Annotated in this window: 47 protein-coding genes, 2 tRNA genes, 3 rRNA genes and 1 other RNA gene (2 of these 53 only partly in view); 39 read left to right on the top strand and 14 right to left on the bottom strand. The window is 67.1% G+C overall.

The window, feature by feature from the left end; genetic code table 11:
• The 4 genes from EGT29_RS23565 to EGT29_RS23550 all read right to left on the bottom strand — a co-directional run.
• Nucleotides 1-646 carry the 5' portion of a M20 family metallopeptidase gene (locus EGT29_RS23565; protein ID WP_161567932.1) on the bottom strand. It extends 524 nt beyond the left edge of the window, so the window shows 646 of its 1170 coding nt (coding positions 1-646); its start codon is at nucleotides 644-646; its stop codon lies beyond the left edge, outside the window.
• Complete coding sequence (locus EGT29_RS23560; protein ID WP_124691260.1) at nucleotides 643-1332, bottom strand: RraA family protein; 690 nt, start codon at nucleotides 1330-1332, stop codon at nucleotides 643-645. The genes EGT29_RS23565 and EGT29_RS23560 overlap by 4 nt, the downstream gene beginning before the upstream one ends.
• On the bottom strand, nucleotides 1325-2203 hold the full coding sequence (locus tag EGT29_RS23555) for a TauD/TfdA family dioxygenase (RefSeq protein ID WP_124691259.1): 879 nt from the start codon (nucleotides 2201-2203) through the stop codon (nucleotides 1325-1327). The genes EGT29_RS23560 and EGT29_RS23555 overlap by 8 nt, the downstream gene beginning before the upstream one ends.
• A 134-nt stretch (nucleotides 2204-2337) precedes the next feature.
• Complete coding sequence (locus EGT29_RS23550; RefSeq protein WP_124691258.1) at nucleotides 2338-3246, bottom strand: LysR family transcriptional regulator; 909 nt, start codon at nucleotides 3244-3246, stop codon at nucleotides 2338-2340.
• 181 nt (nucleotides 3247-3427) lie between these two features.
• On the opposite strand from EGT29_RS23550, the gene EGT29_RS23545 reads away from it, so the two are divergent.
• The 6 genes from EGT29_RS23545 to EGT29_RS23520 all read left to right on the top strand — a co-directional run bounded on the left by EGT29_RS23545 (nucleotide 3428) and on the right by EGT29_RS23520 (nucleotide 9242).
• Nucleotides 3428-4663 (top strand): hypothetical protein, encoded by a 1236-nt coding sequence (locus EGT29_RS23545; RefSeq protein ID WP_124691257.1) that lies wholly within the window; start codon nucleotides 3428-3430, stop codon nucleotides 4661-4663.
• A 23-nt stretch (nucleotides 4664-4686) separates the two neighbouring features.
• A complete protein-coding gene (locus EGT29_RS23540) occupies nucleotides 4687-5523 on the top strand; it encodes a pirin family protein (RefSeq protein WP_124691256.1) in 837 nt (278 codons plus the stop codon).
• A 444-nt stretch (nucleotides 5524-5967) separates the two neighbouring features.
• A complete protein-coding gene (locus EGT29_RS23535; RefSeq protein WP_124691255.1) occupies nucleotides 5968-6537 on the top strand; it encodes an aminodeoxychorismate/anthranilate synthase component II in 570 nt (189 codons plus the stop codon).
• 32 nt (nucleotides 6538-6569) lie between these two features.
• Nucleotides 6570-7601: an anthranilate phosphoribosyltransferase gene (trpD, locus tag EGT29_RS23530; protein WP_124692493.1), complete on the top strand. Its 1032-nt coding sequence runs from the start codon at nucleotides 6570-6572 to the stop codon at nucleotides 7599-7601.
• 34 nt (nucleotides 7602-7635) lie between these two features.
• A complete protein-coding gene (trpC, locus tag EGT29_RS23525) occupies nucleotides 7636-8424 on the top strand; it encodes an indole-3-glycerol phosphate synthase TrpC (protein WP_124691254.1) in 789 nt (262 codons plus the stop codon).
• A 77-nt stretch (nucleotides 8425-8501) separates the two neighbouring features.
• On the top strand, nucleotides 8502-9242 hold the full coding sequence (locus EGT29_RS23520) for a uracil-DNA glycosylase (protein WP_238160183.1): 741 nt from the start codon (nucleotides 8502-8504) through the stop codon (nucleotides 9240-9242).
• Nucleotides 9243-9257: 15 nt separating this feature from the next.
• Here the strand turns inward: EGT29_RS23520 and EGT29_RS23515 are convergent, their stop codons facing one another.
• Together EGT29_RS23515 and EGT29_RS23510 are read right to left on the bottom strand one after the other, a co-directional pair.
• A complete protein-coding gene (locus tag EGT29_RS23515) occupies nucleotides 9258-11015 on the bottom strand; it encodes a M61 family metallopeptidase (RefSeq protein ID WP_124692492.1) in 1758 nt (585 codons plus the stop codon).
• A gap of 120 nt (nucleotides 11016-11135) precedes the next feature.
• Complete coding sequence (locus EGT29_RS23510) at nucleotides 11136-11786, bottom strand: NTP transferase domain-containing protein (RefSeq protein ID WP_124691252.1); 651 nt, start codon at nucleotides 11784-11786, stop codon at nucleotides 11136-11138.
• Between the two features lie 131 nt (nucleotides 11787-11917).
• Between EGT29_RS23510 and EGT29_RS23505 the strand changes: the two genes are divergently transcribed.
• The 7 genes from EGT29_RS23505 (at nucleotide 11918) to EGT29_RS23475 (ending at nucleotide 19991) form a co-directional block, all read left to right on the top strand.
• Nucleotides 11918-12694, top strand: coding sequence for an enoyl-CoA hydratase (locus EGT29_RS23505; RefSeq protein WP_124691251.1), 777 nt, complete (start codon nucleotides 11918-11920; stop codon nucleotides 12692-12694).
• Nucleotides 12695-13374: 680 nt separating this feature from the next.
• Nucleotides 13375-14905: ribosomal RNA gene (locus EGT29_RS23500) — 16S ribosomal RNA — on the top strand.
• Between the two features lie 128 nt (nucleotides 14906-15033).
• Nucleotides 15034-15110: transfer RNA gene (locus EGT29_RS23495), tRNA-Ile, on the top strand.
• A 24-nt stretch (nucleotides 15111-15134) separates the two neighbouring features.
• Nucleotides 15135-15210, top strand: a tRNA-Ala gene (locus EGT29_RS23490).
• Between the two features lie 274 nt (nucleotides 15211-15484).
• Nucleotides 15485-18363, top strand: a 23S ribosomal RNA gene (locus EGT29_RS23485).
• Between the two features lie 148 nt (nucleotides 18364-18511).
• Nucleotides 18512-18624, top strand: a 5S ribosomal RNA gene (gene rrf / locus EGT29_RS23480).
• Together the 16S, 23S and 5S rRNA genes with 2 tRNA genes alongside form the textbook arrangement of a ribosomal RNA operon.
• Nucleotides 18625-18803: 179 nt before the next feature.
• A complete protein-coding gene (locus EGT29_RS23475; protein ID WP_238160182.1) occupies nucleotides 18804-19991 on the top strand; it encodes a PQQ-dependent sugar dehydrogenase in 1188 nt (395 codons plus the stop codon).
• A gap of 82 nt (nucleotides 19992-20073) precedes the next feature.
• Here the strand turns inward: EGT29_RS23475 and EGT29_RS23470 are convergent, their stop codons facing one another.
• A complete protein-coding gene (locus tag EGT29_RS23470; protein WP_087841749.1) occupies nucleotides 20074-20445 on the bottom strand; it encodes an SWIB/MDM2 domain-containing protein in 372 nt (123 codons plus the stop codon).
• 255 nt (nucleotides 20446-20700) lie between these two features.
• Between EGT29_RS23470 and EGT29_RS23465 the strand changes: the two genes are divergently transcribed.
• From EGT29_RS23465 to EGT29_RS23435, 7 genes are all read left to right on the top strand, one after another.
• Nucleotides 20701-21540 carry a DUF3047 domain-containing protein gene (locus EGT29_RS23465; RefSeq protein ID WP_124691250.1) on the top strand — a complete coding sequence of 280 codons (840 nt, stop codon included), beginning with the start codon at nucleotides 20701-20703 and terminating at the stop codon, nucleotides 21538-21540.
• A gap of 52 nt (nucleotides 21541-21592) precedes the next feature.
• Nucleotides 21593-22786, top strand: a complete 1194-nt coding sequence (locus EGT29_RS23460) for a M20 aminoacylase family protein (RefSeq protein ID WP_124692490.1) — start codon at nucleotides 21593-21595, stop codon at nucleotides 22784-22786.
• Nucleotides 22787-22876: 90 nt separating this feature from the next.
• The gene (locus tag EGT29_RS23455; RefSeq protein WP_238160181.1) at nucleotides 22877-24379 is read left to right on the top strand and encodes an amidohydrolase family protein; all 1503 of its coding nucleotides are present in this window, start codon (nucleotides 22877-22879) and stop codon (nucleotides 24377-24379) included.
• A 132-nt stretch (nucleotides 24380-24511) separates the two neighbouring features.
• Entirely contained in the window at nucleotides 24512-25567 is a 1056-nt protein-coding gene (gene pyrC, locus EGT29_RS23450) for a dihydroorotase (RefSeq protein WP_192901773.1), read from the top strand.
• On the top strand, nucleotides 25549-26379 hold the full coding sequence (locus EGT29_RS23445; protein ID WP_124691248.1) for a DUF3025 domain-containing protein: 831 nt from the start codon (nucleotides 25549-25551) through the stop codon (nucleotides 26377-26379). Before pyrC ends, EGT29_RS23445 begins: the two co-directional genes overlap by 19 nt.
• Nucleotides 26380-26390: 11 nt before the next feature.
• An RNA gene (rnpB, locus tag EGT29_RS23440) (RNase P RNA component class A) lies at nucleotides 26391-26802 on the top strand.
• A 53-nt stretch (nucleotides 26803-26855) separates the two neighbouring features.
• Nucleotides 26856-27413, top strand: coding sequence for a LuxR C-terminal-related transcriptional regulator (locus tag EGT29_RS23435; RefSeq protein WP_124691247.1), 558 nt, complete (start codon nucleotides 26856-26858; stop codon nucleotides 27411-27413).
• 10 nt (nucleotides 27414-27423) lie between these two features.
• Here the strand turns inward: EGT29_RS23435 and EGT29_RS23430 are convergent, their stop codons facing one another.
• From EGT29_RS23430 to EGT29_RS23410, 5 genes are read right to left on the bottom strand one after another with little or no spacing between them, the layout of a single operon-like run.
• Nucleotides 27424-28401: a fumarylacetoacetate hydrolase family protein gene (locus EGT29_RS23430; protein WP_124691246.1), complete on the bottom strand. Its 978-nt coding sequence runs from the start codon at nucleotides 28399-28401 to the stop codon at nucleotides 27424-27426.
• Nucleotides 28401-29411 carry an MBL fold metallo-hydrolase gene (locus EGT29_RS23425; RefSeq protein WP_124691245.1) on the bottom strand — a complete coding sequence of 337 codons (1011 nt, stop codon included), beginning with the start codon at nucleotides 29409-29411 and terminating at the stop codon, nucleotides 28401-28403. The genes EGT29_RS23430 and EGT29_RS23425 overlap by 1 nt, the downstream gene beginning before the upstream one ends.
• A gap of 51 nt (nucleotides 29412-29462) precedes the next feature.
• Nucleotides 29463-30440, bottom strand: coding sequence for a tripartite tricarboxylate transporter substrate binding protein (locus EGT29_RS23420; RefSeq protein WP_124691244.1), 978 nt, complete (start codon nucleotides 30438-30440; stop codon nucleotides 29463-29465).
• Complete coding sequence (locus tag EGT29_RS23415; protein ID WP_124691243.1) at nucleotides 30437-31996, bottom strand: class I adenylate-forming enzyme family protein; 1560 nt, start codon at nucleotides 31994-31996, stop codon at nucleotides 30437-30439. The genes EGT29_RS23420 and EGT29_RS23415 overlap by 4 nt, the downstream gene beginning before the upstream one ends.
• 11 nt (nucleotides 31997-32007) lie before the next feature.
• Nucleotides 32008-33177, bottom strand: coding sequence for an acetyl-CoA acetyltransferase (locus tag EGT29_RS23410; protein ID WP_124691242.1), 1170 nt, complete (start codon nucleotides 33175-33177; stop codon nucleotides 32008-32010).
• Nucleotides 33178-33584: 407 nt separating this feature from the next.
• Here EGT29_RS23410 and mraZ point away from each other — a divergent pair, with 407 nt between their 5' ends.
• The 16 genes from mraZ (at nucleotide 33585) to lpxC (ending at nucleotide 52781) form a co-directional block, all read left to right on the top strand.
• A complete protein-coding gene (gene mraZ / locus EGT29_RS23405; RefSeq protein WP_124691241.1) occupies nucleotides 33585-34013 on the top strand; it encodes a division/cell wall cluster transcriptional repressor MraZ in 429 nt (142 codons plus the stop codon).
• Between the two features lie 4 nt (nucleotides 34014-34017).
• Nucleotides 34018-35079 carry a 16S rRNA (cytosine(1402)-N(4))-methyltransferase RsmH gene (rsmH, locus tag EGT29_RS23400; protein WP_124691240.1) on the top strand — a complete coding sequence of 354 codons (1062 nt, stop codon included), beginning with the start codon at nucleotides 34018-34020 and terminating at the stop codon, nucleotides 35077-35079.
• Nucleotides 35080-35088: 9 nt separating this feature from the next.
• Complete coding sequence (ftsL, locus tag EGT29_RS23395) at nucleotides 35089-35439, top strand: cell division protein FtsL (protein WP_124691239.1); 351 nt, start codon at nucleotides 35089-35091, stop codon at nucleotides 35437-35439.
• A complete protein-coding gene (locus tag EGT29_RS23390) occupies nucleotides 35436-37172 on the top strand; it encodes a penicillin-binding protein 2 (protein WP_124691238.1) in 1737 nt (578 codons plus the stop codon). The genes ftsL and EGT29_RS23390 overlap by 4 nt, the downstream gene beginning before the upstream one ends.
• Nucleotides 37173-37174: 2 nt before the next feature.
• Nucleotides 37175-40138: a bifunctional UDP-N-acetylmuramoyl-L-alanyl-D-glutamate--2,6-diaminopimelate ligase MurE/UDP-N-acetylmuramoyl-tripeptide--D-alanyl-D-alanine ligase MurF gene (gene murF / locus EGT29_RS23385; RefSeq protein WP_124691237.1), complete on the top strand. Its 2964-nt coding sequence runs from the start codon at nucleotides 37175-37177 to the stop codon at nucleotides 40136-40138.
• Entirely contained in the window at nucleotides 40128-41297 is a 1170-nt protein-coding gene (gene mraY, locus EGT29_RS23380; RefSeq protein WP_087841735.1) for a phospho-N-acetylmuramoyl-pentapeptide-transferase, read from the top strand. The genes murF and mraY overlap by 11 nt, the downstream gene beginning before the upstream one ends.
• 24 nt (nucleotides 41298-41321) lie before the next feature.
• Nucleotides 41322-42860, top strand: coding sequence for a UDP-N-acetylmuramoyl-L-alanine--D-glutamate ligase (gene murD, locus EGT29_RS23375; RefSeq protein WP_124691236.1), 1539 nt, complete (start codon nucleotides 41322-41324; stop codon nucleotides 42858-42860).
• Nucleotides 42861-42864: 4 nt separating this feature from the next.
• Complete coding sequence (ftsW, locus tag EGT29_RS23370) at nucleotides 42865-44058, top strand: putative lipid II flippase FtsW (RefSeq protein WP_124691235.1); 1194 nt, start codon at nucleotides 42865-42867, stop codon at nucleotides 44056-44058.
• A complete protein-coding gene (gene murG / locus EGT29_RS23365; protein WP_124691234.1) occupies nucleotides 44055-45122 on the top strand; it encodes an undecaprenyldiphospho-muramoylpentapeptide beta-N-acetylglucosaminyltransferase in 1068 nt (355 codons plus the stop codon). The genes ftsW and murG overlap by 4 nt, the downstream gene beginning before the upstream one ends.
• A 6-nt stretch (nucleotides 45123-45128) precedes the next feature.
• Nucleotides 45129-46568: a UDP-N-acetylmuramate--L-alanine ligase gene (gene murC / locus EGT29_RS23360; protein WP_124691233.1), complete on the top strand. Its 1440-nt coding sequence runs from the start codon at nucleotides 45129-45131 to the stop codon at nucleotides 46566-46568.
• Entirely contained in the window at nucleotides 46565-47509 is a 945-nt protein-coding gene (locus EGT29_RS23355; protein ID WP_124691232.1) for a D-alanine--D-alanine ligase, read from the top strand. Before murC ends, EGT29_RS23355 begins: the two co-directional genes overlap by 4 nt.
• A gap of 20 nt (nucleotides 47510-47529) precedes the next feature.
• On the top strand, nucleotides 47530-48345 hold the full coding sequence (locus EGT29_RS23350; RefSeq protein WP_124691231.1) for a cell division protein FtsQ/DivIB: 816 nt from the start codon (nucleotides 47530-47532) through the stop codon (nucleotides 48343-48345).
• Nucleotides 48342-49574 carry a cell division protein FtsA gene (ftsA, locus tag EGT29_RS23345; RefSeq protein ID WP_087841729.1) on the top strand — a complete coding sequence of 411 codons (1233 nt, stop codon included), beginning with the start codon at nucleotides 48342-48344 and terminating at the stop codon, nucleotides 49572-49574. The genes EGT29_RS23350 and ftsA overlap by 4 nt, the downstream gene beginning before the upstream one ends.
• Before the next feature lie 279 nt (nucleotides 49575-49853).
• Entirely contained in the window at nucleotides 49854-51032 is a 1179-nt protein-coding gene (ftsZ, locus tag EGT29_RS23340) for a cell division protein FtsZ (protein ID WP_124692488.1), read from the top strand.
• Between the two features lie 204 nt (nucleotides 51033-51236).
• Nucleotides 51237-51740, top strand: a complete 504-nt coding sequence (locus tag EGT29_RS23335; protein ID WP_124691230.1) for a peroxiredoxin — start codon at nucleotides 51237-51239, stop codon at nucleotides 51738-51740.
• Between the two features lie 117 nt (nucleotides 51741-51857).
• Nucleotides 51858-52781, top strand: a complete 924-nt coding sequence (gene lpxC, locus EGT29_RS23330) for a UDP-3-O-acyl-N-acetylglucosamine deacetylase (protein ID WP_124691229.1) — start codon at nucleotides 51858-51860, stop codon at nucleotides 52779-52781.
• A 230-nt stretch (nucleotides 52782-53011) separates the two neighbouring features.
• Here the strand turns inward: lpxC and EGT29_RS23325 are convergent, their stop codons facing one another.
• Nucleotides 53012-53500: a DciA family protein gene (locus EGT29_RS23325; protein WP_161567931.1), complete on the bottom strand. Its 489-nt coding sequence runs from the start codon at nucleotides 53498-53500 to the stop codon at nucleotides 53012-53014.
• 82 nt (nucleotides 53501-53582) lie between these two features.
• Between EGT29_RS23325 and EGT29_RS23320 the strand changes: the two genes are divergently transcribed.
• Nucleotides 53583-54539 (top strand): M23 family metallopeptidase, encoded by a 957-nt coding sequence (locus EGT29_RS23320; protein WP_124691227.1) that lies wholly within the window; start codon nucleotides 53583-53585, stop codon nucleotides 54537-54539.
• A gap of 193 nt (nucleotides 54540-54732) precedes the next feature.
• Here EGT29_RS23320 and EGT29_RS23315 read toward each other — a convergent pair whose 3' ends face one another.
• Complete coding sequence (locus EGT29_RS23315; RefSeq protein WP_124691226.1) at nucleotides 54733-55860, bottom strand: LysR substrate-binding domain-containing protein; 1128 nt, start codon at nucleotides 55858-55860, stop codon at nucleotides 54733-54735.
• A 111-nt stretch (nucleotides 55861-55971) separates the two neighbouring features.
• On the opposite strand from EGT29_RS23315, the gene EGT29_RS23310 reads away from it, so the two are divergent.
• The gene (locus EGT29_RS23310; protein WP_124691225.1) at nucleotides 55972-56856 is read left to right on the top strand and encodes an amidohydrolase; all 885 of its coding nucleotides are present in this window, start codon (nucleotides 55972-55974) and stop codon (nucleotides 56854-56856) included.
• Nucleotides 56856-57671 carry the 5' portion of a hypothetical protein gene (locus tag EGT29_RS23305; protein ID WP_124691224.1) on the top strand. It continues 66 nt past the right edge of the window, so 816 of the gene's 882 nt are visible here — the first part of the coding sequence; it begins with the start codon at nucleotides 56856-56858; its stop codon lies off the right edge, out of view. The genes EGT29_RS23310 and EGT29_RS23305 overlap by 1 nt, the downstream gene beginning before the upstream one ends.

The raw sequence follows: 57671 nt of genomic DNA, 5'->3' as shown, positions 1-57671 counted from the left end.
TCAGCAGCATGGGCAAGGCCTGCAAGGCATCCACGCCGGAGCGGGGATGGGCGGCATGGCCGGCCGCGCCGCGAACGTCGATGACGAAGGCGCTGGACGAGGCCATGGACGCCCCGTGCCGGTAGCCGATCCGGCCCGTGTCCAGCTGCGGTGAATTGTGGCAGCCCAGCAGCACGTCCACCGCCGGCGCCTCGAGCACGCCCGCCTCGATCATCGCCCGCGCGCCCTCCAGCGTTTCCTCGGCAGGCTGGAAAAGGAACTTGAAGCGGCCGCGCAAGGTGTGCCGCCGCTCGCACAGCAGCGAGGCCGCGCCCAGTCCGATGGCGCAATGCACGTCGTGGCCGCAGGTGTGGGCCGCGCCCGGCACCTCGGACTTGAACGGCACGTCGGCGGTTTCCGTCATGGGCAGGGCGTCCATGTCGACGCGCAGCCCGACCGTGCGCCCGGGGCGACCGGTGTCCAGCACCGCCACGACGCCGGTGCCGGCCACGCCGGAAACGGCGTCAAGCCCCAACTCGGCCAGGTCGTGCCGGACGATGGCCGCGGTGCGCCGCTCCGCGAACGCGAGTTCGGGATGGCGGTGGATGTCGCGCCGGATCCGGACCAGTTCGTCGTATCGCTTGGGCTCCAGGGAGAACGGGGTCATCGCGCCGTCTCCGCCAGGATCCGCGCGAACGCCTCGTCCGTGCCGTTGAGCGCGGCCAGGCGCCCGCCCGCGCGGACCCGGGCATAGCGTTCCGCCTGCGCGGACTGCCGCGCCTTCGCCTCCGGCGCGCATGCCAGCAGGCGGGGGCCGTCCACGAAAAGCACGCCGTTCTCGTCGCCCAGCGCCAGCATCCCGGGGGCGATGTCCATGCCATCGATGGAGACGGGCTCGCAGAATGTGCCGCCTTCATAGTGGCGCTTGCAGGTCAGCGCGGTCAGGCCGACCGCCCAGACGGGCAAGGCCAGTTGCCGGAGTTCCTGCACGTCCGTGACCGGGCCGTCCACCAGGATGCCGGCGCAGCCCGCTCGTTCGGCGGCCAGTGCCAGACCGCCTCCCAGGCAGGCCTCGGGGCGGTCCGGGCCGCGTGCGATGACCAGGAAATCGCCGGGCCGCAGGCGGGAAACCGCGTGATGCACGATGGCGTTGTCAGCGCCGGGGCTGAGGCAGGTCACGACCATGCCCACCGACGGCTCGCGGCGGCCCGCCAGATGGCGGTGGCGCGGTCCGGTGAAGCCTTGGTCCAGCAGGTGGCCCAGCGCGGCGGGTTCCAGGCCGTCGGCCAGCGCGCGCAGCTCGGGCGGCAGGGGCGCCGGCAAGTCGCCGAAGCGGAAGGCTGCCTCAGGCATGGGCCAGCTCCGCCGCGATCGGCCGCTCGCCCTCGACGGTGGTCCGATGCAGGCGCCGCACGGATCGCGGGTCGAAGGCATCGCGCTTGTGCAGCAGGCAGCGGTTGTCCCACATCATCATGTCGCCGGGCCGCCATTGCTGCGCCCAGACGTGGCGGGCATCGGTGGCCGCCGCCCACAGGGCCGCCAGCAACGGCGCCGCTTCGTCCTGGGGCATGCCGGGGATGGACTGGTGCGGACGATCGCCGCCCAGGTACAGGCATGGACGGCCGGATCCGGGATGCCGCCGGACCAGCGGGTGATCGACGCCGGCCCAGGCGGCGTAGTCGTCGGATGCCGGCGGCGTCTTGCCCAGCCTGACCTCCCCGCGTCCGTCGACGACCGACTGGTGATGGATGGCGAGGCCGTCCAGGCGTGCCTTCATTGCCGTGTCCAGGCTCTGGTAGGCGGCATACATGTTGGCGAAATACGTGTTGCCGCCCTGGTCGGGCAGTTCGACCGCCCGCAGAATGGCGGCCGACGGCGGCTGTTCGACGAACCAGGTGTCCGTGTGCCAGCGCACTTCGCCGTCGCCCAGGTCGCCCGCCGGCGAACCGTCGGCCTTCTTCTTGTTGCTGATGACCAGGATTTCGGGGAACTCGGCATTCCTGCCTTCCTGGAGCTGCCGAGGATGGAACACCGCCGGGCCGAGCGCACGGCTGAAGGCCACCTGCTCCCGATCGCCGATCCGGACGCCGCGAAAGCGCAGGACCGGGTAGCGGAACCACGCCGCTTTCAACTGGGCAACGGCATCCTGGTCGATGGCATCGAAGGGGAAGTCCTCGATTTCGCCCACGAAGTCCTCGACTATCTCTGTTACCGCGAATCGCATCGACACGTCTCCGATTGGCCCCGGATGCGTCCGGCCGCGCCGGGGCATCGAGGTGGGATGATTATGCGAACGCGAGCGGCATCGGCGCCAATCGAATCGAGGCGGTGGGCGATAAAGGGATTTGATAGGGCCGGTCAGGCGTGGGCGGTATCGACCAGGAAATCCACGAAGCTGCGCACCGTGGCGGGCACATGGCGATTGCCGGGCCAGACGACGGAAACCGGCTGGGCTGGCGGACGCCACGCGGCCAGGACCTCCACCAGGCGGCCGCTGCGCAGGTCGTCCTCGACGGTGAAGTCCAGCAACTGCGCGAGGCCGGCGTCGCTTAACGCGGCCGCCAGCGTGCCCAGCGGATGGTCGAAGTTCATCGCGGGCTGGAGCCGGACCTGCGTGGCCATGCCATCGGCCGACGGCGCGAAGGTCCAGGGCATGGCGCGGCCGCTGTCGGGCATGATCAATCCCAGGCAGGCGTGGTTGGCCATGTCCTCTGGCGTGGCGGGCGTGCCGTGCCGGCGCAGATAGGCCGGCGAGGCGACGATGCGCGGGCTGGCCGGGTGCAGCGGCCGCGCGACCAGCCGCGAGTCCGCGACCTCGCCGATGCGTATCGCCATGTCGACGTCGTCCATCACGAAATCCGCCACGGCGTTGCTGACCGAGACGGTCACCTTCACCTGCCCGTGATGGCGCGCCACGTAGCGCGGCACGAGCGGGATCAGCCGCTTGATGCCGTAGCTGGCGGGAGCGCTGATGCGCAGCTCGCCGCGTGGCAGCCGGTGCCCCGTCAGCGAACGCTCGATGTCGTGGATGTTTTCCAGGGCCTGGCTGCACGTGCGGTAATAGGCCTGCCCGTCGTCCGTCAGCCGGATTGCGCGGGTGGTTCGCGCGAACAGCTTGACGCCCAGCCTGTCCTCCAGGCGCCGCACGGCCTTGCTGATCGCCGAAGGCGTCGTGCCCAGCACGGTCGCGGCCGCGGTGAAGCTCCCGGCCCGGGCCGCCGCGCAGAACATCTCCACCGTGTCCAGTTTGCCTGACGCTTCGTTCATGCCGTTCGCCCCACATCGTCCGACGAGCATTGTGCGCGCAATCGTCCGCGCGATCCATGGATTGATGCCGGCTGGGCACAAATGAAGTGCCCGCCGTCCCCTTCATCGGCATCGCCCCCAAGCCTAGAGTAGGGCTTCTCGGGCCGGCTACCGCGGCCTTCCATCATCCAGGAGCGCCATCATGGCATCGCAAGCACTCGTCACCACTTCCGAAGCACTTCAAGCTGCCGTGCAGGACGCCGGCAGGCAGGTCATCGCCGTAGGCGGGCTGCTGTCCGGCCTGCCTTCGATCCGGCTGCTGCCGGGCCAGTCCCTGGTCGGCGGGGAAGCCGGCGCGGTCCTGGCCTTCGCCGCGGGCAGCGATGGCGTGCAGCTGAGCGAGGACAACGAGATCCGTGACCTGCGCATCGAAGCCTCGCCCGACCGGCGAGCCATCTTCAACGATCCCGGGGTGGACGGGCTGGGCCGCATCCGCCTCGCGGCGGTGACCACCGTCGGACAGGTCCAGATCCTGGCCCGCGACAAGGTCCGCGCGGGCCATGTCGAGGTCGACGGACTGGACATCGTCGCGGCCGATGCGCGGGCCCGGGCCGACCGGCCGCAAGGCTATGGCGTCTACGTGACCCAGGGCGCCTTCACGTTGTGGAACATGCAGGACGATGCCGCCGTGACCATCAGCGCACGCCTGACCGGCCTGTCGGCCGGCCGGCCCACCGCACCCGTGCTGGGCAGCGGGATCTTCGTCAGCGGCATGTCCGGGGGAGGGCGCCTGGCTGTGTCCCTGCTGGAAACCGGCGCGGTCCATAGCGACGGCCGGATTCCCGCCGGCACGCCCGACCAGATCACCGGCGGCGTGTTCACCGTCAGCAACGCCTTCGTCGACGTGGTGCGCAACCTCGGGCCGGTCGTGACCTACGGCGTCAACGACATGGTGCTCGACAACTGGGGCACGGTGGATCGCTGGGACGCGCGGGAAAAGCTGACCTCGTATGGCCCCAGCGGTATCGGCTTCGTCAACTTCGGCGTGGTCAACGAACTGCGCGTGCACGCGCCCATCGAAACCTTCGGGCAGGGCGCGCGCGCCTTCAACGTCTACGACGGTACCGTCAACGTGGCGGAGTTCGACCGGCTCGTCACGCATGCGGACGGCGCGGTCGGGATCCAGATCAGCCAGCCCATCGGCCGCCTGTCGGTGCGCCGCGGCATCGAGACCTTTGGCGGCACCGGCGATTCGCTGGTCAAGGGCGTGGTCGTGAAGCTGTCGGCCATCGCGCTCAGCGTCAAGTCCGGCGGTTCGGCGCGCGAGATCGAGATCGCGGGCGGCGTGGTGGTCCACGGCAAGGACATCGCGCCGATCGAGATGCACGGCGCCATCGGGACGCTGCGGATCGACGGCCTGGCCGTGGCCGGCGCCTGAACGATGACAGGAGAATCTTCATCATGACCGAACGCCTTGTATCCGCCGTGCTGCCCGCGCAGCGCGTCATCGATGACGGCGACATGCTGCTGTGGCGCGCGTTGCCGCAGCGGGACCGGATTTCGCTGGGGCCTTTCGTTTTCATCGACCACTATCGCCATCGGTCCCGGCGCGGCATCGGCGATTCGCCGCATCCGCACGCGGGCATAGAGGTGATCAGCTACCTGCTGGAGGGCGAGGTCGAGCACCGCGACAGCGAAGGTTTCCGCGACCGCCTGGGCGCGGGCGACGCCCAATGGATACGGGCCGGCCGGGGCATGCTCCACGCCGAGCAGCCGGCCGGCGGCCGCCATGGCCTGCAGCTCTGGACCAGTCTGCCACCCGGACAGAAGCTGATCGAGCCCGCCTATGCGTCCTTCCGGCGCGGCAGCATTCCCGAATTCGAACAGGGCGGCGCGCGCGTGCGCGTGATCGCGGGAAACATCGGTGGGCATGCCGGCCCCATGGCCACGACCATGCCCACGCTGCTGGCACATGTCCGGCTGGCTTCGGGAGGGCGTACCGTGCTGCCGGTGCCGGAAGAGGAGCTGGGCCTGGTCGTGCTGGACGGCCAGTTGGATCTCGGCGATGGCAGGACGCTCGGCGCCGGCGCGCTGGCGGTCCTGGCGCCCGGCGACTCGGTCGAGCTGCGGGCCACGGCGCAGGGCCCCGCAGACGTCGCCCTGCTGGGTGGGCCGCCGGCGCAGGGGCAGATTTTCTTCGGTGGGCCGTTCGTGATGGACACGCCCGAGCGCCTGCTGCAGGCCAAGCGCGACTTCGCCAGCGGCAAGATGGGGCGGTTGGACGGGGTGCCGTTTTAGGGAAGAAGGCGGTGGGGACGTTCTTGTTCCGTCCCCATTTCTTCCGTTCGACAAGCGAAACGCGGACGCGCTAGAATTCCCGCCGGAGCTGAAACGCGCACATGGCCGCGGCTCCCGACTCACTTCAAGACATGAACCGCATCGTTTCGAACCAAGCAGCTCAGTGGTGGCGCTTCCGCTAGGAAGCGGCACGTTGTTGCGGTTCGAGAACTGCACCCTGCCGCCGTAACCGGTGGCAGGTCGCGAATTCACACAGCTCCCCCGGCACGGCGGCTCCCGATCCAGGAGATTGTCCGTGTATCCAGCAGTATCCCCCCTTGCCAGCCGAACCCCCGCACACGTGCATCGTGGCTCGTCGCTCGCGTGGTGGCGCCAGCTCCCGGACGGCGCGATCGCCGACGTGTTCCCGGCCACCGGCCTGTTCGATTCCACGGGGAGAGCGGCATGCTGCTGATGCTCGACAATTACGATTCCTTTACCTACAACCTGGTCCAGTACTTCGGCGAACTCGGCGCGGACGTGCGGGTGTATCGCAACGACCAGATCACGCTGGACGAGATCGCGGCCCTGGCGCCCGAGCGCATCTGCGTCTCGCCCGGGCCGTGCTCGCCCGCCGAGGCCGGCATCTCGGTGCCGCTCATCCAGGCCTATGCCGGCAAGGTGCCCATCCTGGGCGTGTGCCTGGGCCACCAGTCCATCGGTGCCGCGTTTGGTGGCAAAATCGTCCGCGCGCGGCAGATCATGCACGGCAAGACGTCGGCCCTGACCCATACGGGCAGCGACGTGTTCCAAGGCTTGCCGTCTCCCTACACGGTCACCCGGTACCACTCGCTCGCGGTCGAACGCGACAGCCTGCCCGACTGCCTGGAGGTGACGGCGCAGACCGACGATGGGGAGATCATGGGCCTGCGCCACCGCAGCCTTCCCGTCTACGGGGTGCAGTTCCACCCCGAATCCGTCTTGAGCGAGCATGGCCATGCCTTGCTGCGCAATTTCCTGCAGTTGAACGCATGAACCAGCGGCAACGATTTCCCAAGGAGTCCATGGTGTCCATTACCCCGACCGAAGCGCTGGTGCGTTGCATCGAACACCGCGAGATATTCCACGACGAGATGCTGTCGCTGATGCGCATGCTGATGCGCGGCGAGATGTCGCCGGCGACCGCGGCCGCGCTCATCATGGGCCTGCGCGTCAAGAAAGAGACCATAGGCGAGATCACCGCGGCCGCGCAGGTCATGCGCGAGTTCGCCGACGGCGTGCAGGTTCCCGATACCGACCGCCTGGTCGACCTGGCCGGCACCGGCGGCGACGGCGCGCATACCTTCAACATCTCGACCGCGGCCATGTTCGTGGCGGCGGCCGGCGGCGCCAAGATCGCCAAGCACGGCAATCGCGGGGTCTCGTCGTCCTCGGGCAGCGCCGACGTGCTGGAGGCGCTGGGCGCCAACGTCATGCTGCCGTCCGCGGCCGTGGCCGAATGCATCGAAGCCACCGGCATCGGCTTCATGTTCGCGCCCGTTCACCACTCGGCCATGAAGAACATCGCGCCCATCCGCAAGGAACTGGCGGTGCGCACCATCTTCAACCTGCTGGGGCCGCTGACCAATCCGGCCGGCGCCGCCAACCAGCTCATGGGCGTGTTCCATCCCGACCTGGTCGGCATCCAGGTGCGGGTGCTGCAGCGCCTGGGGTCCAAGCATGTGCTGGTGGTCTACGGCAAGGACGGCATGGACGAGGCCTCGCTGGGCGCGGCCACCATGGTGGGCGAGCTGCGCGACGGCGAAGTGCACGAATACGAGATCCATCCCGAGGACTTCGGTCTCCAGATGGTGTCCAACCGCAGCCTGAAAGTCGCCAATCGCGACGAATCCCGTGAACTCGTGCTGGAAGCCTTGTCCAACGTACCAGGCCCCGCGCGCGACATCGTCGCGCTGAACGGCGGCCTGGCCATGTATGCCGGCAATACCGTGTCATCGGTGGCCGAGGGCATACGCAAGGCCTTCGAGCTGATCGCCAGCGGCGCCGCGCGCGCGCGGCTGGACGAGTTCGTATCGTTCACCAGGAAGGCGGCGCAATAAGCCGCCTTCGCACAGGAATCTTGATGGGTGGGTCATGAGTGACATTCTCCAACGCATACTGGAAGTAAAGGCCGAAGAGGTCGCCACCGCGCGCCTGCTTCGCAGCGAGTCCGACCTGCGGCGCGAAGCCGAGGCCCGGCAGGACGTGCGGGGCTTCGCGCAGGCGATCGAGGCCAAGGTGGCGGCGGGCCAGTCCGGCGTCATCGCCGAGATCAAGAGGGCCTCGCCTTCGAAGGGTCTGCTGCGCGAGAACTTCCAGCCCGACGAGATCGCGGCCTCGTATGCCACGCATGGCGCGGCCTGCCTGTCCGTGCTGACCGACGTGCAGTTCTTCCAGGGATCGCAGGACTACCTGCGCCGCGCCCGCGCCGCGTGCGCGCTGCCCGTGCTGCGCAAGGATTTCATCGTCGATGCCTACCAGGTGGTCGAGGCGCGTGCGATGGGCGCCGATTGCATCCTGCTGATCGTGGCCGCGCTGGCGCCCTCGCAGTTGCGGGACCTGGAAGCGCTGGCCCTGGAACTCGGCATGGACGTGCTGGTGGAGGTCCACGGCGCGGCCGAGCTGGATACGGCGCTGGAATTGCGTACCAGCCTGCTCGGCATCAACAACCGCAACCTGCGGACTTTCGAGGTCTCCTTGCAGAACACGATCGACCTGCTGCCACGTATTCCGGCCGGCAAGCGCGTGGTCACGGAAAGCGGCATCCTGGGCCAGTCCGAGGTCCGCCAGATGCGCGAGTACGGCGTCAACGCCTTCCTGGTGGGCGAGGCCTTCATGCGGGCGCCCGATCCCGGCGCCGAACTGTCGCGGCTGTTCGCATGAGCGCGCCCGCCCGGCCGCCCGAAGGGCGCGCGACCTCCCTCGGGGAGGATGTCGCGCAGCGACAGGAGGGTAGTCCAGTGAGCGCGCCCGCCGATCTGTTCGCGGCGGAGCCGGACAACCGCCTGGCCGAACCGCTGCAAGGCCACGTGGATCGCCTGCCTGCCGGCTGGCGCGATTTGCTGGCCGAGGCGTTGGCCAGCCCGTCGTTCGACGCGCTGCGGCGCTTCGTCGACCTGCGCCGGGAAGCGGGCGCGGTGATCTATCCGGCCTTGCCGTTCCGCGCGCTGGATCTGGCCACGCCCGAGTCCACCCGGGTCGTGATCCTGGGGCAGGATCCCTATCACGGCCCCGGCCAGGCCCAGGGCCTGGCGTTCTCGGTGCCGGACGGCTTCAAGCGGCCGCCCAGCCTGCGCAACATCTTCAACGAGATCGCGGCCAGCTTCGGCGGCAATCCCGCCGCTTTCGGCAACGATCTGCAACGGTGGGCCCGGCAGGGCGTGCTGCTGCTCAATACGTCGCTGACCGTGGAAGACGGCGCGCCCGCCTCGCACGCGAAGCAGGGCTGGGAGGCGTTCACCGACGCGGTCATCGCCGCGATCGCGCGCGAACCTTCGCCCAAGGTCTTCATGCTGTGGGGCGCGCACGCGCAGGCCAAGCAGGCATTGCTGCCGCCCGGCGGCAGACACCTGGTGCTGATGGCCAATCATCCTTCGCCCCTGTCGGCCCGGCGTCCGCCGGTGCCGTTCCTGGGGTGCGGGCATTTCGAAACCGCCAACCGCTGGCTGGCGGAGCAGGGGCGGGAACCCGTCGCCTGGTGAGGGCCGGCGGCCGGGTCAGGCCGCCGCGATCACGCACTCCGTTTCCGGCGCCGGCTCGAGCTTCACCGTGAACCGGCGCAGTTCATCGCGCCGGAACGCATGGATCTCGACCAGGTCGCCGGGCCGGTAGCGCGCCAGGAGCTTGTCCAGGTTGCCGTTCTGCACGCGCAGGCCGTCGATGGCCACCAGCACGTCTTGTGCCGACAGCCCCGCCCGGTGGGCCGGGCCGAGCGTGTACACGGTGGCCAGGCGCAGGTCCTCCCCCTGGCGCGCGGTCTTCACGCCCAGGGAAGGAAGCGGCGACGAGGCCTTCCAGGTCAGGGCATGGCCCTGCTGCGCGAGCAGTTCCGCCAAGGGTACGTCCTCGCGGCCGTAGGCGTGGCGGCGCAGGAAATCGCGCGCGTCCACGCCGGTGGCTTCCCGGATCAGGTCCGGCATGGCGTCTTCCTCGACGCCGCGCGCGCCGCCCCGGTAGAAATCGCGGCCATAACGCGCCCACAGCTGCCGCATCACGTCGTCCAGGCTGTGGCGCCCGCCGGTTTCATGCCGCAGCAGCAGGTCCAGCCCCAGCGCGACCAGCGAGCCCTTGGTGTAGTAGCTGACGATGGCGTTGGGCGAGTTCTCGTCCTGGCGGTAGTAGCGCGTCCAGGCGTCGAACGAACTTTCCGCCACCGATTGCTTGAAGCGGCCGGGTGCCGCGTGCACCAGGGATACCGTCCTGGCCAGCGTGCGCAGGTAGTCCGGTTCGGTGATCACGCCGGCCCGCAGCACGAACAGGTCGTCGTAATAGGACGTGAAGCCCTCGAACAGCCACAGCAGCCGCGTATGGTTCTCACGGTCCAGGTCGTAGGGCGCGAAGGCCGCGGGCTTGATGCGCTTGACGTTCCAGGTGTGGAAATACTCGTGGCTGACCAGGCCCAGGAAGTTGCGGTAGCCGTCGGTCTGCTCGGGCCGTCCCTGCACGGGCAGGTCCGAGCGCGAGGTCATCAGCGCGGTGGACGAACGGTGTTCCAGGCCCCCGTAGCCGTCGCCGGTGACCATGGTCATGAAGACATAGCGGTCCGAACTGTCCAGGAACGGCGCCCGCCGCGTCCGCGGTTCGAAGAAGGCGATCTGCTTCTCGCAGATCTTGCGGATGTCCGTCACCAGCCGTTCGAGATCCAGGTTGGGAATGTCGCCGGTGAAGACCAGCTCGTGCCGCGCGCCGTAGGCCTCGAAACTGGCGACCTGGGGCGTGCCCATCTCGATGGGGTGATCGGCCAGCGCGTCGTAGTCCGGCGCGCGGTACATGCCGAAACCGTGGCGCGGCGCACGCTGGGGATGCCCCTCGGCCTCGGGCAGGCTGGTGTAGACCTTCCAGTCCAGGCCGCGCGGTGCCACCAGTTCCAGCAGGCAGGGCACGCCGTCGTGGCCGGCCGCGCGCAGGAAGACGCTGGTGCCGTTGAAGAACCCGTGGCTTTCGTCCAGGTGCGCGGCGCGCACCGACAGGTCCCAGGCGTAGATCTCGCAGACGATCTGCAGCGGCCCGCGGCAGGGCGCGGCCTGCCAGGTCTGCTTGTCCAGCTTGCTCAGTTCGATCTTGCGGCCCCACGCCCGCGCCTCGATGCTTTCTATCTGCCGCGCGAAGTCGCGGATCATGTAGCTGCCGGGTATCCAGGCGGGCAGGCTGACGCACTGCCCGGTCGGGTCGGGGTCGGGAATGGACATCGTGACCCGGCAGCGGTGCCCGGCCGGATCGATGAGTTCCAGGCGATAAGAGATGGCTTCGGCCATGGGCGTGCCCGGCTGGGACGCGCGCCGGCGAGGCGCGGGGCGATTGGAAACGGCGGTCCGTTGCATAGGTTCCTTCATGTTGGTCATCCATGGCGCTGCGCGTCAGCGCCTAGGGGCTCCTCATCCCAGGAGCGTCGGGCCCGGCGCCAGGTCGTCCGGCGTGTCGACGTCGCGAACGCAGCCCGGATCTTCCACGGCCAGGGGGGTGACCTGGCCGGAGATCAGGGCGCGGGCGCCTTCGTCGCCTTGCAATTGCGCCAGCGCCGCGGCCCAGTCCGCTCCAAGCAGGACCGGGTGGCCGCGCATCTGGCGATAGGTGGGCGCGAGCACCGCGCGTTCGCGCCGGGACGGAGGCAGCGCCAGCCAGGCGTCGCGCAGCGCCGCCACGGTATCGGCACGCACCCAGGGCATGTCGGCGGGCATGATGCACCAGGCGGGCGCTTCGTTGCCGGCCGCTTGTTCCCGGGACGACAGCCACGAGACGGCCTGCGCCAGCGTGCCGCCCATGCCTTCGGCGGCGCGGTCGCACACGATGACCTCGCATCCGGCCTGCCGCAGCGCCTCGCCCACCCCGGGAGCCGTGGGCGAGACCGCCGCCGCCACCCGGGGCAGCGCCCCGCGCAGGGCCTGGGCCGCCCCGGCGCAGACCGGCCGGCCGTCGACGCGGGCCAGCAGCTTGTTCGCGCTGCCGTCCGCCGAAAAGCGCGATCCCCGGCCCGCGGCCAGCAGCAGTCCGATGATGCTGCGGCCGCTGCTTGCTCCTCCAGCCATGTCCTTTCCTCGAGATACGGAACCGAAGATGGTGCGCCATGGCGGGGGGAAACTCAAGCCGCGGGGGCCGCGGGTGCGGGTATGCTTGAGGCGCCCCCGGGGTACATCTATATATAGGAAGGAGTGTGGACGTGAGCGAAGCTCTGGTTTTGGTCGAAAATCGTGGCCGGGTCGGCCTGCTGACCCTGAATCGTCCCAAGGCGCTCAATGCGCTGAACGACGCGCTGATGGACGAGCTGGGAGCGGCGCTGCTGGCGTTCGACGCCGATCCCGATATCGGCGCCATGGTCATCACCGGCAGCGAAAAGGCCTTTGCCGCGGGCGCCGACATTGGCGCGATGAAAGACCTCTCCTATATAGAGGCCTACGCCTCGGACTTCATCACCCGCAATTGGGAGACCCTGCGCCGCATCCGTAAGCCGGTGATCGCGGCCGTGGCCGGCTATGCGCTGGGCGGCGGCTGCGAGTTGGCCATGATGTGCGACATCCTGGTGGCGGCCGAGACGGCGCGCTTCGGGCAGCCCGAGATCAAGCTGGGCATCATTCCCGGCGCCGGCGGCACGCAGCGCCTGCCGCGCGCGGTGGGCAAGGCCAAGGCCATGGACCTGGTGCTGACCGGCCGGCTGATGGACGCGGCCGAGGCCGAACGCGCGGGCCTGGTCTCGCGCGTGGTGGCCGCGGACAAGCTGCTGGACGAGGCGATCGAAATGGCCACCGTCATTGCCTCGATGTCGCTGCCCTCGGTCATGATGGCCAAGGAAGCGGTGAACCGCGCCTTCGAGACGCCGCTGGCCGAAGGCATGCAGTTCGAGCGACGCCTGTTCCATTCGCTGTTCGGCACGCACGACCAGAAGGAAGGCATGGATGCCTTCATCGCCAAGCGCCCTCCGTCGTTCCAGCATAAGTAGTAGTGGGGCAGGAGCCCCTGCCAGCGAGTCGTAAAAATTTTTTTGCCCATGCCAAACGGCGATACAGCGCGCTTTGCGCGCTGTATCGGGGCCTGAAAAGGCCCGATTCCAGTCACGAAACTGACAAGAAAGCCTGGATCGATTTGCGTGCCGATTTCAATGCGTGCTATAGTCTCTTTCTCGACGCAAACAACGCAACGCGAACAGCGCAGCGAAGCAAGCGAAGGGTGAGGAAGGCAGTTTCAGCAGCGGTTACGCATAAGCGGGCGCAGCGAAGCAGCCGACCAAAAGAAGGGGCCTTGCGGCAGGGTGGTAGCGCAGCAAGGGTCTGACGAATCGAAATTAGCAGCGCTAACGACGATTTGACAGACGTAAAAAACTTCTTCATAATCTCGTTTCTCTGCTGATGACGCAGCGCTAGCAAAACAGCGCAGCGAACGGCAAGGAAGCGAAGCAGTAAAGGCAGTACCGCTCTTTAACAAATAAACAGCCGATAAGTGTGGGCACTTGGTTGGGTGCGAGACGGTTGGGTCGGGTAACCGGTTCAGTCGATCGACGCAAAAGAAATCAAGTGCTCATATAAAGAAGTTTGTAGGTAAATCATTTATCTGCAATTTCTTTGAGTACGCAAGCGATCGTGCCATGGGTTTCGACCCATAGTACGAACAAATCTAGAGATTAAACTGAAGAGTTTGATCCTGGCTCAGATTGAACGCTAGCGGCATGCCTTACACATGCAAGTCGAACGGCAGCGCGGACTTCGGTCTGGCGGCGAGTGGCGAACGGGTGAGTAATGCATCGGAACGTGCCCAGTAGCGGGGGATAACTACGCGAAAGCGTAGCTAATACCGCATACGCCCTACGGGGGAAAGGGGGGGATCGCAAGACCTCTCACTATTGGAGCGGCCGATGTCGGATTAGCTAGTTGGTGGGGTAAAGGCCTACCAAGGCAACGATCCGTAGCTGGTTTGAGAGGACGACCAGCCACACTGGGACTGAGACACGGCCCAGACTCCTACGGGAGGCAGCAGTGGGGAATTTTGGACAATGGGGGCAACCCTGATCCAGCCATGCCGCGTGTGCGAAGAAGGCCTTCGGGTTGTAAAGCACTTTTGGCAGGAAAGAAACGGCGCCGGATAATACCTGGCGTAACTGACGGTACCTGCAGAATAAGCACCGGCTAACTACGTGCCAGCAGCCGCGGTAATACGTAGGGTGCAAGCGTTAATCGGAATTACTGGGCGTAAAGCGTGCGCAGGCGGTTCGGAAAGAAAGATGTGAAATCCCAGGGCTCAACCTTGGAACTGCATTTTTAACTCCCGAACTAGAGTGTGTCAGAGGGGGGTGGAATTCCACGTGTAGCAGTGAAATGCGTAGATATGTGGAGGAACACCGATGGCGAAGGCAGCCCCCTGGGATAACACTGACGCTCATGCACGAAAGCGTGGGGAGCAAACAGGATTAGATACCCTGGTAGTCCACGCCCTAAACGATGTCAACTAGCTGTTGGGTTCTTCGGAGCTTGGTAGCGCAGCTAACGCGTGAAGTTGACCGCCTGGGGAGTACGGTCGCAAGATTAAAACTCAAAGGAATTGACGGGGACCCGCACAAGCGGTGGATGATGTGGATTAATTCGATGCAACGCGAAAAACCTTACCTACCCTTGACATGTCTGGAATCCTGAAGAGATTTAGGAGTGCTCGAAAGAGAACCGGAACACAGGTGCTGCATGGCCGTCGTCAGCTCGTGTCGTGAGATGTTGGGTTAAGTCCCGCAACGAGCGCAACCCTTGTCATTAGTTGCTACGAAAGGGCACTCTAATGAGACTGCCGGTGACAAACCGGAGGAAGGTGGGGATGACGTCAGGTCCTCATGGCCCTTATGGGTAGGGCTTCACACGTCATACAATGGTCGGGACAGAGGGCAGCCAACCCGCGAGGGGGAGCCAATCCCAGAAACCCGATCGTAGTCCGGATTGCAGTCTGCAACTCGACTGCATGAAGTCGGAATCGCTAGTAATCGCGGATCAGCATGTCGCGGTGAATACGTTCCCGGGTCTTGTACACACCGCCCGTCACACCATGGGAGTGGGTTCTACCAGAAGTAGGTAGCCTAACCGTAAGGAGGGCGCTTACCACGGTAGGGTTCATGACTGGGGTGAAGTCGTAACAAGGTAGCCGTATCGGAAGGTGCGGCTGGATCACCTCCTTTCAGCGCGTAAAGTGCTTGATCAAGTGTCCACTCTTATCGGTTGTTCATTAAGCTGGATCGGTGAGGAAAAGGGGCAAGCGTGTTGATGCTTGACGTTCCTTGGCCTGGGATGCAGATCCGAAGAATATGGGTCTGTAGCTCAGTCGGTTAGAGCACCGTCTTGATAAGGCGGGGGTCGTTGGTTCGAATCCAACCAGACCCACCAGTTAGCAGAAGCGGAAGTTTCTGTGGGGGTTTAGCTCAGCTGGGAGAGCACCTGCTTTGCAAGCAGGGGGTCGTCGGTTCGATCCCGTCAACCTCCACCATTTTCGGTGGGAATTCCTCGGATCACCAGAACTTAGGTTTAAGCGCAGCGTGCTGCGCTTAAAGCTGGGCTTTGGCTCGGTGTAGTACGATTTGGCTGTTCTTTAACAATTTGGAAGAAGCAACAACAGTAATGTTGTTCGACACGCTGGTTAAGAGCCAGTGGAGTTATTGTCGGACAACGGGTTGTGATTGCATATATCAGTTCCAGAATGCTCATGTTCTGGAACGGCACAAACGCTAGAGTAAACCAGCCTATAGCCGCTACGGTTATAGGATCAAGCGACTAAGTGCATGTGGTGGATGCCTTGGCGATCACAGGCGATGAAGGACGTAGTAGCCTGCGATAAGCTGCGGGGAGCTGGCAAACAAGCTTTGATCCGCAGATTTCCGAATGGGGAAACCCACCGCTTCGGCGGTATCGTTAACTGAATACATAGGTTAACGAGGCGAACCGGGTGAACTGAAACATCTCAGTAACTCGAGGAAAAGAAATCAACCGAGATTCCGAAAGTAGCGGCGAGCGAAATCGGATCAGCCTGTACGAGTTAGCTTCGGTGATAGAAGAACGGATTGGAAACTCCGGCCATAGCAGGTGATAGCCCTGTATTCGAAATCACTGAGGTGGGACTAGGCGTACGATAAGTAGGGCGGGACACGTGTAATCCTGTCTGAAGATGGGGGGACCATCCTCCAAGGCTAAATACTCGTGATCGACCGATAGTGAACCAGTACCGTGAGGGAAAGGCGAAAAGAACCCCGGAAGGGGAGTGAAATAGATCCTGAAACCGCATGCATACAAACAGTCGGAGCCTCCTTGTGGGGTGACGGCGTACCTTTTGTATAATGGGTCAGCGACTTACATTCAGTGGCAAGCTTAACCGAATAGGGGAGGCGTAGCGAAAGCGAGTCCGAATAGGGCGTTCAGTCGCTGGGTGTAGACCCGAAACCAGACGATCTATCCATGGCCAGGTTGAAGGCACGGTAACACGTGCTGGAGGACCGAACCCACTAGTGTTGAAAAACTAGGGGATGAGCTGTGGATAGGGGTGAAAGGCTAAACAAGTCTGGAAATAGCTGGTTCTCCCCGAAAACTATTTAGGTAGTGCCTCAAGTATTACTCCAGGGGGTAGAGCACTGTTATGGCTAGGGGGTCATGGCGACTTACCAAACCATTGCAAACTCCGAATACCTGGAAGTACAGCTTGGGAGACAGAGCACCGGGTGCTAACGTCCGGACTCAAGAGGGAAACAACCCAGACCGCCAGCTAAGGTCCCCAAATATCGCTAAGTGGGAAACGAAGTGGGAAGGCATAGACAGTCAGGAAGTTGGCTTAGAAGCAGCCATCCTTTAAAGAAAGCGTAATAGCTCACTGATCGAGTCGTCCTGCGCGGAAGATGTAACGGGGCTAAGCGATATACCGAAGCTGCGGATGCACAGTTTACTGTGCGTGGTAGGGGAGCGTTCTGTAAGCCTGCGAAGGTGGCTTGTAAAGGCTGCTGGAGGTATCAGAAGTGCGAATGCTGACATGAGTAGCGATAAAGAGGGTGAAAGGCCCTCTCGCCGTAAGTCCAAGGTTTCCTACGCAACGTTCATCGGCGTAGGGTGAGTCGGCCCCTAAGGCGAGGCAGAGATGCGTAGCTGATGGGAAGCTGGTTAATATTCCAGCACCGTCGTTTAATGCGATGGGGGGACGGATCGCGGAATGTCATCGGGGTGTTGGAAGTCCCCGTTGCTGCATCGAAGAAGGCACTTAGGCAAATCCGGGTGCGTAATTCAAGGGTGTGGCACGAGCGAACTTGTTCGCGAAGTGATTGGAAGTGGTCCCAGGAAAAGCCTCTAAGCTTCAGTTAAACGAGACCGTACCGCAAACCGACACAGGTGGACGGGATGAATATTCTAAGGCGCTTGAGAGAACTCAGGAGAAGGAACTCGGCAAATTGATACCGTAACTTCGGGAGAAGGTATGCCCTGGTAGCGTGAAGCGCCTGCGCGCTGAGCGTGAAAGGGTCGCAGAGAATCGGTGGCTGCGACTGTTTAATAAAAACACAGCACTCTGCAAACACGAAAGTGGACGTATAGGGTGTGACGCCTGCCCGGTGCCGGAAGGTTAAGTGATGGGGTGCAAGCTCTTGATCGAAGCCCCGGTAAACGGCGGCCGTAACTATAACGGTCCTAAGGTAGCGAAATTCCTTGTCGGGTAAGTTCCGACCTGCACGAATGGCGTAACGATGGCCACACTGTCTCCTCCTGAGACTCAGCGAAGTTGAAATGTTTGTGATGATGCAATCTACCCGCGGCTAGACGGAAAGACCCCATGAACCTTTACTGTAGCTTTGCATTGGACTGTGAACCGGTCTGTGTAGGATAGGTGGGAGGCGTTGAAACCGAGTCGCTAGATTCGGTGGAGCCAACCTTGAAATACCACCCTGATTTGTTTGCGGTTCTAACCTTGGCCCGTTATCCGGGTCGGGGACAGTGCATGGTGGGCAGTTTGACTGGGGCGGTCTCCTCCTAAAGGGTAACGGAGGAGTTCGAAGGTACGCTAGGTACGGTCGGAAATCGTGCTGATAGTGCAATGGCATAAGCGTGCTTAACTGTGAGACTGACAAGTCGAACAGGTGCGAAAGCAGGACATAGTGATCCGGTGGTTCTGTATGGAAGGGCCATCGCTCAACGGATAAAAGGTACTCTGGGGATAACAGGCTGATACCGCCCAAGAGTTCATATCGACGGCGGTGTTTGGCACCTCGATGTCGGCTCATCTCATCCTGGGGCTGTAGCCGGTCCCAAGGGTATGGCTGTTCGCCATTTAAAGAGGTACGTGAGCTGGGTTTAAAACGTCGTGAGACAGTTTGGTCCCTATCTGCCGTGGGCGCTGGAGATTTGACGGAGCCTGTTCCTAGTACGAGAGGACCGGAATGGACGTACCGCTGGTGTACCGGTTGTCATGCCAATGGCATTGCCGGGTAGCTATGTACGGAAGAGATAACCGCTGAAGGCATCTAAGCGGGAAACTCGTCTGAAGATAAGATCTCCCGGGGGCTTGACCCCCCTGAAGGGCCGTTCGAGACCAGGACGTTGATAGGTCGGGTGTGGAAGCGCAGTAATGCGTTGAGCTAACCGATACTAATTGCCCGTGCGGCTTGATCCTATAACCCTGGCGGTTGTAGCGTGTGCCGCAGTCACACACCAGGTAGCCTCGCTACCAACACTGTTGTGCTTCTTCCAATTGGGCAGGTTGTTCGAGCCTGCGACGCAGCAACCCTGCGCGCGATCAACACCCCGCCAACAAGTTAAAGCCTGACGACCATAGCAAGGTGGTCCCACTCCTTCCCATCCCGAACAGGACAGTGAAACGCCTTTGCGCCGATGATAGTGGACGGACGTCTGTGAAAGTAGGTCATTGTCAGGCTATCTACAACCAAAACCCCCGACCGGGACTCCGGCCGGGGGTTTTGTCTTTTACGGCCGCGCATTCCGCGTAGCGTCTTCCTACCTCTTGTTTCCTGTGATAGGACCTCCTGTGGGCCCGCAGGGGAACGGCTGCGCCTTTTTCCCGGTCAAGAAATGATCGCGGACAAGGAGAACGACATGAGATCAGGACGCTGGATGGCCGGATGGGTCGTGGCGCTTGGCATCACGGTGGGCGCCACGTCGGTGGCCCAGCCCGTGCGGCCAGGGCAGGACGTACCCATGACTCGCGCGGCGTTGCCTGCCGGGGTGCAGTTGTCCACCTGGGCCGAGGGCCTGGAGCACCCCTGGGGTCTTGCGCTGCTGCCGCAAGGGGGCGCCCTGGTAACCGAACGGCCCGGACGCTTGCGCGTGGTGTCGGGGCAGGGGCAGGTCTCGGCGCCCGTGGAGGGCGTACCCAAGGTGGATGCTCGTGGCCAGGGCGGTTTGCTGGACGTGGTGCTGCATCCGGATTTCGCGCGCAATGGACTTGTGTACCTGAGCTATGCCGAGGCGGGCGAGAGTGGGAACAGTACTGCGGTCGCGCGCGGAAAGCTGGTGCAGGAAGGCGGCCACTGGCGCTTTGCCGACTCCCGGGTCATCTTCCGCCAGTCTCCCAAGTTCGCCAGCACGCTGCACTTCGGTTCCCGCCTGGTGTTCGCGCGCGACGGCAAACTGTTCATCACGCTGGGCGAACGCTCCAGCCGCCAGACCCGTCCGGACGCCCAGGGCTTGAACACGCATCACGGCAAGGTCGTCCGGGTCAACGACGATGGCAGCGTGCCGCGCGACAATCCGTTCGCTGGCGACAAGGGGGCGCTGCCCGAGATCTGGTCGCTGGGCCATCGCAATCCCCAGGGCGCGGCGCTGAACCCAGGTACTGGCGAATTGTGGATGATCGAGCATGGTCCGCAGGGCGGCGACGAGTTGAACGTCGTGCGCGCCGGCAAGAATTACGGCTGGCCCCTGTACACGTACGGCGAAGAGTATGGCGGCGGCCGGATCGGGCAGGAGGCGTCGCCGCCGGGCTTCGAACCGCCCTTGTACAGCTGGGTGCCGTCGGTGTCGCCGAGCGGGTTGGCGTTCTATACCAGCCAGGCCATTCCTTCGTGGACGGGCAGCCTGTTCACCGGCGCCTTGAGCGGACAGGCGTTGATACGCTTGCAGCTGGACGGCGAGAAAGTCGTGCGCGAAGAGCGTCTGCTGACCGGCATGGGCAGCCGGATCCGCGATGTCGTGATGGGGGCGTCGGGAGAACTGTATCTGCTGACCGATGCCAGGCAGGGGAAGATCCTGATCCTGCGCGGCGCGGGCGCCGGAGGTTCGTAGGCCGGGCGAGGCCGGGCCTGCGATGCGCCCGGACCATGTTGGCCGGGCGCTGGCGGGAGTCCCGTCGGACGGGGCTGCCTGCTTATTTCAGGTGAGCGTTGACGATCTTGGTCAACTCGAACATGTCGACGCTGGGCTTGCCGAACAGCTCCTTGAGCTTGGCGTCGCCGTTGATGTTGCGCTTGGCCTTGGGATCCTGCAGCTTGTGCTTCTTGATGTATTCCCAGATCTTGCGCGTGACTTCGGTACGCGGCAGCGGGGCCGGGCCGATGATGGCGGCCAGCGTGGCGCTGGGGGTCATGGGCTTGAGGAAGGCGGCGTTGACCTTGCGGGGAGCCTTGGTCGCGGCCTTCTTGGCCGGAGCGGCCTTCTTGGCGGCCGGGGCTTTCTTAGCCGGAGCGGCTTTCTTGGCGGGCGCGGCTTTCTTCGCCGGCGCCTTCTTGGCTGTGGCCATGCTGTACTCCTAAAAAGGGGTTCAATCGTCAGATCGTTGGCAGGGCCACACCGCAGTGCGCGAGAGGCAGACTCCAGAACTGCGGAATAACCCCGCGAGCGCAGCATATCGCCTTGCTGGGCAAAGCCACAACAAAATTCCAACAGAAACGGCGTTTCCCCGGGGTTTTAGACGGGGATGCAACGCTTGGCGGGCCGCTATGGCCGGTAGAATGGTCACATTGCCCTCCATGCCCTTGCCGGGATGCGCTCGCCGATGTTTGCATTTGTTCCGTTTCGTATCCGCTCGTCCGCTTTGTGGCTGGCTTTCGCGGCGCTGCTCGCGGGCTGTGCCGGACCCACCCCCGAGCGGGCCGAGCAGGCGGACCCGGTCGACGGCGCCGCGGCGTTGATGCTGTCGCAGTCGTCCTCGACCGTGGGCGAGACCCCGGGGGGATGGCGGCCTTGGATCATCCGGCCCGACAAGACCCGGACCCGCTACCAGGTCGTCCGCGCCAGTGTGGACGGACACGAGCGCCCGGTGCTGCATGCCGTGGCGGAATCGGCCGCGAGCGGGATGTGGGTGCCCGTGCACCTGCCTGCCGCGCAGGCCCCGTATGTGCGCTGGTCCTGGCGCACCGACACGATGATCGAGCGGGCCGACAGTTCCCGTCCCGAGACCGAGGACGCGCCCGCGCGCCTCGTGCTGGCCTTCGACGGCGACTGGCGCAAGCTGCCGCTGCGCGACCAGATGCTGGCCGAGACCGCGCGCATGCTGCTGGGGCGCGAGGTGCCCTACGCCACCTTGATCTACACCTGGGATACCGGCAAGCCGGTGGGCGCCAACCTGGCCAATGCCCACACGTCCCGCATCCGCCTGAAGGTGGTCGAGTCCGGTCCCGAGCGCACGGGCCGCTGGCTGGACTACGAACGCAATTACGTGCAGGACTACATCGAGCTGTTCGGAGAAGAGCCCGGCACGCTGATCGGCGTGGGGGTCATGACCGACTCGGACAACACCCGGGGCTATGCTGAAAGCTGGTATGGCGACATTCAGCTTTTGACACCAAGTCGTACCGCGCTGGGGGAACTCCCGGACGGACCGGTTATCGATTGACATTCGGGCCGCCGAGCGGCCGCAGGACCGGAGAGCAGGAATGGATGCTGGGGTGGCGTTGCGTTCGCCGCTGGAAGCCATACGCAAATTTCACGATGATCTGACGCTGCTGCGGCGCGACCTGCACGCGCATCCCGAGCTAGGATTCGAAGAGGTCCGCACTTCGGGCATCATCGCCAAGGCGCTGGAGCTGCTGGGCGTGGAGGTGCACCGGAACATAGGCAAGACCGGACTGGTCGGCATCATCCACGGCCGGCGTTGCGACAGCGGCCGCATGATCGGCCTGCGGGCCGACATGGACGCGCTGCCGATGGCCGAGGACAACGCCTTCGCGCACCGTTCCAGCAAGCCGGGCCTGATGCACGGCTGCGGCCACGACGGCCATACCGCCATCCTGCTGGGCGCGGCGCGCTATCTGTCCAGGACGCGCAATTTCGACGGCACCGCGGTGCTGATCTTCCAGCCCGCCGAGGAAGGGCTGGGCGGGGCCCGCGCCATGATGGACGATGGGCTGTTCGATACCTATCCTTGTAACGAAATCTACGCGCTCCACAACTGGCCCGGGCTGCCGGCCGGCAAGGTCGGCATCAATCCCGGACCGATGATGGCGGCGTCCGACCGCTTCGAGATCGTCATCGAGGGCAAGGGCGGCCATGGCGCGCACCCCTACCAGACGATCGACCCGGTCGTGGTGGCGGGCCAGATCATCACCGCCACGCAGTCCATCGTCTCGCGCAACGTCAATCCGCTGGATTCGGCGGTGGTGTCCATCTGTTCGGTGCAGGCCGGCAATCCCGGCGCGATGAGCGTGATTCCGCGCGAGGCGCGCCTGGTGGGTACGGTGCGGACCTTCCGGCGCACGGTGCAGGAGATGGTCGAGACGCGGCTGCGGGATCTGTCCTCGTCGATCGCGGCCGCGTTCGGGGCGACGGCCACGCTGAAGTACGACCGCATCTATCCGGCCACCATCAATACGCCGCGGGAAGCCAATTTCGTGGCCGACGTGGCGACCGCGATGCTGGGCAAGGAAAACGTCATCCGCGACCTGACGCCGTCGATGGGCGCCGAGGATTTCTCGTTCATGCTGCAAGGACGGCCGGGCGCCTACTTCCGGCTGGGGCAGGGCGGCGCGGAGCGGGGCTGTTTCCTGCACAGCAGCAGCTACGATTTCAACGACGCGGTGATCCCCCTGGGCGCGGGCATCATGGCCTCGCTGGTCGAACGCAGCATGCCGGTGGTGGACTGAGCCCGCTCGAGGGGGCGGGTTTGCACCAGCCTTCCTTCCAATTGCTTTAGAAATAAACTTTGTACATCTAAAGCAAAATGGGAGGATGACATGGCGAACGAAAAACGCTCGGCGGCCTACGCCGGGACCGGTGGCCTGGACCGCCGGGACTTCCTGCGCGGCGCGATGGCGGCGGCGGTGGCCGGAACCGGTATCGCCGCGGCGGGCCCGGCGCGGGGCCAGGCGGAAGGGGCGCGGGCGCCAGGCCGCGAGTTCCTGATCTCCGGCGGCCATGTGCTGTCGATGGACCGGAGCGTGGGCGACCTGCCCGAGGGCGACGTCCACGTACGCGACGGCGCCATCGTCGCGGTGGGCCGCAAGCTGTCCGTGCCCGGCGCGCAGGTCATCGACGCGCGCGGGATGATCGTCATGCCGGGCTTCGTCGATGCCCACTCCCATCTGTGGAACGCCTTCCTGCGCGGTTCGGTGCGGGGCGACGATCCCCTGCGCGGCTATTTCCCGACGACCAATCGCGCCGCGCCGCTATGCACGCCGGACGATGCCTTCCATTCGGTCCGGTTCGGGCTGATGCAGGAGTTGCTGTCGGGCGTGACCTGCCTGAACAATTTCTCGCACAACACGCGGTCCGTCGCGCACGCCGATGCCGAGATCCGCGCGGCGCTGGACGTCGGGGCCCGCACCCGTTTCTCGTACGGCACGCCTGGCCGGGGCGAGCGCCTGGACCTGGCCGGCGTCAAGGCGACGCTGGCGAACTGGGGCCGCGCGGACCCCAGGTTGAGGCTGGGCGTCAACCTGCAACTGCCGTCGCCGGCGGTGCTGAAGGCCGGTGGCAGCGACGAGACCTTCGTCGGCGAAGTGCGTGCGTCGCGGGAGCTGGGGCTGCCGATCTCGCTCCACTACGGCGACACGGCGCACGGACTCGTGGGGCTGATGGATCGAAGCAACCTGCTGGGGCCGGACATCCTGATGATCCACACCCAGGGCTACACGGCCGCCGAGCGCGAGCTGATGGTGAAAAAACAGGTGCACTTCAGCATGTCGCCGGCCATCGAGATCCCGTATTCGACGGTGCGCAACGGCTACATCCAGTTCGCGGAGCTGGAGGCGCTGGGGGCCAGCCTGAGCCTGTCGGTCGATGCGTCCAGCGCGCTGGCGACGGGCGATTTCTTTACCGTCATGCGGGCGCTGCTGTGGGCCCACAAGCAGCGCGCCGACGTGGACCGCAAGCTCGAACCGCGCCGCATCGTCGAGATCGCCACGCTGGGCGGCGCGAAGGCGCTGGGGATGGATGACGCCATCGGGTCGCTGTCGGCCGGCAAGCAGGCCGATATCATCCTGGTCCGCAAGAACGACATCAACATGGCCCCGGTGATCGACCCGTACTACTCGCTGGTCTATTCGGGCATGCCCGCCAACGTCGATACCGTGATGGTGGGGGGGCGCGTGCTGCTGCGGGGCGGGCGGCACGCGACGCTGGACGTCCAGGAGGTCGCGGACCTGGCCGCGCGGGCCGGGAGCCGGATGCACGAGCGGCTCGAGGGCATCATCTCGAACCGGAAAGAGAACCTGGGCGACCTGAACCGGAAAGGATGAGCGGGAACGCGCGCGGGCGCGGGGGTTGGCGCGGGGCCGGGTTCGGGCCGTAAAATGAAGGCAACCTAGCCGGCGAGCGCGGCATACGCGTGCGCGCCGGCCGACCTTCCGATACGCCCCTTGGCCGCATCCATGACCCTTTCCACGCTGACCATCACCCGCCCCGACGACTGGCACCTGCACCTGCGCGACGGCGAGGCGCTCGAGGCCGTCGCCGCCCATTCCGCGCGCCAGTTCGCCCGGGCCATCATCATGCCCAACCTGAAGCCGCCGGTCACGACCACGTCCCGGGCGCTGGCGTATCGGGACCGCATCCTGGCGGCGCTCGGCAAGAGCGGCATCGGGCCGGACGCGTTCAAGCCGCTGATGACGCTGTACCTGACCGACAATACGGCACCCGAGGAAATCCAGCGCGCCCGCGAATCGGGCGCGGTCCATGCGGTCAAGCTGTATCCGGCCGGCGCGACGACGAACTCGGATGCCGGCGTGACGGACCTGCTGGGCCGCTGCGCCAAGGTCCTGGAAACCATGGAGAAGGTCGGCATGCCGCTGCTGACCCATGGCGAGGCCACCGACCCGGCCATCGACGTATTCGATCGCGAGCAGGTCTTCATCGACCGGGTCATGATTCCCCTGCGCCGTGCGTTCCCGGCGTTGAAGGTGGTGTTCGAGCACATCACCACGGCCGATGCCGCGCAATACGTGCGCGATGCCGAGGGTCCCATCGCCGCCACCCTCACGCCCCAGCACCTGCTGTACAACCGCAATGCCCTGTTCCAGGGCGGCATGCGCCCGCACTGGTACTGCCTGCCGGTGCTCAAGCGCGAGACGCACCGCCAGGCCCTGGTCGACGTCGCCACCAGCGGCAATCCGCGCTTCTTCCTGGGTACCGACAGCGCGCCGCACGCGCGCGGCCTGAAGGAGCACGCCTGCGGCTGCGCGGGCTGCTTCACGGGGCTGCACGCGATGGAGCTGTACGCCAAGGCCTTCGACGACGCCGGCAAGCTGGATGCGCTGGAAGGCTTCGCCAGCTTCCACGGCCCCGATTTTTACGGCCTGCCGCGCAATACCGGCAAGCTCACGCTGGTGCGCGAGTCTTTCCGCATTCCCGACGAACTGTCGTTCGGCCACCAGACCATCGTGCCGCTGGCCAGCGGGGAGACCCTGCCGTGGCGGGTCTCGATCTGACCCACATCGACTGGGGCCAGCCCTGGTTCGCCGGCATCGCCCACAAGGGCGAGCTGCTGGCGCCCTCGGGCGACGAGCCCTTGTGCGACAGCCTGAACCGGCTGCTTACGGCGGGCGAGGGCGGCCACGGCGCGCGCGGACGCACGCGAGTGGCCTCGGGCAAGCCGCTGGTGTTCGTGCCGCAGTCCGACCTGCCCGAGGGCCGGGCCTACGAGGCGCACATCCACCAGACCGGCCGCATTCCCACGCGGGACAACCTGCACGATCTCTTCAACGGGCTGGCGTGGTTCGCCTTCCCGCAGACGAAGGGGCGGTTGAACGCGATGCAGGCGCGCGCGCTGAAGAAGGCGTCCGCCGCCGAAGGCCGGGGGCCCTTGCGGGACGCGGTAACCATCTTCGACGAGAACGGGCTGGTGCTGGCCTGCTCCAGCGACGAGCTGGCCCAGGCGCTGCGCCGCTTCGACTGGCGCACGCTGTTCGTCGAACGCCGCACCGCGACGCTGATGCAGACCGAGCCCTGGGCGGTCGGCCACGGGCTGCTGGAGAAGCTGGTGCGGCCCTACAAGGCCATTACCGCGCACACGCTGATCGTGCCGGTCGACGATTCGTATTTCCGGGCTTCCCCCCAGCAGCGGCGCACCACCATCGATCGGCTGGTGGCCGACTGGCTGGACAACTGGCCCTTCTTCACCGCGCGCGACCTGTGTCCGCTGCCGGTGCTGGGCCTGCCCGGCTGGTGGCCCGACAACACGTCGCCGGGGTTCTACGACGATACCGAGGTTTTCCGCCCCGGCCGCACCCGTCAGCGGTAAAATAACGGCGCAGAGCAGATCAGGCAGTCGCGGTGCCTTCGGGCATCGAGGAAGGTCCGGACTCCACAGGACAGGATGGCGGCTAACGGCCGTCCGGCGATCGCCAGGGCGCAAGCCCGGGCGCGAAGCCGAGGAACAGGGCCACAGAGACGAGTCTGCGGCGAGGGCGGACGATGTCCGCACCGGTACGGCCACTCCGTACCGTTCGTACGGGCAACCGTGCGAGTCGCGGCAGGGTGAAACGCGGCAACCTCCATCCGGAGCAACACCAAATAGGCATGCGCGCGGCTTCGGCCGTTCAGGGCGGTCCGCCCGAGCATGCGGGTAGGTGGCTAGAGCCGTCCGGCAACGGCCGGCCCAGAGGAATGACTGCCCGCGGGCGACGCCCGTGTACAGAATCCGGCCTATCGATCTGCTTTGCCTTGATTCTTTGCGCCTGGCCGTCCATCCGGGGCAAGTCCTTCGCCGCGAGCCCCATGACCGCCGCCCTGCCTACCCCTTCGGATCTTGCCTTCGAACTGGCCCCCGTCGGCCTGCTGGTGACGCGCGACCGGGTCATCGAGCGCTGCAACCGCGCGTTCGCGAGCATGTTCGGGTACAGCCGCCAGCAACTGGTGGGCCAGACCACGGAAATGCTGTATCCCTCCCATTCCGAGTACGAGGACATCGGCGCGCGCGGCGTGCGCAGCATGCTGGCCGAGGGCATCCACCGCGACGAGCGCATCATGGTCCATCGCAACGGCGAGCTGTTCTGGTGCGCGGTGTCCGGACAGCCGGTGGACCCGGCCCAACCCTATGCCTGCGCCATCTGGGTATTCGAGGACCTGCGCCCGGTGCGTCCGGTCCGCCTGGCGCTGACCCCGCGCGAGCGGGAGATCTCGGCGCAGATCCTGGCCGGACGGACCAGCAAGCAGATCGCCAAGGACCTCGCGCTGAGCCCGCGCACGGTCGAGACCTACCGACTGCGGCTGATGCGCAAGCTCGAGGCCCGGACCGTGGGCGAACTCATTTCCCGCCTGCTGGGCCTGCCCTAGCGGCCGTTCCCTAGACCGGGATGCGGATGGGAAACGGCGGCGGCGACGGCACGTGCGGCGCCACGATGCGGTTGCGCAGCGTGCCCAGCCCGCTGACCTCCAGTTCCAGCACGTCGCCGTGCTTCAGGAAGCGGCCCAGTTCGTTGCCGCAGCCTCCGCCCACGGTGCCCGATCCCAGGACCTCGCCCGCGTACAGGGTTTCGTCGGACGATACGTAGGCCAGGATGTCCAGGAAAGTATGGTGCATGTCCCGGGAGTTGCCGCGCGACCATTCCTCGCCATTGACCCGGGTAACCATGGTCAGCGCCTGGGGGTCGGCGATCTCGTCGGCGGTGACCAGCCAGGGGCCCATGGCGTTGCCGGTGTCGAAATCCTTGCCCTTGGCAGGGCCCAGGCCGCCCTGCATCTCGGTGTACTGGGCGTCGCGCGCCGAGAAGTCGTTGAAGATGGTGTAGCCGAAGATGTGGGAGGCGGCCTCGGCCGCGGGGATGTTCTTGCCCCCGCGCGAGGTGACCATCCCGATCTCCAGTTCGTAGTCGATGACTTGCGAATACGCCGGCCAGTGCACGTCGGTGCCGTCGCCCACCACGCTGAAGGGATTGCCCTTGTAGTAGATGGGGCGTTCGTACCAGACGCGCGGCAGCTCGACCGAGGCAGGGTCCAGCCGCTGCGTGCCGATGCCGAACAGGTAGCGGTTGGCGCGCGATTGCCGGAAGTGCGTCTCGAAGCACAGGCAGTCGCGCAGGCGGCGGGGCTGGGGCAGCGGCGCCTGCCGCGCCACGGCCGACACGGCATGGGTGGCGCCGGGGCGCTCGACCAGCCGGCGCGCGTGGTCGAGCGCCGCCGGCCCGGCGTCGATCAGGTCCAGCATGCTGCGGAAATAGGGCGCGGCGTCGGCCGCGGTGAAGTCCGTGATCGTGGCTTCGCCAGGCAGCAGCGCGCCGATGTGCGCCGTGCCGCCGGGGGCAAGGAAGGTGGTCAGTTTCATCAGTGGTTCCCGTCGCAGTGTTCGTGTCCGCAGGCGTGCGGCTTGCGCGCGAAATGGCGTTTGCCCATCAGCGCCAGCATGTCCATGACGTTGGGAGCCGGGAGCGCGCCGCCCGAGATTTCGCGGTAGCAGGCGTAGACATTGACGCACAGCCGTTCGTCCTCGCCCCAGTTCGCCCAGCGGTCCATCGAAATGGCGTCCACCGCCTGCTCGAAGGACATGCCCGCTTCGAGGCAGCGGCGGGACTCGGCCAGCAGGTAGACCAGGTAATCGCGGAATTCCCGCACGCCATCCTTGTCCGTGATCGGGCCATGGCCGGGCACGATGGTCTCGACGTCCCAGCCCAGCATCCGGTCGCAGGCGGCGATCCAGTTCGAGACCGGGCCGGTCCAGATGGCCGGATGCGCGCCGACGAACATGATGTCGCCGGTGAAGACGGTGCGGTCCTGCGGCACGTAGACCAGTACGTCGCCGCGCGTATGGGCCGGGCCGACTTCGATGAGCTGGACTTCCTTGTCGCCGACCTTGAGGTCCATGCGGTGGTCGAAAGTCTCGGTGGGCAGCGTCAGGCGGATGCCGCTGAAGTCGAACCGCGAACCGATCACCTCTTGCCAGAACTTGCCGGCCATGCCCATGTTCGGCCAGTCCTTCTGCCATCCCGCGTATTGTTCGGGTGGGCGGTGCTTCATGTCCTCCACGCAGCCGTTGGAGGCGATGATGCGCGATCCCTCCAGCAACTGGTTGCCGAAGGTGTGGTCGCCGTTGCCGTGGGTGTTGACCAGGGCGCCTATCCGCTTCGCGGCGGGCACGGCGTCGCGCATGCTGGCCAGCATCTCGGACGTCATGGGCAGGTCGAACAGGGTGTCGACCAGCAGCGATTCGCCGCCGTCGGAAATCAGCCCGGCGTTGGACCAGCCCCAGCTCCCGTCGGGAACGAGGTAGGCGTGCAGGCCGTTGCCCAGATCGTGCAAGCCCTTGGTGAAGCGCCATTTGGCGGTCGAGGTCGTCATGTCGTCTCCTTCTGGTTGTCCCGCGTTCTGTGTATATCCACCGGTGGTGGCTTAATCGAGCCGGATGTTCGCGTTGCGGATCACGGCGCCCCATTTGTCGTAGTCGCGCCGCACGATGTCGCGCAGTTCGGCAGGCGTCGATCCTACCGGCTCCAGGCTGGCGGTGGCCAGGCGCTCGCGCACGTCGGGCATGGCCAGCACGCGGGCGACGTCGGCGCTGATCTTGTCGACCACCTCGGGCGGCGTGCCCGCGGTGGCGAACAGGCCGTGCCAGGCGTCGGCCACGTAGCCGGGCACGGTTTCGCCCACGGTCGGCACGTCGGGAATGTTCTCGCTGCGCTTGGCCAGCGTTACCGCCAGCGGCCGCACCTTGCCGTCGCGTGCCGCGGCGACGCCGTTGGTATAGGGCTCCATGGCCAGGTCGATCTGCCCGCTCAGCAGCGCCAGCACCTTGTTCGTGTTCATGGGAACGTGCAGCATGCGGGTGCCGGTCATGCTGGTCAGCAGCTCCATCACGATGTGGTTGCCCGAGCCGTTGCCGGCGGACCCGTAGGTGAGCTTGCCGGGATTCTTCTTAGCATAGGCGACCATCTCGGCGATGTTGCCGACGCCCAGGTCGCTTCGGGCCAGCAGCACGTAGCCCAGGTTGACCATGAGCGACACCGGCGCGAAGCTCTTGAAGGCGTCGTAGCCCAGCTTGCCGTACAGGTGGGGGTTGGCGCACAGCACCGAGTTGACCGTATAGAGCAGGGTATAGCCGTCGGGCTGGGCCTGGGCGACCGCGGTCGCGCCGATGGCGCCACCCGCGCCCGGACGGTTCTCGACGATCAGGGGCTGGCCCCAGATGTCCCCCAGTTTCTGGCCGACGATGCGCATGACCACGTCGGGCGAGGTGCCGGCCGCGAACGGGATGATGACCTTCACCGGCCGGGTGGGGAAGCTCTTCTCCGATCCGTGGGCGGGCCAGGAGGCGGCCAGCGCGAGGGCCAGCGCGGCGCGGCCGAACAAGCGTGCAACAGGGGTCTTCATGTCGTCTCCTTGGGGGGGGCTGGCTCGTTGCGGCCGCCGGCAAGCGCGGCCTTGAGCTCGGTTTTCAGAACCTTGCCGTAGTGGTTCTTGGGTAGTGCATCGACGAAGTGGTAGCGCTTGGGGCGCTTGAAGCGCGCGATCCGGTCCAGGCACAGGCCGTCGAGCGCCGCCGGATCCGGCGGCGCGCCGTCCCGGGGCACGACGAAGGCCACGACCTCCTCGCCCCACTCCGGGTCGGGCGCGCCGACCACCGCGACTTCGGCCACGCCGGGATGGGCCAGCAGCACTTCCTCGATCTCGCGCGGATAGATATTGGAGCCGCCCGAGATGATGACGTCCTTGGAGCGGTCCTTCAGCGTCAGGAAGCCCTCCGCGTCCAGCGCGCCGACGTCGCCGGTCCACAGCCAGCCGCCACGCAGCGCCCGGGCACTGGCCTCGGGGTCGCGCCAGTAGCCAGCCATGACCACGTCGCCGCGCACCTGGACCTCGCCGATTTCGCCGTCGGGCAGGGGGGCGCCGTGCTCGTCGGCCACGCGCATCTCCACTTGCGACTGGGCGTAGCCCACCGAGGCCAGGCGGTCCAGCCAGCGCGGATGCCCGCGGTCGGCCAGTTGCTGACGCGGCAGCGCGGTGATCGTCATGGGTGATTCGCCCTGGCCGTAGATCTGGACGAAGCGGTCGCCCATCACGGCCAGCCCCCGCCGGATGTCCTCCACATACATGGGGCCGCCGCCGTAGACCAGGGTCTTGAAGCCGGAGGGGTCGGCGTCCGCCGCCTCGACGTGGGCCACCAGCCGCTTGACCATGGTCGGGGCGGCGAACATCGACAGCCGGCCCACGCTCGATGCCAGGCCGGCTAGCTCCGCCGGGTCGAAGCCGCCGGACGCCGGCACCAGGTGGCGCGCCGCCGCGGCCATGTGCGGCAGGCTGTACAGCCCCGCGCCGTGGGACATGGGCGCGGCGTAGACCGCGGCATCGTCCGCGTCCACGGGATCGACGTCCGAGAAGTAGCAGGCCGTCATGGCCAGCAGCATCCGGTTCGTCTGCATGACGCCCTTGGGGCGCCCGGTGGTGCCCGAGGTATAGAACAGCCAGGCGAGGTCCTCGGGCCGGCGCGGGGCGGGCGCCACGGGGACGGCGCCCAGGAGGTCCCGGTAGCCGGCGGTGCCGGTCTCGAATACGTGGCGGATCGCCGGCGCCTCGTCCAGCAGGGGCAGCAGGCCCGTCGCCAGGTCCGGACTGATGAACAGCGCGCCGGCCCGGGCATGTTCCAGGATGAACAGGGCTTCGCGCGGATGCAGCTTGGCATTGATGGGGACGACGGCCAGCCCGGCCCACCAGGCGCCGTACAGGGCTTCCAGGTATTCCGGGCAATTGGCCATGAACAGCGCCACCCGGTCGCCGGGCACGAGACCGCGGCGGCGCAGGCCACCGGCCACGGCCGCCGCGCGTGCGGCCAGCCCGCGGTAGTCGAGCAGCCGCGAGGCCCCGTGGTACAGGGCGGGGCGATCGCCGTGGGTCCGCGCGGCGCGCACCAGCAATTGGACGACATTCATCGGCATCGGTCCTAGACGGCGCGTTCCAGCACGCTGACATAGTTGGCGACGACGGAGCCGCCCATGTTGAAGACGCCCGCCAGTTCGGCACCCGGCACCTGGATGTCCCCGGCCTCGCCGCACAGCTGCATGGCTGCCATGACGTGCATGGACACGCCCGTGGCGCCGACCGGATGGCCCTTGGCCTTGAGGCCGCCCGACGGGTTGACGGGCAGCGCGCCGCCCGGAGCCACCGTGCCGTCGTCGACGCAGCGGGCACCCTGGCCGGCCTCGGCCAGCCCCATGGCTTCGTAGCTGAGCAGTTCGGCGATGGTGAAGCAGTCGTGGACCTCGGCCAGGTCGAGGTCGCGGATGCCGATACCGGCTTCGTCCAGCGCGCGCCGCCAGGCCCGGCGCGGTCCTTCGAAGGCGACCGGATCGCGCCGGGACATGGGCAGGAAGTCGTTGACCTGGACGGTGGACCGAAAGCGCACTGCGCGCCGGAAATCGCGCGCCAGCGGGGCGGCGGCCAGCACCAGCGCGGCGCCCCCGTCGGCGACGGTGGAGCAGTCGGTCTTGCGCAGCGGTGCCGCGATAAGCGGATTGCGCTCGGACACCGTGTTGCAGAAATCGAAACCCAGGTCGCGCCGCAGGTGGGCGAGCGGGTTGCGGGCGCCGTTGGCGTGGTTCTTGGCGGCGATCCGCGCCAGCGTCGCGCCGTGGTCGCCGTGGCGGGCAAAATATTCCTGGGCGATCAGGGCGAAGATGCCGGGAAAGGTCAGGCCGCGCGCGCCTTCCTCGCGGTGGTAGCTCGCGCGGGCCAGCGCCGCGGTCACGGCCGGGCCGTCGGCGGCCGTCATCTTCTCGGCTCCCACCACCAGGGCGGTGCGGATGCGGCCCGAGCCGATCGCGTCCAGCGCGGCGTGGATGGCGGCCGACCCGGAGGCGCAGGCGTTCTCCAGGCGCACGGCGGGCGTGAAGCGGAAGTCGTCGTCGGCACCGAAGGGCAGGGAGGACGGGAAGCCGTCGGGCACCATGCCGGCGTTGAAGTGGGACACGAATACCGCGTCCACGTCCCCCGCCCGCAGCCCGGCGTCGGCCAGCGCCAGGCGCGTGGATTCGACCATGAGTCCCTCCAGGTCGAAATGGTCCAGGCGGCCGAACGGGGTATGGCCCCATCCCACGATGCAGGGGGTCTCCATGGCGTCTCCTTGGTGGCGCCGGCCGCGGTGGGACGGCGCATGTCGTTATGGAGGCCATTATTTCCAGCCAAGCAGGCCGGGCCTAGTCGTAGGAATACGCTAGTAGCGCCCCCGGTCGCAGGGTCCGGCAGCCGCCGGACCCGCGTGGCGCCTGGGCCAAGGGCAGTGTTTTGTTACCTTGTCGCCCCTTTTATGTCACTTCTCCGGTTTTTCTTCACGCGACACCTTCACTTCAAATGCCAATGCACTGATTTCATAGAGTATTTCGCAATGTGAAGGTTTGAGGAAGTGCGCCTAAGTCCTTGTTACTACTGAAGAAACCGTGATCGGGCGGCTTGACCCCGCGTAATCGCTCATTTAGAGTGGGAAATAGTAGAATTTTGTGCAAAAAAGTGGGGTGAAAAGCCGTGTTTCAGGGTAGCAGCGCGCTGACGCTCGATGCGAAGGGAAGGGTGTCTATCCCTACCCGGCATCGTGACGCGCTGATGATGCAGGCCGAAGGCCGCTTGACCCTGACCCGGCACCCCGACGGTTGCCTTCTGATCTACCCCCGTCCCATCTGGGAGGTGAAGCGCGAGCAGATCGCCGCATTTCCGATGCAGGCGCGCGCGCTGCAGCGGCTGCTGCTGGGCAACGCCCAGGATGTCGAGCTCGATAGCGCGGGCCGCATCCTGATCGCTCCCGAGCTGCGCACCGCCGCCGCCCTGACGCGCGAGGTGATGCTGCTCGGCCTGGGCGCTCACTTCGAGCTGTGGGACGCTGCCGTTTTGGCCCAGCGCGAGCAGGAGATGCTGGCGCAGGGCATGCCCGAAGTCCTGAACCAGTTTTCTTTCTGACGCCGTGACGACCCCATTCCTGCATCGGCCCGTCCTGCTCGAGCCGACGATAGACGCGTTGGCCGTACCCGCCGACGGCGTTGGCGCCGGGGTATGGGTCGACGCCACTTTCGGCCGAGGCGGCCACGCCCGCGAACTGCTCGCGCGGCTCGGGCCCGAGGCCAGGCTGGTGGTGTTCGACAAGGATCCGCAGGCCATTTCGGTGGCTCGCGCGCTGGCTGAGCAGGACCGCCGGGTGACGGTGGTCCACGAAGGTTTTGGCGGACTGGCCGAGGAAATGTCCCGACTGGGGATCGCCCGCATCAGCGGCCTGATGATGGACCTGGGTATTTCGTCTCCGCAGATCGACGACGCCGAGCGTGGATTTTCCTTCATGCGCGATGGCCCGCTCGATATGCGGATGGATACGACGCGCGGCGAAACCGCCGCGCAATGGCTCGCCCATGCGAGCATCGATGACATGCGGGAGGTCATAGCACGCTATGGTGAAGAACGGTTTGCTTTCCAGATTGCAAAGACGATTGCAGCTGGCCGCGAGAAACGGCCTATCACGACCACAGGCGAGCTTGCCGACATCGTGGCTGGTGCAGTCCGCACGAGGGAGAAGGGCCAGCATCCAGCGACCCGCACCTTTCAAGCTCTACGGATTCACCTCAATCAGGAGCTTGAAGAGCTCCCGCGTGCGCTAGCCGCGGCGCTCGACCTGTTGGCGCCCGGCGGCCGGCTGGCGGTGATCAGCTTCCACTCGCTGGAAGACCGCATCGTCAAGCAGTTCATCGCCGCCGCGGCCCGGCCCGGCGCGGAAACCGCGCGCCTGCCGCTGCGCGAGAGCGAGCGGCCGCAGCCGGTGCTGGCCTCGATCGGCCGCGTCCTGCCCACCGAGGCCGAGGTCGCCGCCAATCCCCGCGCCCGCTCGGCGGTGCTGCGGGTGGCCGAGCGTACCCACACGGCCTTGCCGGCCGAGGGCGGCAGGGCTTTTGTCAAGACGCCCGAGACGCCCGCCGCCAAGCGGCGCCCGCCGGCCCGGACGCGCACCCCGCGCGCCCATACTTTCGCCAGCGCATAGGAGGCCGGCATGGGGCGCCTGCTCTTCGTCCTGACGGTGGCCCTGATAGGGTGCGCACTGTCCCTGGTCAGCAGCCAGTACAAGGCGCGCAGCCTGTTCGTCGAACTGGAGCGCGCCCAGGCCGTGGCGCGCGACCTGGACGTGGACTGGCGCCGGCTGCAGCTCGAGCAGACCGACCATGCCAAGCACGCGCTGATCGATAACGTGGCCCGCAAGACGCTCAAGATGGAGCCGGTCACGCCCGCGCGCACGATCTACCTGGCGCAGTCGCGCGACGCGCAGAGCGGTCCGGCCCTGCTGCCCTATGGTCCGCCGGGCGTTCCCCTGCCGGCCAAGCCGAAAGCGGGAGGTGCGCGATGAAGCGCCGTGTCCGTTTCTCGTCCGAGAATCCTGTCCTGAACCTGAAGCTGCCGGCGTGGCGGTCGCGCTTCGTGCTGTTCATGCTGTTCGCCGGATTCACGGCGCTGGCCGTGCGCGCGCTGTACCTGCAGGGGCTGTCGAACGAGTTCCTGCAAAAGCAGGGCGAGTCGCGCTATGCCCGTACGCTGGTGCTGCCGGCCTCCCGCGGCAAGATCACCGATCGCAACGGGGTCGTGGTCGCCTCCAGCGTGCCGGCCCGCGCCGTTTGGGCCATTCCCGAGGACGTCAAGGCGCCTCCGGGCACGCTGGCCGAACTGGCCAAGCTGCTGGAGATCCCCCTGCGCGACCTGCAACGCAAGCTGGCCAACGAAGACAAGACCTTCGTCTACCTGAAGCGGCAGGTGCCGGTGGATGTGGCCGAGAAGGTGGCGGCGCTGGGCCTGGACGGCATCCACCAGCAGCGCGAGACGCTGCGCTATTACCCCGAGGGCGAGGTGCTCGGCCATGTGCTGGGTTTCACCAACGTCGAGGACCGCGGGCAGGAAGGCATCGAGCTGGCCTACAATTCCCAGTTGGCTGGCCGCGCGGGCAGCCGCCGGGTCATCAAGGACCGCCTGGGCAGGGTGGTCGAGGACGTGCAGGCGGTGCGCGCGCCCGCCAACGGTCACGACCTGACCCTGTCCATCGATACCCGGGTGCAGTACCTAGTGTTTTCGCAGTTGCAAGAAGCCGTCGAGCGCCACAAGGCCAAGGGTGGCGCCGCCATCGTGGTGGATACCCGCACCGGGGAGATCCTCGCCCTGGCGAACATGCCCACCTACAACCCCAACCACCGCGAGACCCTGACCGGTGCGCGCCTGCGCAACCGGGCGCTGACCGACACCTTCGAGCCGGGCTCGACCATCAAGCCGTTCTCGATCGCGCTGGCGCTGGACCTGGGCCGGGTGCAGCCCTCGACCGTGGTCGACACCGGCGGCGGCCGCATGACCTTCTACGGGCGCACGATTTCGGACACCCACGGCTATGGCAAGCTGGACGTGGCCGGCGTGGTCCAGAAGTCCAGCAACATCGGCACCACCCTGATCTCCCAGCGTATCGAGAACAAGGAGATGTGGGAGAAATACACGGAACTCGGCCTGGGCCAGGCGCCCAAGCTCGATTTCCCCGGCGCGGTTGCGGGCCGCCTGCGGCCCTATGAAAAATGGCGGCCCATCGAGAAGGCGACCATGTCCTACGGCTATGGCCTGTCGGTGTCGCTGGTGCAGATGGCCCACGCCTACACCGCGTTCGCGCGCGACGGCGACACCGTGCCCCTGACCTTCCTGAAGACCGAGCGCCCGCCCGCCGGCACCCGCATCTATTCCTCGAAGACCGCGCGCACCATGCGCCAGATGCTCGAGGCGGTGGTGGGGCCGGGCGGCACGGCCTCGCAGGCACAGGTCATGGGCTATCGCGTGGCCGGCAAGACCGGTACCGCGCGCAAGATCATCAACGGTGCCTACGCCACCAAGTACGTCGCGTCGTTCTCGGGCTTCGCGCCGGTGTCGAATCCGCGCATCGTCGTGGCGGTCATGATCGACGAACCCACGGCGGGCAGCATCTACGGCGGCGCGGTGGCCGGACCGGTGTTCTCCAAGATCACCGGCGGGACGCTGCGCATGCTGGGTGTCGAACCCGACGCGCCGTTCAAGTCGCTCGTCATCCCCGAGCATCCGCTGGAGGACAGCCTGTGACGATGGCGACGTCTCCCGCCTCCATCCTGGAGTGGCTGCGCAAGCATGCCTCTCCAGGTTCGCATTTGCGCCTGGACTCCCGGGCGGTGCAGGCGGGCGACATCTTCCTGGCCTATGCGGGCGCCCGCAGCGACGGCCGCGATTTCATCGGCCAGGCGCTCGAGCGCGGGGCGAGCGCGGTGGTGTTCGAAGACACCATGGCCGACCGCACGGCCGCGCTCAGGCGCAACCTGGCCGAACGGGGCATTCCGGCTCTGCCGGTGGCGGGCCTGAAGGCCGCGCTGGGCATCGTCGCCTCCGGCTGGTATGGCGACCCTTCGCGCGAGATGAAGGTAATCGCCGTCACCGGGACCAACGGCAAGACCTCGTGCACGCAGTGGATCGCGCGCGCGCTGACCGATGGCGGCATGCCCTGCGGCGTGATCGGCACGCTGGGCATCCAGATCCCTGGGCCCGACGGCGGTTCGCGGGCACTGGCCACCGGCCTGACCACGCCGGATGCGGTAGCCCTGCACCGCGCCCTGGCCGACATGCGCCGCGACGGCGTCGCGGCGGTGGCGATCGAGGCGTCGTCGATCGGCATCGCCGAAGGGCGGATGGACGGCCTGCACGTCGACATCGCCGCCTTCACCAACCTGACCCGCGACCATCTGGATTACCACCCCGACATGGCCGCCTACGAGGCCGAGAAGGCGCGGCTGTTTTCGTGGCCGGGCGTGGCCGCGGCGGTGGTGAACCAGGACGACGAGGCCGGCCGGCGGCTGCTCGCCTCGCTCCAGGCCAGCGGCCGGGCCGTGGCGCTGACCGCCTACACGCTGGAGCCGGCGCAGGCCGGCGATGCGGCGCCCCGGGTGCTGCGCGCGTCCGACCTGCATGCCACCGGCAGCGGCATGGTCTTCACCCTGAACTGGCAGGCCCACGCGGTGCAGATCGCCACACCGCTGCTGGGCGAGCACAACGTTTCCAACCTGCTGGCGATGGCGGGCGTGTTGCTTGAGCTCGGATGGAGCGTGCAGCGCGTGTCGTCCGCCCTGTCGTCCGCCCAGCCGGCGGCCGGCCGTCTGCAGGCGGTGCCGGCGCCGGGCCGTGCCCCCGGCGAAAGCGGGCCCCTGGTCGTGGTCGACTACGCGCACACCCCGGACGCCCTGGCGCGCGCGCTCGAGGCCCTCGTGCCGGTGGCGCGCACCCGTGGCGGCCGGCGGATATGCGTATTCGGCTGCGGCGGCGACCGCGATCCCGGCAAGCGGCCGCAGATGGCCCAGGTGGCGTGCGCCCATGCTGATCTCGTCGTGGTGACCAGCGACAATCCCCGCAGCGAGCGGCCCCAGGCCATCATCGACCAGATCCTGGCGGGCGTGGCCGAGGGCTGCCCCGTGCGCGTCCGGCCCGACCGCGCGCTCGCCATCCGGGAAGCCATCGTCCAGGCAGGGCCCGACGACATCATCCTGCTGGCCGGCAAGGGCCACGAGGCCTATCAGGAAATCGACGGCGTTCGCCATCCGTTCTCGGACGTCGAACAGGCCGCGGCCGTCCTGGCCACCTATCGCGCCGAGCCCGCCCCCGGCGGGTTGATGACGGTAGCCGACGCGGCGCAAGCCATGCGGGGCGTCGTGCACGGCGAGGCCGGTGCCGACCGCATGGCGTTCTCCCACGTCGGCAGCGACTCGCGCAACGTGGCCGCCGGCGAGTTGTTCTTCGCCCTGAGCGGCGAGCGTTTCGACGGCCATGCCTACGTGCGCGCGGCGCACGAGGCCGGCGCGGCGGCGGCCGTGGTGCAGCGTCCCGTCGAGGATGCCGGAATGCCGCAGGTCGTCGTGGCCGACACCCGCCGCGCCCTGGGCGACCTGGCGGCCGCCTGGCGCGGACGGTTCGCGATCCCGGTGGTGGGCGTGACCGGCAGCAACGGCAAGACCACCACCAAGGAAATGATCGCCGCCATCTTCGCCGCGCGCCATGGCGTCGACGGCCGGCTGGCGACGCAGGGCAACCTGAACAACGAGATCGGCGTGCCGCTTACGCTGATGCGGCTACGCGATACGCACCGCTGCGCCGTCATCGAACTGGGCATGAATCATCCCGGCGAGATCGCCGAGCTGTCGCGCATCGCCGCTCCCACCGTGGCGCTGGTCAACAACGCCCAGCGCGAGCACCAGGAGTTCATGCACACGGTGGAAGCCGTTGCGCGCGAGAACGGCGCCGTCATCTCGGCCCTGGCGGCCGATGGCGTTGCGGTGTTCCCCGGCGACGACCCCTATACCCCCGTCTGGACCGAACTGGCCGGCGCTCGCCGCTGCCTGCGCTTCGGCCTGTCGGGCGAGGTCGAGGTCACGGCCGCGGACCTGCGGCTGGATGCCTTCGAGACCCGCTTCCAGCTGCGCACGCCCGACGGCCAGGCCGACGTGGCGCTGGCCGCGGCGGGCCTGCACAACGTACGCAATGCCCTGGCCGCCGCCGCCTGCGCGCTGGCGGCGGGCATGGACCTGGAGGTCATCGCCCGCGGCCTGGCCGAGTTCGCGCCGGTCAAGGGCCGCATGCAGCGGCACCGCCTGTCCGGCGGGGCGTTGCTGATCGACGATACCTACAACGCCAACCCCGACTCGGTGCGCGCCGCGATCGACGTGCTGGCCACGCTGCCACGCCCACGGGTGCTGGTGCTGGGCGACATGGGCGAAGTGGGCGACCAGGGCCCGGCCATGCACGCCGAGGTTGGCGCCTATGCCAGGGAACGAGGCATCGACGCGTTGTTCGCGCTGGGCGAGGCGACGCGCGACTCCGTCCAGGCGTTCGGCGCCGGCGGCATGCATGCCGCTGCGGTCGAGCTGGTGGCGCCCGCCGTGATCGCGGCCGGTCCCGCGTCGGTATTGGTGAAGGGCTCGCGTTTCATGCGCATGGAGCGGGTGGTGCAGGCGTTGCAGGCCGGCCCCCCGTCGGATCATTCTTCTATTGGTAATAAGCATGCTGCTTGAACTGGCCCAGTGGTTATCCGAGGATTACCGGGCTTTCTCGGTGTTCAGCTACATCACGTTGCGCGCGGTGCTCGCGTGCGCCACGTCGCTGCTCATCGGCCTGATGGCGGGACCGTGGGTGATCCGCAAGCTCACCGCGCTCAAGATCGGCCAGGCCGTCCGCACCTACGGTCCGGAAACCCACCTGATCAAGAGCGGCACGCCCACCATGGGCGGCGCGCTGATCCTGATCTCCATCGGCGTGTCGACGCTGTTGTGGGCCGACTGGAGCAACCGCTTCGTCTGGGTCGTGCTGCTGGTCACCTTCGGTTTCGGCTGGATAGGCTGGTCGGACGATTACCGCAAAGTCGTGCGGCGGGATCCGGAAGGCATGCCCGCGCGCGAGAAGTTCTTCTGGCAGACGCTGATCGGGCTGGTCGCGTCGGTGTACCTGGCCTTCGCCATTTCGGCGCCGGACGCCGGCGGCACCTGGTCGTTGTTCGTCGACTGGATCTCGGGCGGCTTCGGCTACCACCTGCCGCCGCGCGCCGACCTGATCGTGCCCTTCTTCAAGAGCGTGAGCTATCCGCTGGGCGTGATCGGCTTCATCGCGCTGACCTGGGCGGTCATCGTCGGCAGCAGCAACGCGGTCAACCTGACCGACGGGCTGGACGGCCTGGCCATCATGCCCACCGTCCTGGTGGGCACGGCGCTGGGCGTGTTCGCCTACGTCGTAGGCCGCGTCGACTATTCCCGCTACCTGTTGTTCCCCTACATCCCGGGCGCCTCCGAGCTGATGGTGATCTGCGCCGCCCTGGGCGGCGCGGGGCTGGCTTTCCTGTGGTTCAACGCCTATCCGGCCCAGGTCTTCATGGGCGACGTCGGCGCGCTGGCGCTGGGCGGCGCGCTGGGCACCATGGCGGTGATCGTGCGGCAGGAGATCGTGTTGTTCATCATGGGCGGCGTGTTCGTGGTCGAGACGCTGTCGGTCATCCTGCAGGTGAGCTGGTTCAAGTACACCAAGAAACGCTACGGCCAGGGCCGGCGGATATTCAAGATGGCACCGCTGCACCATCACTTCGAGGTCAGCGGCTGGAAGGAAACCCAGGTCGTCGTCCGGTTCTGGATCATCACCATGATGCTGGTGCTGATCGGACTGGCGACGTTGAAGTTGCGTTGAACCGTGTCGGACGAATCGCTGAACATGCAAACCCCCGTTGAAACCGCCGCGCGAGCGCCGTTCACCCTGGTCCTGGGCCTGGGCGAGTCGGGCGCGGCCGCCGTGCGCTGGTGCGCACGGGCGGACGGGGGCCTGCGCGTGGCCGATTCGCGCGCCGAACCGGCGGGCCTGCAGGCCCTGCGGGAAGCGGCGCCGCATGCCGACTTCCGGCTGGGCGCGGACGCCATGCGGGACAGCGGCGGTACGAGCGTCTTCGATCCCGCCCTGCTGGAAGGCGTCGAGCGCGTCGTCATCAGCCCGGGTCTGCCGCCGCATGCGGCGCCCGCGGGCGATCTGGTCGGCGCCGCGCGCGAGCGCGGGATTCCGGTCATCGGCGAGATCGAACTGTTCGCGCTGGCCCTGGCCGAACTGGCCGCGACCCGCTCGTATGCGCCGCGCGTGCTGGCTGTGACCGGCACCAACGGCAAGACCACCGTCTGCGCGCTGACGGGGCACCTGGTCGAAGCCGCCGGCCGTTCGGTGGCCGTGGCGGGCAACATCAGCCCGGCCGCGCTGACCGCGCTGATCGCCGCGCTGGACGAGGACCGCCTGCCGGACGTCTGGGTGCTGGAACTGTCCAGCTTCCAGCTGGAAACCACGCACAGCCTGCGGCCCGACGCGGGCGCGGTGCTGAACCTGACCCAAGACCACCTGGACTGGCACGGCGACATGCGCGCCTACGGCGCGGCCAAGGCCCGGCTGCTCGCGGCCTCGTCGGTGGCTGTCGTGAACCGCGACGATGCCCAGGTGGCCGCCATGGTCGAGCGGCTGGATGCCGAGCACGTGCGCAGCTTCGGGCGCGAGGCGCCGGTGGCCACGGGCGACCTGGGGCTGGACCACAGCCACGGCGTGGCCTGGCTGGCCGAAGCGGCGGCCGAGGATTTCGACGCGCCGCCGCCCAAGCGCAAGAAGGGCGAGGTCGTGACCCGTCCCGACGGCCGGGTGAACCGCCTTATGCCGGTCGATGCGCTGCTGATCCGGGGCCTGCACAACGCCTTGAACGTCCAGGCGGCGCTGCTGCTGGCGCGCAGCCTGGGGCTGCCCTGGGCGCCGCTGCTGCGCGCGGTGCGAGAGTACCGGGGCGAGCCGCATCGCGTGGAATTCGTGCGCGGCATCGCCGGCGTCGACTTCATCGACGACAGCAAGGGCACCAACGTGGGCGCGACCGTCGCCGCGCTGGAGGGGCTGGGACAGCGCAGCGTGCTGATCGCCGGCGGTGTCGGCAAGGGGCAGGATTTCTCGCCGCTGGCCCGCGCCGTGGCCCTGCATGCGCGCGCCGTGGTGCTGATCGGCCGCGACGGGCCGCTGATCGCCGAGGCGCTGAAGGACGCCGGCGTGCCGCTGGCCACCGGCCACGACCTGAACGCCGCCGTGCGCACCGCCCTGGATCTGGCGCAGCCGGGCGATGCCGTGCTGCTGTCGCCGGCCTGCGCCAGCTTCGACATGTTCCGCGACTACAAGCACCGCGCCGACCAGTTCGTCGACGCCGTGCAGTCCCTCGCGGCCGACCGGGGGGAGGTGTAGCCCGATGAGCCTGTTCGCCGAACTGACCGGTAGCGTCAACGCCGTGCGGCCCAGCCGCACGCGGATGCTGAATTACGACGCCGCGCTCGTCACCTCGGCCCTGTCGCTGCTGCTGATCGGGCTGGTCATGGTGTATTCCGCGTCGGTCACGCTGTCCGACTCGCCCAAGTTCGCCAACTACGGCAACTACTATTTCCTGATCCGCCATGCGTTGTACCTGGCGCTGGGGGTGGTGGTGGCCGCGGCCACGTTCACCATCCGCATGGACGTGTGGCAGAAGTTCTCGATGCCCGTGTTCGGCGTGGCGCTGTTCCTGCTGGTGGCGGTGCTGATTCCCGGCATCGGCAAGGAAGTGAACGGTTCGCATCGCTGGCTGCCGCTGGGCTTCGTCAACTTCCAGCCCTCCGAGCTGATGAAGCTGGCCGTGCTGATCTATGCCGCCGACTATACGGTGCGCAAGCAGGCCTACATGCAGAATTTCGTGCGCGGCTTCCTGCCCATGGCCTGCGCGATGGCCGCCACGGGCCTCTTGCTGCTGCTCGAGCCCGATCTGGGCGCCTTCGTGGTCATCGTCGCGATCTCGATGGGCATCCTGTTTCTGGGCGGCATCAACGGCAAGCTGTTCGGCGGCCTGACCGCCGTGCTGGTGTCGACCTTCCTGCTGCTGATCTGGGCCGCGCCCTGGCGGCGCGAGCGGCTGTTCGCCTACCTGGATCCCTGGACCGAGGTCAACGCGCTCGGCAAGGCCTACCAGCTGTCGCATTCGCTGATCGCCTTCGGCCGCGGCGAGTGGTTCGGCGTGGGGCTGGGCGCCAGCGTGGAGAAGCTGCACTACCTGCCGGAGGCGCACACCGACTTCCTGCTGGCCGTGATCGGCGAGGAACTGGGTTTCGTCGGCGTGCTGGTGGTGATCACGCTGTTCTTCGTGATCGTGCGCCGGGGCTTCGAGATCGGCCGCCAGGCCATCGCCATGGACCGCGTGTTCAGCGGCCTCGTCGCCAAGGGCGTGGTGCTGTGGATAGGCGTGCAGGCGCTGATCAACATGGGCGTGAACCTGGGGCTCCTGCCGACCAAGGGCCTGACGCTGCCTTTCATGAGCTTCGGCGGCTCGGGCATCATCGCCAACATGGCGGCGCTGGCCGTCCTGATGCGCGTGGACTACGAGAACCGCATCCTGATGCGCGGAGGGCGCCTATGAACGCGCCGCGCACGCTGATGGTCATGGCCGGCGGTACCGGCGGCCACATCATGCCGGGGCTGGCGGTAGCCGGCGCGCTGCGCGCGCGCGGTTGGAACGTGGTCTGGATGGGCAACCCGGACGCCATGGAGGGCCGGCTGGTGCCGCCCCAGGGCATTCCGATGGCGCCCGTGCGTTTCTCCGGCGTGCGGGGCAAGGGCCCGGCCACGCTGCTCAAGCTGCCGTTCACGCTGGCCCGTGCCGCGGCCCAGGCGTTGTCGGCGCTGCGCCGCCATCGTCCCGACGTGGTGCTCGGCATGGGCGGCTATGTGGCGCTGCCCGGCGGGCTGATGGCGCGCCTGCGCGGCACGCCGCTGGTGGTGCACGAACAGAACTCCGTGGCCGGCATGACCAATCGTGTGCTGGCGCGCTGGGCCAGCAAGGTGCTGACAGCCTTCCCCGGCGCCTTGCCCGGCGAGCTGACCGGTAATCCCGTCCGGCCCGAGGTGGCCGCCGTGGCGCCGCCGGCCGAACGCTTCGCCGGCCACGCCGGTCCGCTGCGCCTGCTGGTCGTGGGCGGCAGCCTGGGCGCGCAGGCGCTCAACAGCACCGTGCCCGCCGCCCTGGCGATGCTGCCGGCGGACGCGCGTCCGCAGGTGGTGCACCAGGCGGGCGAGAAACACATCGACGAACTGCGCACCGCGTATGCCCGGGCGGGGGTCGACGCCGACTGCCGCGCGTTCATCGCCGACATGGCGTCCGCCTATGCCGAGGCCGACCTGGTCATCTGCCGGTCCGGCGCGATGACGGTGGCCGAGGTCTGCGCGGCGGGCGTGGCGGCCCTGTTCGTGCCGTTTCCCCACGCGGTGGACGATCACCAGACCACCAATGCCAAGTATTTGAGCGATGCGCAGGCCGGATGGCTGCAGCCGCAATCGGCCCTGACGGCCGACTGGCTGGCCGGCTGGCTGCGCCAACGCACACGGGCCGAACTGGCCGAAACCGCGACCCGCGCGCGAGCGCTGGCGCATCCGTTCGCTACCGAGCGGATCGCCGACATCTGCGAGGCGGCGGCGCGACGCTGATACATCATGAGACATCGAATCCGACACATCCATTTCGTTGGCATAGGCGGCTCCGGCATGAGCGGGATCGCCGAGGTGCTGTTGAACCTCGGCTACCGCATCAGCGGCTCCGACCTGGCCGACAGCGCCACCACCCGCCGGCTGGCGGAGCTGGGCGCGCACATCACGCAGGGCCACAGCGCCGACAACGTCGAGGGCGTGGACGCCATCGTCACGTCCACCGCGGTCGCGGGCAACAACCCGGAAGTGATCGCCGCGCGCAACAAGCGCATCCCCGTCGTGCCGCGCGCCGTCATGCTGGCCGAGCTGATGCGCCTGAAGCGCGGCATCGCGGTGGCGGGTACGCACGGCAAGACCACCACCACCAGCCTGATCGCCAGCGTGCTGGCGGCCGGCGGGCTGGATCCGACCTTCGTCATCGGCGGCCGCCTGAATTCGGCGGGCGCCAACGCCAAGCTGGGGCAGGGCGAGTTCATCGTGGTCGAGGCCGACGAGTCGGACGCCTCGTTCCTGAACCTGCTGCCGGTCATGTCGGTGATCACCAACATCGACGCCGACCACATGGATACCTACGGCCACGATTTCGCGCGGCTCAAGAGCGCGTTCGTGGAATTCACGCAGCGGATGCCGTTCTACGGCACCGCGGTGCTGTGTATCGACGACGCCAACGTGCGCGAGGTCCTGCCCTTCGTGTCGCGGCCGGTCACGACCTACGGTTTTTCCGCCGATGCCCAGGTGCGGGCGACCGAGGTCCACACCGACGGCCCGCGCATGTGCTTCACCGTCAGGCGGCGCGACCGGCAGGTCGAACTGCCGCCGCTGGACATCACCTTGAACCTGCCCGGCGAGCACAACGTGCGTAATGCGCTGGCCACCATCGCGGTGGCGACCGAGCTGGGCGTGCCGGATGACGCCATCCGCGAGGCGCTGGCGGCGTTCAAGGGCGTCAATCGCCGCTTTACGCAGGCGGGAGTGTTCCCGGTGAAGGCCGAACACGGTGGCGGCAGCTTCACGCTGATCGACGACTACGGCCATCACCCGGTGGAAATGGCCGCCACGCTGGCAGCGGCGCGCGGCGCCTATCCGCGGCAGCGCATCGTGCTGGCGTTCCAGCCCCATCGTTACACACGCACACGGGATTGCTTCGAGGATTTCGTCAAAGTGCTGGGTACGGCCGATGCGCTGCTGCTGGCCGAGGTCTATGCGGCGGGCGAGCCGCCCATCGTGGCGGCGGACGGCCGCTCGCTGGCCCGCGCCGTGCGCGTGGCCGGAAAGGTCGAGCCGGTGTTCGTCGAGGACATCGCCGACATGCCGCAGACCATCGCGGATTTCGCGCGCGACGGCGATGTCGTCATCGCGATGGGCGCCGGCTCCATCGGCAGCATGCCGGCAAGAATGGGAGCGCTGTTCGCTCCAGCATCGGATCAGGAAGGGACAGGGCAATGAGCGCGCAATTCGGCAAGGTCGGTGTGTTGTACGGCGGGAAGTCCGCCGAGCGCGACGTGTCCATCATGTCGGGCACCGGCGTGCACAAGGCCCTGCGCAGCGCGGGCGTCCAGGCTCACCTGTTCGACACCGGCGTGCGCTCGCTGGCCGAGCTGGCCGAGGAACGCTTCGACCGCGTCTTCATCGCCCTGCATGGACGCTATGGCGAGGACGGCACGATCCAGGGCGCGCTGGAACTGCTGCGTGTCCCCTATACCGGCAGCGGGCCGCTGGCCTCCGCGCTGGCCATGGACAAGACCATGACCAAGCGCATCTGGGTCCACGAAGGGCTGCCCACGCCGCGCTTCGAGACCCTGGACCGCCAGTCCGACCTGGCCGCGGTGGCCGCGCGCCTGGGCCTGCCGCTGATCGTCAAGCCACCGCACGAGGGATCCACCATAGGCGTGACCAAGGTCACGGACCTGGCCGGCATGCGCGCGGCCTACGACCTGGCGGCCGAGTACGACGAGCACGTCCTGGCCGAAGCCTTCATCCAGGGCCGCGAGCTGACCGTGGCCGTGCTGGGAACCGGCGCCTCGGCGCGGGCCCTGCCGGTGGTCGAGATCGTGGCGCCCGAAGGCAACTACGACTACGAACACAAGTATTTCACCGACGACACCCGCTACCTGTGCCCCGCGCAGTTGCCGCCCGCGGTCACCCAGCGCGTCCAGGAAATCAGCGAGGCCGCGTATCGCGTCCTGGGCTGCGAAGGCTGGGGGCGGGTGGACGTGATGCTGGACGCCGACAACCAACCCTATCTGCTGGAGGTCAATACTTCGCCCGGCATGACCGGCCATTCCCTGGTGCCGATGGCGGCCGCCGCCGACGGCATGAACTATGAAACCCTGTGCGTGGAGATCCTGAAGGACGCCCGCTGCAAGGTTTCAGGCCGGTCTTCGTAAGAGATTGAATCGGACACTCTGTGTGGAACGACTCCCGTACCCTGAACCTCATCGCCAATACCCTGTACCTCGCCGCGGCGCTGGTGCTGACGGCGTGCGCGCTGCTGTGGCTGGCGCAGCGACCGGTATTCGCGTTGCAGACGATCTGGATCGAGGCCGAGGACGGCACGCTCCAGCATGTGACGCCGGCCAGCGTGCATCCGGCCATCGCCGGCCGGCTGACGGGCAACTTCTTTACCGCCAACCTGGAGCAGATGCGCCAGGTGTTCGAGACGGTGCCCTGGGTGCGGCAGGCCTCGCTGCGCAGGCAATGGCCCAATTCGCTGGTCGTGACCATACAGGAGCACCAGCCGCTGGGGCTGTGGAACGAGAACCGCTTGCTCAACACCTACGGCGAATCGTTCACCGCCAATCTGGGCGAGGCCGAGGACGACCGCCAACTGCCGATCTTCGGCGGCCCGGAGGGCTCGGAGAAGCTGGTGGCGCAGCGCTACGCCGAACTGACGCGCTGGTTCGCGCCGGTCAAGCTCGATCCGCTGCGGGTGGTGCTGACGCCCCGCTACGCCTGGCAGGTGGAGCTGTCCAACGGCGCGATCATCGACCTGGGACGCGAGCCGACCACCGCGCCCGGCACGGACACCGCATCGCTGGAATCCCGCGTGCAGCGCTTCGTGCAGGCGATTCCGGTGATCGAGTCGCGCATCGGCAAGCTGGAACATGCGGACCTGCGCTATCCGAACGGCTTCGCGGTCACCACCGCCCGGCCGCCGGCCAGCGCCAAACCGAATCCAAGGAAACCTGCATCAACCATGCAACCTAACCAGAAAAGACCATGACTCGTGAAACCAAGGATCTGATCGTTGCCCTCGACATCGGCACCAGCAAGGTGGTGGCGGTCGTGGCCGAGATGCTGCCTGAAGGGCGCTTCGAAGTGCTCGGTCTCGGGCAGCATGAGTCGCGCGGCATGCGCAAGGGCGTGGTCGTCAACATCGAGACCACGGTCAACTCCATCCAGCGCGCGCTGGAGGAGGCCGAGCTCATGGCCGACTGCAAGATCCGGGACGTCTTCACGGGTATCGCCGGCAGCCACATCCGCAGCTTCAATTCCAGCGGCATGGTGGCGATCAAGGACAAGGAAGTCACCGCCACCGACGTGGCGCGCGTCATCGAGACCGCCAAGGCCATCAACATCCCGACCGATCAGCAGGTGCTGCACGTGCTGACGCAGGAGTTCATCGTCGACGGCCAGGAAGACATCCGCGAGCCCATCGGCATGAGCGGGATACGCCTGGAAGTGCGGGTGCACATCGTGACCGGCGCGGTCAGCGCGGCCCAGAACATCGTCAAGTGCGTGCGCCGCTGCGGCCTGGAAGTGCAGGACCTGATCCTGCAGCCGCTGGCCTCGAGCCTGGCCTGCCTGACGCCCGACGAAAAGGAACTGGGCGTGGCCCTGGTGGACATCGGCGGCGGCACGACCGACATCGCCATTTTCACCGGCGGCGCGATCCGCCACACCGCGGTCATTCCGATTGCCGGCGACCAGATCACCGGCGACGTCGCCGCGGCGCTGCGCACGCCCACGCCCGATGCCGAAGAGATCAAGCTGCGCTACGGCGTGGCCAAGCAGGTGCTGGCCAGCCCCGACGAACGCATCGAGGTGCCCGGGCTGGGCGACCGCGGGCCGCGCCAGTTGTCGCGCCAGGCGCTGGGCGCCGTGATCGAGCCGCGGGTCGAGGAACTGTTCACCTTCGTGCAGCAGGTGATCCGCGAGTCGGGCTACGACGAGCTGCTGTCGTCGGGCATCGTGCTGACCGGCGGCACCTCGCAGATGCCCGGCGTGGTGGAACTGGCCGAGGACATCTTCCTGAAGCCCGTGCGCCTGGGCGTGCCCGAATACACCGGCAGCCTGGCGGACGTGGTCCGCAGCCCGCGCTTCTCGACCGTGATGGGCCTTTTGGCCGAGGCCCGGCTGCAGCGCGTGCGCGGCCGCAAGGTGGCGCAGCAGACCGGAAATGTCACACAGGTTTTCTCTCGTATGAAAGAGTGGTTCCTGGGGAATTTTTGAAGCGATCCCCCGTCGCATACGTTGCCCGAATCGTGCAGTCCTTCGCAGTCCGATGAAGCAGTGCCCGTTCTTTGAGTCCGTGCAGTTGCAGGTCCAGAGTATCCAGCAGTCCGTTCAAACCAGTTTTTTTATTTGAGTCGAGGAGGTGCGTGACCGGGGAAGGTGAAACGTGAAGCGCGATCCCAAGGCGGGGTCAGTCAGATGGTCGATTCCGGCCCGATCACATTTCACATTTCACATTTCCCAGCCGCCACTTATCCGCCAGAACCCCCGGAGGTCATTATGAAATTCGAAATGCTAGACACCGATACCCGTGGAACGGTCATCAAGGTGGTGGGTGTGGGCGGCGCCGGCGGCAACGCCGTTGCTCACATGATCCGTCGCGGCGTGCAGGGCGTGGAGTTCATCTGCGCCAACACCGACATGCAGGCGCTGTCGCATACCAACGCGCCGGTGCAGATCCGCCTGGGCCGCAGCGGCCTGGGCGCCGGCGCCAAGCCCGAGCAGGGCCGCGCCGCCGCCGAGACCGCCCGCGAAGAAATCCGCGACGCGCTGCAGGGCGCCAACATGGTGTTCATCACCGCCGGCATGGGCGGCGGCACCGGTACCGGTGCCGGCCCGGTGGTGGCCGAGGTCGCCAAGGAACTCGGCATCCTGACGGTGGCCGTGGTGACCAAGCCCTTCAACTTCGAAGGCAGCAAGCGCATGCGCATGGCCGAGGAAGGCATCGACGCCCTGACGGAGCACGTGCATTCGCTGATCGTCGTGCTGAACGAGAACCTGTACGAACTGCTGGGCGAAGACGCCACGCAGGAAGACTGCTTCAAGTCCGCCGACGACATCCTGCACAACGCCTGCGCCGGCATCGCCGAGATCATCAACGTGGACGGCAACGTCAACGTCGACTTCGAAGACGTCAAGACCATCATGAGCGAGCAGGGCAAGGCCATGATGGGCACCGGCATCGCCAGCGGCGTGGACCGCGCCCGCGTGGCGTCCGAGCAGGCCATCGCGTGCCCGCTGCTGGAAGGCATCGACCTGAACGGCGCCCGCGGCGTGCTGGTCAACATCACCGCCAGCCGTTCGCTGAAGATGCGCGAGACCCGCGAGATCATGGACACCATCCGCAGCTACGCCGCGGAAGACGCCACCGTGATCTTCGGCGTGTCGTACGACGATGCGATGGGCGAAGACCTGCGCGTCACCGTCGTGGCGACCGGCCTGGGCCGCACCAAGGCCAAGCCGCAGCTGGTGCAGAACACCATGCAGCAACTGCGCACGGGCACGGACAACGTCCCGGCCTACAACGCCCAGGCGGGTGGCACCAACTACCACGACTACGACACGCCCACGGTCTTCCGCAACCCGCGGGATGCGTCGATGCGCGTGCAGGCGCTGGAAAGCTCGGGCATGGAGCACCTGGACATCCCGGCGTTCCTGCGCAAGCAGGCGGACTGACAGGCCGATAGACCCCCTCTGCGCGCTGACGCGTTCCCCCAGGAAACCGCGGATCTGGCTTAGCCAGTCCGCCGGTTTCGCCCCCTGGGGGGCGCGCGTAGCGCGTAGGGGGGGTATTTTTATTTGTTGCTTTGCTTGGGAGGGCGGCGGCGCGGGCCTATACTGCCCATCCGGTGTTTTTCCCTTCCATACAAGGAGTCTTCCATGACCATCAAAGTAGGCGATCGCGTCCCCGACGGTACCCTGACCGAGTTCATCGCCGTGGAGACCGAGGGCTGCTCGCTCGGCCCCAACGCGTTCCAGGTCGCGGATCTGGTCAAGGGCAAGAAGATTGCCGTGTTTGCCGTGCCGGGCGCCTTCACGCCCACCTGCTCGGCCAAGCACGTGCCCAGCTACCTGCAGAACCATGACGCCCTGAAGGCCAAGGGCGTGGACGAGATCTGGTGCGTGGCCACCAACGACGCGTTCGTGATGGGTGCCTGGGCCAAGGACCAGGGCAGCCAGGGCAAGGTCCGCATGCTGGCCGACGGTTCGGCCAAGTGGACCAAGGCGCTGGGCCTGGAGTTCGACCTGACCGAGCGTGGCATGGGCGTGCGTTCGCAGCGCTATTCCATGCTGCTGGACGACGGCGCCGTCAAGGTGCTGAACGTCGAGGCGCCCGGCAAGTACGAAATCAGCGACGCGGAAACCTTGCTCAAGCAGCTGTAATTCCGTTTCCGGCACGGCCGCGGCACGGTGTGCGCGGCCGTATCGGAACCTGTGGCGTCCGACCCGCTCTAACACGGAAACGTTACAATATAGTATTAACCCGGATTCCTAGCCGCCATGCTTTGCCAGCGCACAATAAAAAGCGTCACTCGAACCACCGGAGTCGGTCTGCATTCCGGGCGGCGCGTCGAGATCACGCTGCGTCCGGCGGCGCCCAATACCGGCATCGTCTTCCACCGCATCGACCTGCCCGAACCCGTCGACCTGCCCGCTTCCGCGATGGCCGTCGGCGACACGCGCATGGCGTCGGTGCTGCAGCAGGGGGACGTGCGGGTCTCCACCGTCGAACACCTGATGTCCGCCTGCGCGGGCCTGGGCATCGACAATCTGCACGTGGACCTGACGGCCGAGGAAGTGCCCATCATGGACGGCAGCGCGGGTACCTTCGTGTTCCTGCTGCAATCGGCGGGCATCGAGGAACAGAACGCGGCCAAGGAATTCATCCGGGTGCTGGAGCCGGTCGAAGTGCGCGAGGGCGAAGGCGCCTCCGCCAAATGGGCTCGGCTCGAACCCTATGACGGCTTCTCGCTGGCCTTCTCCATCGACTTCCACCATCCGGCCATCGATGCCACGTCGAATTTCGCCGAAATCGACTTCGCCAAGCATTCCTACATCAAGGAAATCGCGCGCGCCCGCACCTTCGGTTTCATGCAGGACGTGGAAAACCTCCGCGCCGCGGGCCTGGCGCGCGGCGGCAGCCTGGACAATGCCATTGTGATGGACGAATTCCGCGTCCTGAACAGCGATGGGCTCCGCTACGACGACGAGTTCGTCAAGCACAAGATCCTGGACGCCATCGGCGACCTGTACCTGGTGGGCAAGCCCCTGATCGCCCGCTACGTGGCCCACAAGTCGGGCCACGGCATGAACAACCAGCTCGTGCGCGCCCTGCTGGAGCGCCGCCACGCCTGGGAACTGGCCACCTTCGAATCGAAGTCGGTCGCCCCCCAAGCCTTCCGCGAAGACTGGGTGACCGTGTGACCCCCCCTACGCCCTTACGGGCGCCCCCCAGGGGGCGAAACCGGCGGACTGGCAAAGCCAGATCCGCGGTTTCCTGGGTCTAGGGAAACCACCTTGAACTGAATCACCGGTGCTACCGCTGGCAGCCAGCGATAGCAACAATGCTACGCCCCAAGACAGCGGTACTAGACCCAGGATGCGGTGGATCCGGCTTTGCCGGTCCACCCGCATCGCCCCCTGGGGGGCGCGCGTCAGCGCGTAGGGGGGGGTAACCTCTTTTTCAGTTCGGCCAGGGTCTGGGTGCCCAGCTCGGTGGCCTGGCGAGTCGGGGCCCGCGGGGCCGGGCGGGACAATTCGGTCTCTTCCAGGCGGGTAAGCGTTGCTTGAACGCGGACGGCGATTCCGTTAACCTGCCACCCTTGCTTTTCCAAGGCCGCCACCAGCCGGGGCGCCAGCTGGCGCAGTTTGGCCGAATGGGCCGCGGCCGGTACGCCCAGCGTCAATTGGCCATCCTCGAAGCGCAGCACGTGGCAGGCTGGGCCCAGGGGCGCGGGCAGGGCGGCGCAGACCTGGCGTTGCAGGTCCAGCAGGCGGCGGGCGGTGCCCAGCAGGCTGGCACCCTTGCCGTCACGTCCCAGGCACGCCAGCGTGGCGGTGTACTGCGCGGGATCTGCCTGGGTCTGCGGCTTGCGCCGCTTCCGGAAGGGCGCGGCGGGCCGGGTACGAAAAGTTTCGATCACGAACTCCCTGGAGTCTCGGGAACATTCAAGAGGATACGGGGCGCCGAGCAAGGCGCGTCTCTCACGCCAGGAGGCACGTTCCGTGCAGATCATCATAGTGCATCCGCGCCTGTCCGAGGCGAGGACGCTGACCATAACCCCCCGTTTCGCCGCGGGGATGATCGCCGCAATCGGTGCCGCCCTGATTCTCGGGGCCGTACTGTTGAATTACGCCGCGTCCGGCATCGCCTGGCCCTGGAGCGATTCCGGCCTGTCCGAGCGCAGCCGCGAAGAAGCCCGCCAGCAGGCGGTGCTGCGCGAGAACATCAACCTGCTCGCCAAGCGCGTGGGTGAAATGCAGGCCAAGCTGATGCAGCTCGATGCGCTGGGCGAGCGCGTCGCCGGCCTGGCGGGGGTGTCCCCGGCGTTTTCCGCCAAGGGCGTGCCGGGCCGCGGCGGGCTGCTGGTGTCGCCGCAGCCCATGTCGCCCCAGGACGTCAGCTCCGAACTCGATCATCTCGAAGCCCAACTGGCCGAGCGCTCCGACTATCTCAGCGTCCTGGACGCGCAATTGACGACCCTGTCGGTGCGCAAGGCCATGACGCCCACCGTCATGCCCGTCACGCAGGGGTACAACGGTTCCTCGTTCGGCTGGCGGGTCGATCCCTTCACCGGTACGCGCTCCCTGCACGAAGGGGTGGATTTCTCCGCGCCGTCGGGCACTTCCATCGTGGCGGCGGCGGGCGGCGTCGTGCAGGTGGCCGAATTCCATTCCGGCTACGGCTACATGATAGACATCGACCACGGCAATGACCTGGTCACCCGCTATGCCCATGCGTCGAAGCTGCTGGTCAAGCCGGGCGACCTGGTCAAGCGCGGCCAGCGCATCGCCGCCGTCGGCAGCACCGGCCGCTCCACCGGCTCCCACCTGCATTTCGAGGTGCGGCTGGGCGGCGTCGCCGTCAACCCCAACAACTTCCTGACCCACGGCCCCGGCAAACAGCCCGTCGAACCGTTCTCCAAGGTCGTCACCCTGCCAGCCCCCGGACCGCTGGACTAGAGAGAGGCCCCCCTACGCGCTGACGCGCGCCCTGGATGGTGAGCCCCCAGCCGCTACGCGGCGGCCCCCCGAGGAGGCCTGGGCCCGCCTTGGGGCGGCCCGGCGCCGGGCCCAGGGATCGAAACCGGCGGACTGGCAAAGCCAGATCCGCGGTTTCCGGCTGGTACCAGCCTCTTGGCAGGTCGCACGGTTGCTACCGCTGGCAGCCAGCGATAGCAACCGTGCCTCCCCCCAAGATAACGGTACTAGACCCAGGATGCGGTGGATCCGGCTTTGCCGGTCCACCCGCATCGCCCCCTTGAGGGGGGCGCCCGAAGGGCGTGGGGGTGGGCTTCCCTTCCGGTCCACCCGCATCGCCCCCTGGGGGGCGCCCGAAGGGCGTAGGGGGGGGACCATAATCGGCCGAGACCTCCCGCAGGCAGCGCATCAGGCGTTCGCTGGCGGGGGACAGCGCGCGCTGCTTGCTCCAGGTCAGGCCGATGGGGCGCAACAGGCCGGGGAGTTCCAGCGGCAGGATGGCCAGCATGCCGAGATCGCTGTAGTGCCGCGCCGCGACGCGGGACAGCAGGCCGACGGCCTGGGTGGACTGGAGGTAGGTCGCGATGACCGGCACCGACAGGGTTTCGATGTAGTCGCTGGGCATGGCGATGTCGTGTTCCTGGAACACGGCCTCCAGCGGTTCCCGGGGCAGGGACGCGACCGGCGGCAGAATCCAGGGATAGGGGGCCAGGTCGCGCCAGTGCAGGGACGACGCCCCGGCCAGTGGATGCTGGCGGCCCACGACGACCATGCTCGACCCCTCGAACAGCGGAGCTTCCTCGAAGTCCGCCGACGGCCAACTGGACAGGCGGCCCACCAGGACGTCCAGGTCGCCGCGCCGCAACTGCGGCAGCAGCGTGTTCATCGAGCCTTCCTGCACGTGCACCGTGGTCGTGGGCGAAACCCGCTTGAGGGCGGCCAGGGCCTGGGGCACCAGCGCCGAAGTCATCGCGGGCATGGCGCCCAGCGCGGCCCGGCCGGATGCGCCGGACAGCAGCGCGCGCAACTCGTCGCGGGTCTGGGCCAGGGTGTTGAGCATCACGCGGGCCTGGCGGATCAGGCATTCGCCGTAGACGTTGGGTTGCACCCCCCGGGCCGTGCGGTCGAACAGCTTGAAGCCCAGGCCTTTCTCCAGCTCGGACAGCGCCAGTGACACCGCCGGCTGGGTGATGTTGAGGCTGGCGGCGACCTTGCCCAGGTTGCGCAGCTCGTCCAGCGCCACCAGCAATTGGAGGTGGCGCGGCTTGAGGTTGGCGCGGATGTACCAGTCGAGTCTCGCCATGGCGGATCTCTCCGGAATTTCATAAGTGAATGCTTATGATAATCGCCGGATTATTAAGTGGTTTGCTTATGTTGATGCGGGCATGATGGGCGCCTTCGATCAGGAGTCCCCGTGTCCCATCCCAAGCCGACATCGATCATCGATCTTCATACCCACGTCATCGCCTCGGACCAGCAGGCCTATCCGCTGGCGCCGCTGTCCGGCCGGCAGTCGGACTGGTCGCGCGAGCGGCCGGTCACGCGCGAGGCCATGCTGGCGGCCATGGACGAGGCAGGCATCGCGCAGGTCGCGCTGGTGCAGGCTTCCACCTGCTATGGCCACGACAGCAGCTATGTCGCGGATTCCGTCGCCGCCCGGCCGGACCGTTTCATCGGCGTCTATTCGATCGGCCTGGCCGAGCCCGGCGCCGCCGAGCGCATCGCCTATTGGCACGGCCGCGGGCTGCAGGGCATGCGCGTGTTCATCGCCGGCCACACCGCGGCCGACCACGCCGCGCGGCTGGACGACCCGCTGGGCTTTCCCGCCTGGGAGCAGGCGCAGGAACTGGATATCCCCGTGTGCGTGCAGCTGCGGGCCGATGGCCTGCCGCAACTGGAGAATATCCTGCGGCGCTTCCCGCGCGTGCGGGTGCTGCTGGACCACTTCGCCCGGCCCCGGCTGGACGACGGCCCACCCTATGCGGCGGCGGCCAGCCTGTTCGCGCTGGCGGACCATCCCAACCTGTTCTTCAAGTTCACCACCCACAACGTCCGGGAGGCCCGCGAAGGGGCGGCCACGCAGGCCAGCTTCCTGCGGCGCGCGATCGACGTGTTCGGCGTCCGCCGCATCGCCTGGGGATCGAATTTCCCGGCATCGGCGGGCAGCCTGGCCAGCCTGCTGGGCGAGGCCCTGGAGGCCACCGCCTCGCTGTCCGGCGAAGAACGGGAATGGATCTTCCATCGCACGGCCCGGGCTCTGTATCCCGCGCTGGACGCCGCCTCGGCAAGGGGGGCGTGATGGGTTCGACGACGCTGCGCACCCTGCTGGGTGATTATCCGAACACGCTGGCCCTGAAGCGGGGCGAGATCGCATCGGCGTCCGTCGGTTTCGAGTTCGATCCGGTCAAGACCGCCAACCGGGCGTTCAAGCGCGTGGTGCGCGAGGGCGCCTTCGACGTGGCGGAACTGGCGCTGGTGACCTTCCTGCAGGCCAAGGCCTACGGCAAGCCCCTGGTGCTGATGCCGGCCGTGGTGGGGGCGGGCCGCTACCAGCATCACTGCCTGGTCCACAACATCGAGCGTGGCCGCCTGCGGGTGGCGGAGCTGGCCGGCAAACGCATCGGGATCCGGGCCTACGCCCAGACCACGGTGGCCTGGGTGCGGGGCATCCTGGCCGACGACTATGGGGTGGACCTGAACGGAATACGCTGGGTGACGTTCGAGGACGGGCACCTGGCCGAATTTGCCGATCCGCCCGGGGTGACGCGGGCCGAGGGCCGGAACATGGTGGAGATGCTGCTGGCGGGAGAACTGGACGCGGCCATCATCGGCACGGACCTGCCCGACGATCCGCGCCTGGCGCCGGTGCTGCCCGATCCCCATGCGGCCGCCGCCGCGTGGGGTGCCCGGCACGCCATGGTGCCCATCAACCATATGGTGGCCGTGGACCGGGCGCTGTGCGAGACGCGTCCGGAGGTGGTCCGCGAGGTCTACCGGCTGCTGCAGGAAAGCAAGGCCGCGGCCCGGCGGGACGCCGGCGGGCCGGATCTGACGCCGTTCGGCGTGGAGCCCAACCGCCATGCGCTGGAACTGATCATCCACTACGCCTACGAC

The organism is Pigmentiphaga sp. H8 (assembly GCF_003854895.1).
Classification (GTDB): domain Bacteria; phylum Pseudomonadota; class Gammaproteobacteria; order Burkholderiales; family Burkholderiaceae_B; genus Pigmentiphaga.
This window is presented reverse-complemented; position numbering and strand designations above follow the sequence as displayed.

Coding starts and splice junctions, on each gene's coding strand:
- EGT29_RS23560 (WP_124691260.1), bottom strand. CDS start 1,332: ATGCCTGAGGCAGCCTTCCGCTTCGGCGACTTGCCGGCGCCCCTGCCG.
- EGT29_RS23555 (WP_124691259.1), bottom strand. CDS start 2,203: ATGCGATTCGCGGTAACAGAGATAGTCGAGGACTTCGTGGGCGAAATC.
- EGT29_RS23550 (WP_124691258.1), bottom strand. CDS start 3,246: ATGAACGAAGCGTCAGGCAAACTGGACACGGTGGAGATGTTCTGCGCG.
- EGT29_RS23545 (WP_124691257.1), top strand. CDS start 3,428: ATGGCATCGCAAGCACTCGTCACCACTTCCGAAGCACTTCAAGCTGCC.
- EGT29_RS23540 (WP_124691256.1), top strand. CDS start 4,687: ATGACCGAACGCCTTGTATCCGCCGTGCTGCCCGCGCAGCGCGTCATC.
- EGT29_RS23535 (WP_124691255.1), top strand. CDS start 5,968: ATGCTGCTGATGCTCGACAATTACGATTCCTTTACCTACAACCTGGTC.
- trpC (WP_124691254.1), top strand. CDS start 7,636: ATGAGTGACATTCTCCAACGCATACTGGAAGTAAAGGCCGAAGAGGTC.
- EGT29_RS23515 (WP_124692492.1), bottom strand. CDS start 11,015: ATGGCCGAAGCCATCTCTTATCGCCTGGAACTCATCGATCCGGCCGGG.
- EGT29_RS23510 (WP_124691252.1), bottom strand. CDS start 11,786: ATGGCTGGAGGAGCAAGCAGCGGCCGCAGCATCATCGGACTGCTGCTG.
- EGT29_RS23475 (WP_238160182.1), top strand. CDS start 18,804: ATGAGATCAGGACGCTGGATGGCCGGATGGGTCGTGGCGCTTGGCATC.
- EGT29_RS23470 (WP_087841749.1), bottom strand. CDS start 20,445: ATGGCCACAGCCAAGAAGGCGCCGGCGAAGAAAGCCGCGCCCGCCAAG.
- EGT29_RS23465 (WP_124691250.1), top strand. CDS start 20,701: ATGTTTGCATTTGTTCCGTTTCGTATCCGCTCGTCCGCTTTGTGGCTG.
- EGT29_RS23455 (WP_238160181.1), top strand. CDS start 22,877: ATGGCGAACGAAAAACGCTCGGCGGCCTACGCCGGGACCGGTGGCCTG.
- pyrC (WP_192901773.1), top strand. CDS start 24,512: ATGACCCTTTCCACGCTGACCATCACCCGCCCCGACGACTGGCACCTG.
- EGT29_RS23435 (WP_124691247.1), top strand. CDS start 26,856: ATGACCGCCGCCCTGCCTACCCCTTCGGATCTTGCCTTCGAACTGGCC.
- EGT29_RS23430 (WP_124691246.1), bottom strand. CDS start 28,401: ATGAAACTGACCACCTTCCTTGCCCCCGGCGGCACGGCGCACATCGGC.
- EGT29_RS23425 (WP_124691245.1), bottom strand. CDS start 29,411: ATGACGACCTCGACCGCCAAATGGCGCTTCACCAAGGGCTTGCACGAT.
- EGT29_RS23420 (WP_124691244.1), bottom strand. CDS start 30,440: ATGAAGACCCCTGTTGCACGCTTGTTCGGCCGCGCCGCGCTGGCCCTC.
- EGT29_RS23415 (WP_124691243.1), bottom strand. CDS start 31,996: ATGAATGTCGTCCAATTGCTGGTGCGCGCCGCGCGGACCCACGGCGAT.
- EGT29_RS23410 (WP_124691242.1), bottom strand. CDS start 33,177: ATGGAGACCCCCTGCATCGTGGGATGGGGCCATACCCCGTTCGGCCGC.
- ftsL (WP_124691239.1), top strand. CDS start 35,089: ATGGGGCGCCTGCTCTTCGTCCTGACGGTGGCCCTGATAGGGTGCGCA.
- EGT29_RS23390 (WP_124691238.1), top strand. CDS start 35,436: ATGAAGCGCCGTGTCCGTTTCTCGTCCGAGAATCCTGTCCTGAACCTG.
- murF (WP_124691237.1), top strand. CDS start 37,175: ATGGCGACGTCTCCCGCCTCCATCCTGGAGTGGCTGCGCAAGCATGCC.
- mraY (WP_087841735.1), top strand. CDS start 40,128: ATGCTGCTTGAACTGGCCCAGTGGTTATCCGAGGATTACCGGGCTTTC.
- murD (WP_124691236.1), top strand. CDS start 41,322: ATGCAAACCCCCGTTGAAACCGCCGCGCGAGCGCCGTTCACCCTGGTC.
- ftsW (WP_124691235.1), top strand. CDS start 42,865: ATGAGCCTGTTCGCCGAACTGACCGGTAGCGTCAACGCCGTGCGGCCC.
- murG (WP_124691234.1), top strand. CDS start 44,055: ATGAACGCGCCGCGCACGCTGATGGTCATGGCCGGCGGTACCGGCGGC.
- murC (WP_124691233.1), top strand. CDS start 45,129: ATGAGACATCGAATCCGACACATCCATTTCGTTGGCATAGGCGGCTCC.
- EGT29_RS23355 (WP_124691232.1), top strand. CDS start 46,565: ATGAGCGCGCAATTCGGCAAGGTCGGTGTGTTGTACGGCGGGAAGTCC.
- ftsA (WP_087841729.1), top strand. CDS start 48,342: ATGACTCGTGAAACCAAGGATCTGATCGTTGCCCTCGACATCGGCACC.
- EGT29_RS23335 (WP_124691230.1), top strand. CDS start 51,237: ATGACCATCAAAGTAGGCGATCGCGTCCCCGACGGTACCCTGACCGAG.
- lpxC (WP_124691229.1), top strand. CDS start 51,858: ATGCTTTGCCAGCGCACAATAAAAAGCGTCACTCGAACCACCGGAGTC.
- EGT29_RS23315 (WP_124691226.1), bottom strand. CDS start 55,860: ATGGCGAGACTCGACTGGTACATCCGCGCCAACCTCAAGCCGCGCCAC.